Annotated in this window: 45 protein-coding genes (2 of these 45 cut by a window edge); 10 read left to right on the top strand and 35 right to left on the bottom strand. The window is 44.1% G+C overall.

Features of this window, described 5'->3' with window-relative positions; translation table 11 throughout:
• The 8 genes from MRK00_12360 to MRK00_12325 all read right to left on the bottom strand — a co-directional run.
• Positions 1-975: the 5' portion of a DUF2254 domain-containing protein gene (locus tag MRK00_12360; GenBank protein ID MDR4518163.1), read on the bottom strand. The gene continues 369 nt to the left of window position 1, outside the view; the window shows 975 of its 1,344 coding nt (coding positions 1-975); the start codon lies at positions 973-975; the stop codon falls past the left edge of the window.
• A gap of 216 nt (positions 976-1,191) precedes the next feature.
• Positions 1,192-1,416, bottom strand: a complete 225-nt coding sequence (locus MRK00_12355; protein MDR4518162.1) for a hypothetical protein — start codon at positions 1,414-1,416, stop codon at positions 1,192-1,194.
• A gap of 107 nt (positions 1,417-1,523) precedes the next feature.
• Positions 1,524-3,389 (bottom strand): M48 family metalloprotease, encoded by a 1,866-nt coding sequence (locus MRK00_12350; protein MDR4518161.1) that lies wholly within the window; start codon positions 3,387-3,389, stop codon positions 1,524-1,526.
• 200 nt (positions 3,390-3,589) lie between these two features.
• Positions 3,590-4,354 carry a CHAP domain-containing protein gene (locus MRK00_12345; GenBank protein MDR4518160.1) on the bottom strand — a complete coding sequence of 255 codons (765 nt, stop codon included), beginning with the start codon at positions 4,352-4,354 and terminating at the stop codon, positions 3,590-3,592.
• A gap of 122 nt (positions 4,355-4,476) precedes the next feature.
• Positions 4,477-5,073, bottom strand: a complete 597-nt coding sequence (locus tag MRK00_12340; protein ID MDR4518159.1) for a hypothetical protein — start codon at positions 5,071-5,073, stop codon at positions 4,477-4,479.
• A 768-nt stretch (positions 5,074-5,841) separates the two neighbouring features.
• Entirely contained in the window at positions 5,842-6,168 is a 327-nt protein-coding gene (locus tag MRK00_12335; protein MDR4518158.1) for a P-II family nitrogen regulator, read from the bottom strand.
• A gap of 9 nt (positions 6,169-6,177) precedes the next feature.
• Complete coding sequence (locus MRK00_12330; protein MDR4518157.1) at positions 6,178-9,246, bottom strand: CusA/CzcA family heavy metal efflux RND transporter; 3,069 nt, start codon at positions 9,244-9,246, stop codon at positions 6,178-6,180.
• An 8-nt stretch (positions 9,247-9,254) separates the two neighbouring features.
• Complete coding sequence (locus MRK00_12325; protein ID MDR4518156.1) at positions 9,255-10,397, bottom strand: efflux RND transporter periplasmic adaptor subunit; 1,143 nt, start codon at positions 10,395-10,397, stop codon at positions 9,255-9,257.
• A 262-nt stretch (positions 10,398-10,659) separates the two neighbouring features.
• On the opposite strand from MRK00_12325, the gene MRK00_12320 reads away from it, so the two are divergent.
• Together MRK00_12320 and MRK00_12315 are read left to right on the top strand one after the other, a co-directional pair.
• The gene (locus MRK00_12320) at positions 10,660-10,911 is read left to right on the top strand and encodes a type II toxin-antitoxin system prevent-host-death family antitoxin (protein MDR4518155.1); all 252 of its coding nucleotides are present in this window, start codon (positions 10,660-10,662) and stop codon (positions 10,909-10,911) included.
• Positions 10,908-11,162, top strand: coding sequence for a Txe/YoeB family addiction module toxin (locus MRK00_12315; GenBank protein ID MDR4518154.1), 255 nt, complete (start codon positions 10,908-10,910; stop codon positions 11,160-11,162). The genes MRK00_12320 and MRK00_12315 overlap by 4 nt, the downstream gene beginning before the upstream one ends.
• A gap of 707 nt (positions 11,163-11,869) precedes the next feature.
• Here the strand turns inward: MRK00_12315 and MRK00_12310 are convergent.
• Positions 11,870-13,099 (bottom strand): IS701 family transposase, encoded by a 1,230-nt coding sequence (locus MRK00_12310; protein MDR4518153.1) that lies wholly within the window; start codon positions 13,097-13,099, stop codon positions 11,870-11,872.
• A gap of 185 nt (positions 13,100-13,284) precedes the next feature.
• Here MRK00_12310 and MRK00_12305 point away from each other — a divergent pair, with 185 nt between their 5' ends.
• A complete protein-coding gene (locus MRK00_12305; GenBank protein MDR4518152.1) occupies positions 13,285-14,496 on the top strand; it encodes an IS256 family transposase in 1,212 nt (403 codons plus the stop codon).
• Between the two features lie 615 nt (positions 14,497-15,111).
• On the opposite strand, the gene MRK00_12300 is transcribed toward MRK00_12305, so the two are convergent.
• The 20 genes from MRK00_12300 to tssA form a co-directional block, all read right to left on the bottom strand.
• The gene (locus MRK00_12300; GenBank protein MDR4518151.1) at positions 15,112-15,339 is read right to left on the bottom strand and encodes a hypothetical protein; all 228 of its coding nucleotides are present in this window, start codon (positions 15,337-15,339) and stop codon (positions 15,112-15,114) included.
• Positions 15,340-15,694: 355 nt separating this feature from the next.
• Positions 15,695-16,603 (bottom strand): hypothetical protein, encoded by a 909-nt coding sequence (locus MRK00_12295; protein ID MDR4518150.1) that lies wholly within the window; start codon positions 16,601-16,603, stop codon positions 15,695-15,697.
• A 27-nt stretch (positions 16,604-16,630) separates the two neighbouring features.
• Positions 16,631-17,665 carry a DUF4150 domain-containing protein gene (locus tag MRK00_12290; GenBank protein MDR4518149.1) on the bottom strand — a complete coding sequence of 345 codons (1,035 nt, stop codon included), beginning with the start codon at positions 17,663-17,665 and terminating at the stop codon, positions 16,631-16,633.
• 90 nt (positions 17,666-17,755) lie between these two features.
• Positions 17,756-18,784, bottom strand: coding sequence for a hypothetical protein (locus tag MRK00_12285; GenBank protein ID MDR4518148.1), 1,029 nt, complete (start codon positions 18,782-18,784; stop codon positions 17,756-17,758).
• Between the two features lie 63 nt (positions 18,785-18,847).
• Positions 18,848-19,066 (bottom strand): type II toxin-antitoxin system HicB family antitoxin, encoded by a 219-nt coding sequence (locus tag MRK00_12280; protein ID MDR4518147.1) that lies wholly within the window; start codon positions 19,064-19,066, stop codon positions 18,848-18,850.
• Complete coding sequence (locus MRK00_12275; protein ID MDR4518146.1) at positions 19,066-19,317, bottom strand: type II toxin-antitoxin system HicA family toxin; 252 nt, start codon at positions 19,315-19,317, stop codon at positions 19,066-19,068. Before MRK00_12275 ends, MRK00_12280 begins: the two co-directional genes overlap by 1 nt.
• A gap of 199 nt (positions 19,318-19,516) precedes the next feature.
• Positions 19,517-20,623: a DUF2169 domain-containing protein gene (locus MRK00_12270; GenBank protein MDR4518145.1), complete on the bottom strand. Its 1,107-nt coding sequence runs from the start codon at positions 20,621-20,623 to the stop codon at positions 19,517-19,519.
• A gap of 1 nt (position 20,624) precedes the next feature.
• Complete coding sequence (locus MRK00_12265; GenBank protein ID MDR4518144.1) at positions 20,625-20,906, bottom strand: DUF2442 domain-containing protein; 282 nt, start codon at positions 20,904-20,906, stop codon at positions 20,625-20,627.
• Between the two features lie 3 nt (positions 20,907-20,909).
• Positions 20,910-21,167 (bottom strand): DUF4160 domain-containing protein, encoded by a 258-nt coding sequence (locus tag MRK00_12260; GenBank protein MDR4518143.1) that lies wholly within the window; start codon positions 21,165-21,167, stop codon positions 20,910-20,912.
• Between the two features lie 24 nt (positions 21,168-21,191).
• Positions 21,192-21,755, bottom strand: a complete 564-nt coding sequence (locus tag MRK00_12255; GenBank protein ID MDR4518142.1) for a DUF6484 domain-containing protein — start codon at positions 21,753-21,755, stop codon at positions 21,192-21,194.
• Positions 21,756-21,783: 28 nt separating this feature from the next.
• On the bottom strand, positions 21,784-24,078 hold the full coding sequence (vgrG, locus tag MRK00_12250; GenBank protein ID MDR4518141.1) for a type VI secretion system tip protein VgrG: 2,295 nt from the start codon (positions 24,076-24,078) through the stop codon (positions 21,784-21,786).
• A 26-nt stretch (positions 24,079-24,104) separates the two neighbouring features.
• Positions 24,105-26,798, bottom strand: a complete 2,694-nt coding sequence (gene tssH, locus MRK00_12245) for a type VI secretion system ATPase TssH (GenBank protein MDR4518140.1) — start codon at positions 26,796-26,798, stop codon at positions 24,105-24,107.
• Entirely contained in the window at positions 26,795-27,826 is a 1,032-nt protein-coding gene (gene tssG / locus MRK00_12240; GenBank protein MDR4518139.1) for a type VI secretion system baseplate subunit TssG, read from the bottom strand. The genes tssH and tssG overlap by 4 nt, the downstream gene beginning before the upstream one ends.
• A complete protein-coding gene (gene tssF, locus MRK00_12235; GenBank protein ID MDR4518138.1) occupies positions 27,790-29,667 on the bottom strand; it encodes a type VI secretion system baseplate subunit TssF in 1,878 nt (625 codons plus the stop codon). The genes tssG and tssF overlap by 37 nt, the downstream gene beginning before the upstream one ends.
• Before the next feature lie 13 nt (positions 29,668-29,680).
• Positions 29,681-30,331 (bottom strand): type VI secretion system baseplate subunit TssE, encoded by a 651-nt coding sequence (gene tssE, locus MRK00_12230; protein MDR4518137.1) that lies wholly within the window; start codon positions 30,329-30,331, stop codon positions 29,681-29,683.
• A 2-nt stretch (positions 30,332-30,333) separates the two neighbouring features.
• On the bottom strand, positions 30,334-31,143 hold the full coding sequence (locus MRK00_12225; GenBank protein ID MDR4518136.1) for a tetratricopeptide repeat protein: 810 nt from the start codon (positions 31,141-31,143) through the stop codon (positions 30,334-30,336).
• 101 nt (positions 31,144-31,244) lie between these two features.
• On the bottom strand, positions 31,245-31,730 hold the full coding sequence (locus MRK00_12220) for a type VI secretion system tube protein Hcp (protein MDR4518135.1): 486 nt from the start codon (positions 31,728-31,730) through the stop codon (positions 31,245-31,247).
• A gap of 92 nt (positions 31,731-31,822) precedes the next feature.
• Positions 31,823-33,328 carry a type VI secretion system contractile sheath large subunit gene (gene tssC / locus MRK00_12215; protein MDR4518134.1) on the bottom strand — a complete coding sequence of 502 codons (1,506 nt, stop codon included), beginning with the start codon at positions 33,326-33,328 and terminating at the stop codon, positions 31,823-31,825.
• 21 nt (positions 33,329-33,349) lie between these two features.
• Positions 33,350-33,886 carry a type VI secretion system contractile sheath small subunit gene (gene tssB, locus MRK00_12210; protein MDR4518133.1) on the bottom strand — a complete coding sequence of 179 codons (537 nt, stop codon included), beginning with the start codon at positions 33,884-33,886 and terminating at the stop codon, positions 33,350-33,352.
• Between the two features lie 159 nt (positions 33,887-34,045).
• Positions 34,046-35,062, bottom strand: a complete 1,017-nt coding sequence (tssA, locus tag MRK00_12205; GenBank protein MDR4518132.1) for a type VI secretion system protein TssA — start codon at positions 35,060-35,062, stop codon at positions 34,046-34,048.
• A 308-nt stretch (positions 35,063-35,370) separates the two neighbouring features.
• Between tssA and tssJ the strand changes: the two genes are divergently transcribed.
• From tssJ to tagF, 5 genes are read left to right on the top strand one after another with little or no spacing between them, the layout of a single operon-like run.
• The gene (gene tssJ, locus MRK00_12200; protein MDR4518131.1) at positions 35,371-35,925 is read left to right on the top strand and encodes a type VI secretion system lipoprotein TssJ; all 555 of its coding nucleotides are present in this window, start codon (positions 35,371-35,373) and stop codon (positions 35,923-35,925) included.
• 47 nt (positions 35,926-35,972) lie between these two features.
• Complete coding sequence (gene tssK, locus MRK00_12195; protein MDR4518130.1) at positions 35,973-37,310, top strand: type VI secretion system baseplate subunit TssK; 1,338 nt, start codon at positions 35,973-35,975, stop codon at positions 37,308-37,310.
• Positions 37,311-37,363: 53 nt separating this feature from the next.
• A complete protein-coding gene (gene icmH, locus MRK00_12190) occupies positions 37,364-38,656 on the top strand; it encodes a type IVB secretion system protein IcmH/DotU (protein ID MDR4518129.1) in 1,293 nt (430 codons plus the stop codon).
• Between the two features lie 52 nt (positions 38,657-38,708).
• Positions 38,709-42,332 carry a type VI secretion system membrane subunit TssM gene (tssM, locus tag MRK00_12185; protein ID MDR4518128.1) on the top strand — a complete coding sequence of 1,208 codons (3,624 nt, stop codon included), beginning with the start codon at positions 38,709-38,711 and terminating at the stop codon, positions 42,330-42,332.
• A complete protein-coding gene (gene tagF, locus MRK00_12180) occupies positions 42,332-43,087 on the top strand; it encodes a type VI secretion system-associated protein TagF (GenBank protein ID MDR4518127.1) in 756 nt (251 codons plus the stop codon). Before tssM ends, tagF begins: the two co-directional genes overlap by 1 nt.
• 346 nt (positions 43,088-43,433) lie before the next feature.
• Here the strand turns inward: tagF and MRK00_12175 are convergent, their stop codons facing one another.
• Positions 43,434-44,894, bottom strand: a complete 1,461-nt coding sequence (locus tag MRK00_12175; protein MDR4518126.1) for a PhoX family protein — start codon at positions 44,892-44,894, stop codon at positions 43,434-43,436.
• A gap of 501 nt (positions 44,895-45,395) precedes the next feature.
• Between MRK00_12175 and MRK00_12170 the strand changes: the two genes are divergently transcribed.
• Together MRK00_12170 and MRK00_12165 are read left to right on the top strand one after the other, a co-directional pair.
• Positions 45,396-45,665, top strand: a complete 270-nt coding sequence (locus tag MRK00_12170) for a hypothetical protein (GenBank protein ID MDR4518125.1) — start codon at positions 45,396-45,398, stop codon at positions 45,663-45,665.
• A gap of 344 nt (positions 45,666-46,009) precedes the next feature.
• Positions 46,010-47,722, top strand: coding sequence for a serine/threonine-protein kinase (locus tag MRK00_12165; protein ID MDR4518124.1), 1,713 nt, complete (start codon positions 46,010-46,012; stop codon positions 47,720-47,722).
• A 13-nt stretch (positions 47,723-47,735) separates the two neighbouring features.
• Here MRK00_12165 and MRK00_12160 read toward each other — a convergent pair whose 3' ends face one another.
• The 5 genes from MRK00_12160 to MRK00_12140 form a co-directional block, all read right to left on the bottom strand.
• On the bottom strand, positions 47,736-48,257 hold the full coding sequence (locus MRK00_12160; GenBank protein MDR4518123.1) for an OmpA family protein: 522 nt from the start codon (positions 48,255-48,257) through the stop codon (positions 47,736-47,738).
• Between the two features lie 26 nt (positions 48,258-48,283).
• The gene (locus MRK00_12155) at positions 48,284-49,048 is read right to left on the bottom strand and encodes a protein phosphatase 2C domain-containing protein (protein MDR4518122.1); all 765 of its coding nucleotides are present in this window, start codon (positions 49,046-49,048) and stop codon (positions 48,284-48,286) included.
• Between the two features lie 129 nt (positions 49,049-49,177).
• Entirely contained in the window at positions 49,178-50,647 is a 1,470-nt protein-coding gene (gene tagH, locus MRK00_12150) for a type VI secretion system-associated FHA domain protein TagH (GenBank protein ID MDR4518121.1), read from the bottom strand.
• Positions 50,648-50,741: 94 nt separating this feature from the next.
• Positions 50,742-57,161, bottom strand: coding sequence for a YDG domain-containing protein (locus MRK00_12145; GenBank protein MDR4518120.1), 6,420 nt, complete (start codon positions 57,159-57,161; stop codon positions 50,742-50,744).
• A gap of 69 nt (positions 57,162-57,230) precedes the next feature.
• Positions 57,231-57,671, bottom strand: partial view of a hypothetical protein gene (locus tag MRK00_12140; protein MDR4518119.1) — the end only. The gene runs 1,215 nt beyond the window's last position; only the last 441 of its 1,656 coding nucleotides appear in the window; the start codon falls outside the window, past its right edge; the stop codon is at positions 57,231-57,233.

Raw genomic sequence — 57,671 nt, 5'->3', positions numbered from 1 at the left:
CAGTGATGCGCTGAGCCAGTCGATACAAGCAATCGCTGTCAGAGAATCGTTAATGCCGGGCGACAATGCACGCAAAGCGATTTGCAACAACTGCATGATCGCAAATTCTATATCACTGAACGGCGTTCTTTTTCGTCCCAGGGAAATACATAATCTCAACCTGCTTTCACAGACTGCATCGATTTCTCCATCAAAATATATCCGCAAAACCGGAGAATTTTCGATTACAAAATCACCCGGCCGTAACAGTAATTCGATATGCTGATTCTCACTTTCTGCAATATTATTGAGTTTGCCCACATCGACAAATTCCACATAACCACTCGCCGAAGCCAGTATGGTTTCCGATGGCATTGCATGTACAGCGATATCCCACCTCTGTTTCAAGGAATCGGCCATACTTTGCTCATCCAGATCAAATAAGGATTTTTCTATCGCCTCATTCAACTCCTCTCCGATCAAGGAAATGATCTGATCCGCTTGGATGGTGGTTGAAATATAATGGATGAAATAAATCAGGCCGATAATTGACAGCACTGTCAGCAGCAAATTAACGGCAACAGAGATAATCGGTATTTGCTGGGCAGACGTCTCATGTGTATCAATAAATGAAAGCAGTGCAAGACCGTATAGAAAACTTCCAATGAGTAATCCCAACACGATTTTGGTATTGATATCACGCAAAAAGTTATACAGAATTTTTGATCCAAACTGATTTGCCGCCAACGTCAGTGCAACAACCGAAATCGAAAAAACCACACCCGTCACCGAGATAATTGCACTCGTTGTAACCACGAGCGATTGTCGAATGCCGGAAGCGCCAATCTGCAGCGTATTTATCCATGGCCAGTTATGTACATCAACGTGCTGGTCCAGGTTCAGAAGTCCAACCGCCGTCATGACGAGCCCTGTCGCTATGAGCGTTGGTATAAACCAGATCGTTGTCAGCAGTTTTTCCCAAAATAATTTAAGCATCGTTATTATTTGTTTGCCTGGTCCTGTTTTATAGATAAGGTCTTGTGACAAGACCGAATGCAGTCTAGTGAATCACGAATCCTGCCCAAACATAATCACTCAACCAAAAACCCCTCGCCTGCCCGGCGAGGGGTTTATTTAGTTCAACAAGATACTACTTTGCTTAGCTGCATGCGCGCGTTAATTCATCCGAAAATACATAATGATGTTGCAGAATTAAAATATTTTGGTTAAATCTAAAGCGGTACCAGCGAGAATATCACAATTATCGCAGTCGTTTGACGGGTCGTTATCGATATCGGTGCAGGATATAAGTACGACCGTACCTGTTGAATTATCACCCTTGAATGTGATATCGATGACCAGATCGGCGGTACCATCAAAAGGACCATTCTGCTTAACCGATTTTGGCACACGGTTTATCGAAGCATATACTTCCACGTGCAGGTGGTGAATCGTCTCGATCTGAACTTCGCGTTGACGCTGTGAATAATATTCAAGATTGACTCAGGAAGGCTAATGGGTGCCCCATCCTGCACACGAATATATTACCCCATAATTTTTCTAGCGACCATGAGTGCCTTTTTCGCATATTTCTTATGCTCTCCTTTTTTATTAATAACAAAATATGCCTCAGGAAATTGCAGCATATTTAAAACAGCTTGATCGAGCTTACTATGTGATTTCCACCATTTGCTGGTATAAATAAATACATAAACAGGCTGATCGACAAATATTTTTACTTTTTTACGACATACCCAAACTGTTTTAATGCCATCAATACTCGCAAATTGTTTCTTTAGTTCCTCCAACCACTCATTACTCAGTTCATCTTGAATATATTCATCGTATTTATATAAGTCGGCTCGTTCATTTTGTGCTTGCTTTTGTAGATCCATATGCGCTTCAGCTTTTAGCCTATATTTTTCTGCATCAGCATCTTTTCCTTTGTTTTTGTAAAATGCATAGGCTAATTCACAAGCTGGTATGACAGCATCAGGATGATCCAACGTTTTATCTAGATAACTTATACCTTCTTGGTCATCACGTTCTAACAACAAACGACCTATTGCATAAACGCCTCCTATATCATTAGGACATTTAGCATGAAAAGCCTGATAATGCGGTAATGGGTCTACCTCTGGTTCTAGTTCTTCTGTCAATATAGCCAGATTCCAGCTTTCGTCTTCGTTTAGTCCTTCTTTTTCTTCTAGTTTCTGTAACTCTTCTTGGCTTTTTTGTAAATAATCAAAACGCTCCCGCCACCATTCCAAATTATTATCAGCCCAATCTTTATCAAAATCTCTAAGGATGGCATAAAGCTTGTCTGCAAACAGGGCTTCCGCTGCATTCTCATTCGGAAAAACAGGCACATCAATTTTTTGAGTATAAGGCTTGATCCTATCTTTTAATGCCGGATGTGTATCGGTATGACCGGTTTCCTCTTTCAAAACCATTTGCATCAATTTTTCTGCCTCTTTCATCTCAAACGGTTTTTGTTTAATCCTGTTATATAGACCTGTGTATATTTTAGAATTTACCTCATTAGTTTCACCAACCTGTTTTTCCACATCCATCCAATAATATTTTTGCATTAGGTCAGGGGCAATATATGTCTGACACAACGCGCCAACCAAGGCTTGCCGCGAAGTTATTTCAGTAGCAATCGCATCGGCTTCGTATTCATTTGCCCTAGCTAACGCAAAAGAGTACGAATTAAAATAAGGTGCATACCAATCAAAAAATTTACCAAAAATTAAATACCCTGCTCCCTCAGCTTGGTCAAAGGCATCCATTACACGCATCCATGTCATTCGCACACGATATATCCAACCAGCAAAGCGACTATGGTTTCCCGACAAATGGCCGAATTCATGCGCTATTACAGAAAGACATTGATCTCTATCCATTGAAATCATTAATGACAATCCTAAAATTAATGTATTTTTATGCCAACCCAATATGCCTAACCTGGGTGTTTGATAAATAGCAGCATTAAACTCGGGCGTTAATAGTATTTGGTGAACTTTTGGCGCTTTTAGTTTTTTTTGAATTGCATCGACTTCTTTATATAGAATCGGATAATCTTTTCGATTTAGAACATATCCTGTGGGGGCATCTATTTTTACCCAGAGTGCTTTAATCAGCACAAATATGACAATGGGTAATATAATAATTAACTTTGTTTTTATCAGTAGTAACATAACACCACTACTGTTAAGCATGCCGTAAATGCTTAGACCAATTAATATTAAAGTAAGTAATAGTACGCCGAAGATATAGATATAGCCCAAACCAGCGAGCAAACCGAGTTTACGACGATAAGCAACAGGGTTTCGCCGCAAGTTCTCTTCAGCTTCTTCAATTAACTTATGAAAGAGCTTTCTTTGTTCTGTAGTTGTTTTTCCTTTCATTTTACTTCCTAAGCAAAAAAGCAAAAGACAAAAGGGTTATTAACAAAAGGGGAAAACTATTTATTAATGGTATTCTCGACTTTGTGTATTATTTCCACCAAATGGATGATGGGTAGGATCGTCTCAAATTTAACTAGAACCACAAAACTGTTTCCGATAGCCTGAGCAGTTCAATCAACACAAAAAAATAACGACTTAAATTAAGGTCGAACAACTGATACTCTACTTCCAGATCTTCCGTGACGTTTTACTACCAGGATCATTGCGGGCATACCAGCTTTTTTGTCAATGATCTGTTCTACGGTATACATGGAATCCAGCAACTTCGGATTAGCGCCAGTGGCGCCAGTCGCTTCGACAACGCGCATATTTCCCCCGACCCTACATTGTGGCACATATGACTCTACAACTGCTATATGTCCCGGATTACGTTTGACTGTATTTCTGTCCATCCAGACCAGCATATCCCCTTGACGGATTGCACCGGAATCATTGATGGCATTTGCTGAATTAAAATATGATGCAGCACTTGTATTACGCACAGTATTGTTAGAGTATGTTTTCTTTCCACAGGCAATGAGATAGTTGGTAACGAATCCAGAACAATCGATACCGAGGTGTTCGTCAAAATAAGTCTGAAGAGTTGGCTGATTAACGTTCTGAATTTTACCTGAACGAATTGCCCATTCCAGTGCTAGTTGATAGTCCTGCGGGCTTCCTTTACCCATGGCAGCGTTACGTATTCGATCTTTGTTTGCATTGAACCATTTATCATTTTTAGATCCACGTGTCACTAAGTTATAATCTCGCCTTTCTTCAGTTCCATCAGCCCAATCCATCATAAAATATTTTGTCAACCGGACCTGATAAGTAACCTCTCGGCAAATCCGTGCTTCTGAATCATCGACAACTGCATTAATCTTGAGATTTCGATACTTATTCATAAATTCCACAGGTGTCGGCATGATTCTTCTCCTTTGGGTACAAGTCTATTCGGTTTACACAGGCAATGTACCAATGCAACTTAATAAATCTGATTTATGTTGCTGTAACATGAATTTCATTATGAACATCAGCGAGTTATTACTTAATCAATAATCGTCGAAGGCAGAGGTTGTAAACATTTTTTTTTTTGTGCTGAATCTGCTACATTGAGTATTTGTTCTCGAGATACTGAAGCATCTAGAATTCTATCCGTGATACATATTTCATCCGGCGTGATTTTCGCCACAGCCAGGTAAGCGTGTGTTATCCGTTCTGGTTCGTCCTCACTTTCATGCACATGGACGCGAGCGACTAATGCAATCGGAATTTCTTTTTGATTTTTTATCAAGACTCGCCACTCAGCTTTGTCATCAAGGTGTGACATATGGCGCGTAATAAACACCTGATAATCCAGTGGAAACTCTTTTTTCCCAGGAGTTAAGACATCGATAGATTTCCGCCCTGAATCAACATGCCTCATAATAAGTGCATATCCTGACACACCATCACATAGTTGGTGAATCGTCGAATTAGGATCATCTTGGTCTATAAATTCTGTGCATGACTCAGGATTGAGATAGGTATAAACCGATTTAACGACATCATTTGTAGACTCAGCTTGACCGCACCCCCCGGTCACTAAACTCACAAAAATCAAAGATATACTCAATAAGACTGCGCTGCCAGTGCATCGTCTCATACTTACTCTCCTCACCAAAATCGTATCAGATACCGTGTGCTACAAGACTTTATTATGATCTGTCGTTAACAAATAGTAAGTATCAGCATATTAAGCCCCAATCAAACATATTAGGGCACCTCTAAAAATTCAGAGTTTTAAACAAGACGAGGCGAGAACAAAAAATCTTGACGCAGCATATGGTTGATATGTAAGGAAATATTTTTTGTGAACAACGACGTATTGTGACGAAACGGGGTAAGCAGGCAATCCGCTTTGCGGATGCTCGCAAATATGAATTTTTAGAGGTGCCCATTAAAGCGCCATCCTTTTGGAGTTTAGAAAGCTGCACTTTATGCATTAAACCAGAATTTTCTTAACTTGATATCCGTTGCCTTTTATCTTCATAAAGTTTCTATTATTAGTCTGTGATTATTCTCACAAATTAATTGACTAAAAACTTCTCACCTCATGACCTAATCAAAAAATCACCTGGCGACACCAAAAATTGCAGCAAATAGCGCAAAAATACCTCTCTCAAAAACTTAATTCGCTTTTTTCTTATCAAGCTCACTTATCAGATGCTAGGCTTATCAAACCCAAGAATCAATATAAAGCACATCATCATAAGCTTACAAAATTATTCGTTTGGAAAAATATATGAGTATCCTTTTCTATTATTAAAAATCCCCCTTGTAATATCGATGATCCCGTGATAAGTGCGGCGCATCGAGGGTAGCCCCCGATTGGATTGTGAACTGTCATACTACGGAAAAACTCAATTGGTTGTCATGCCAGTTCCTCTCCTTGTTCGCCGGTACAGATATGAGCACCTTTACATACATCAATGACATAAATTTTTCCTGCACCATGCTGATGCGTATTGGCTGCAGTTATGACCGCGTTAAATATACATTCTACCAGCTCATCCGGAACAAAAATTTCAATGCGTTTTCTCGGCATAAAGGGCGTATAGTTTTGTTGATCGACTATTTTCTCTTTACCAAAACCTTCGCAGTCGGATACGCTCATTCCCGGAAAATCAGGGATTTCGAGTAGTGCTTGCGTAAGTTTGGATAACATGAAAGGTTGTATATAGGCGCGAATTTCTTTCACTTAAAATCCTTATGTTTGGTATTTTTCTTCAAAATTGCGGTAAAGCGCTGGAAGCATAGTCAACGTTAACAGCGTGGCTGATATCAGTCCGCCGATTATGACTACGGCAAAGGGTTTGACCGTTTCTGACCCTATGCTGGTAGAAAGTGCGGCAGGTAGCAGCCCCAGCATTGCCATTAAAGCCGTCATGACCACGGGGCGCAATCGACTGATAGATCCTTGGAGAATTGCCTCGTGGATGGGAACACCTTCACGTCTGAGCATATTAATCCGCGATATCAGTATGACTCCATTTTGCACAGCGATGCCAAACAATGCAATAAATCCTACCGCTGCCGATACGCTCAAGTGAATGCCCGTCAATAACAGTGCAATTAATCCGCCAATCAATGCGAAAGGAACGTTCATTACGATCAGGGCAGCATTTTTAATGGATTGAAACGCCCAGAACAACAATATAAAAATTAAAATCAGACTGACAGGAACAATAAATGAAAGCCGTTTCATCGCACGTTGCTGATTCTCGAATTGGCCGCTCCAGATAATATGGTAGCCTGGCTGCAATACTACCTGTTGATTGACTTTTAGTTGTGCCTCGGCAACGAAACTGCCCAGGTCGCGTCCGATCAAATTGCATTTGATGGCAATACGGCGGACATTATCTTCTCGGCTAATGCGGGATGCACCTTGATTAACCTTGATCTCGGCCAGTTCAGCTAAAGGAATGCGGCTGCCATTCGGTGATAACACAGTTAGATTCTCAATTGCACTGACTGAATCGCGCATCGGTTCAATAAGGCGTACGGTGATATCGAAACGGCGTTCCCCTTCCAGCATTTGTGTTGCTGCCTTACCTCCCACAGCCATGGTGATAACCTCTTCCACATCGGCCACATTGATGCCATAGCGGGCAATTCTAGCCCGATCTATGGCAATAACCATCTGAGCCAGTCCTGATTGCTGCTCGGCAGCTATATCCGTCGCGCCTTCAATTGTGCCCAGGATCGCCGTAACCTGGTTGGCTTTTTCCTGAAGCACTTTAAGATCATCACCAAAAATCTTGATGGCGATTTCTCCTTTAACGCCGGAAATGGCTTCTTCCACGTTATCCTGAATTGCCTGAGAAAAATTAAATTGGAGCCCGGGAAAAACATCCAGGCGTTTTTGCATCGCCATGATCAGCTCGTCTTTGCTGTTATAACGCCAGGCTTCCTTCGGTTTGAGATTAATAAGAATCTCCAGATTATTGAATCCTTTGGGATCTGTACCATCCTCAGGCCGCCCCAGATGCGTCAGTATCGATTCAACTTCACTGAATTTGCGCAAATCTTTGCGTATATCCTTTTCCAATGATTTTGCCTTATTCAGTGAAACCGGCGTCGGCAAGGTAATAGTCAACCAGATATTGCCCTCGTCCAGCCTGGGCATGAACTCGGTGCCGATCCAGGGTATAGACGACAATGTTAATGCCAGTGTCAGTCCGGCACCTATAAATAATCTGCGAGGATGACGTAACACAGCCTCCAGCAATTTCCGATAATGACGCTCCATGGCTTTTACCAGCGGATTATGTGATTCGATAAGCTTGGTACCCTGCAAATAGCTCAGTAGCACGGGCACCAGCGTCAAGCTGATAATGAGTGATCCAAGCAAAGCGAAGCTCAGCGTCATTGCCATTGGAGAAAAGATTTTCGCTTCGACCTGTTGAAAAGTAAAGATAGGTAAAAAGGCTATGATTAGAATGGCCTTGGAAAACAATATCGGCCGAGCCATTTCTGTTGCCGTCATGAGCATGGATTGGCGCATATGTGTTTCACTTTCCCGCTGACGCATTTCCAGGGTCATTTTGACCATAATGGCCTCGACCATTACCACAGCACTGTCTACAATGATGCCAAAATCAATAGCACCCAGGGATATCAGATTGGCTGAAACATGCGTGGCATGAATTAAAATAAAGGCAAACAGCAAGGACAGCGGTATCACAATAATAACTACCAGGGACGCCCATACACGACGCAAAAAAACGATCAGAACGATAAAAATTAATATCGCACCTTCCAGCATATTGTGTTCGACCGTATGTACCGTATGTTGTACCAGTTCAGTGCGGTCATAAATGGGTACGATCTTGACGCCGGAGGGAAGACCATGGTTGTTCAGGTGTTCAATTTTTTCTTTTACGCCATTTAAAACTTCAATCGCATTTTTACCCTTGATCAGTAAAACAACGCCTTGAACGATATCATCAAGCTCATTATATCCAACAATGCCAATGCGTGGCTGTGTGCCGATGACCACATCAGCGACATTTTTCACGAAGACAGGAACACTGTCTTGACTGGATACGACAATATTACCAATATCTTCGATAGATTCCAGCAAACCGGTGCCGCGCACCACGAGTGCCTCGTAACCATACTCAATATAGCCTCCGCCTGTATTGGCATTGTTTGCAGCAATAGCTTGATAAATTTCGGACAATGTCAGTTGATAGTCTCTTAGCTTGTTAGGATCCACCTGGACCTGGTACTCTTTCACTCCTCCGCCAAATGAAACGACATCTGCTACACCCTGAATAGAACGTAATGACCGCTCAATCAGCCAGTCCTGCAGAGCACGCTGCTCAGGCAGGGGAACATCAGGCGCTTCAATACGATATCGATAAATTTCACCAACACCCGTTGTCAAGGGAGCCAGTACTGGATTCACTTGCTGTGGCAATCTGACATTATTGAGTCGTTCCAGAACTTGCTGCCGAGAAAAATAATCTTCTGCATCATCATCAAAAGTCATTGTAACAACCGATAGTCCAAAAATGGACACGGAACGCATATTGATCAAATGAGGCAGACCGTTCATTTCTTTTTCGATCGGCTGCGTAATCAGCTTTTCCACCTCTTCAGGGGCCTGGCCGGGATACTGAGTTACCACTTGTACAAAAACATTCTGCACATCGGGAAAAGCCTGAACCGGAAGGCGTTCAAAGGACATAATGCCACCCGCAGCCAGTACAATTGTTACTCCTATAACCAGTAATCGTTGTCGCAGGCAAAAAGCAATAATATGATTTATCATAGGGCGCTTTATTTATGTTGCGCTTGTTTATTTTGTTCGGTATGTAAAAGCAGTGCGCCGTCTATTACTAGTCGCTCGCCTGGTTTCAAGCCATCAAGAATGACAGCGCGATCCTTAAGGCGCAAGCCCACTTTGGCCAGACGTTTCTGATAATGGTAATTGCCAGTGTTGACATATAACCAATCGGCATCATTTTCAGTAAATAACGCAGTTAGGGGAACAACAATGGCCATATCTTCCTGATCGCTAAGCATTTCTACAAAAACATACATTGCAGGGAGTAACTGATTATTGACATTGGGTGCAATGCAGCGCACTTTAATGGTGCGGGAAGTCTCATCAACCACTTGACCAATGTAATCGACAGTCGCAGCAAAAGTTTTCTCGGGATAAGCGGGTACTCGCAGTAATACATTGGCGTTAGCATGTATCAGGCCAATATCCTTTTCATAAATATCCATCTGAACCCACAATTGGCTAAGATCGGAAATCACAAATAACGGATCGCGAAGATCTGGCCTGATTTCCATTCCTGGATTAATTTTACGTTCGGTAATCGTTCCTGAAATAGGCGCGCGTAGAATGAAGCGATCATCCAGTTGCACTGTATGAATGTCAAGATTTGCCAATTTCAAGCGCGCCCTTTCCATTTCGCTGCGGATTTGAACGAGATCGGCTTTCGCCTGTTCCAAATCTTTCATTGGGATAACATCGTTGGCGTACAATTCCTGCTTTCTTTGAAAAGTCTGACTGGCAAGACGCAAGGCGGACAGCGCACTTGCGTAAGCCGATTGCGCCCGGCCAAGCTCGGGGCTATCCAACTCTACTAATGCATCCCCCTTCTGCACCTGTGCTCCCAACTCGGCAATTTGTCCTGTTACACGTCCCGCTATCGGTGATGAAACACGTGAGGTGCGCGTTTCATCATAAGTAATTTTGCCAGTAACCGGAGCCATCAACGGTCGCTGAGTCAGCACAACAGTCGCTTCTTGGATGTAACTATGTTTTTGTGATTCAGGACTGAGTACTACTTCATACTTCGACTGGTTCTTAACATGCTGCAAATCAGCTTCATACGACTGTGATTGGCAGGCCGTTAGAATTGTGACAATGAAAACAGCTTTAGGCAAAATGAGATTAGTAGTTTTCATATCATCATTCAGGCTGGTGCGATAGCGTCAATGCAAAGTATAAGTGTAGTATATGTATAACAGGTAGTCGATCCTAATAAAGTAGAAGTGGATACAAGACGGCACGGATATGCTTCCGGGGCAGCGCTGCTGCCAGGGTGAAACGGGATTCTGTTCTCACTTGATCCAGATGGGTGACTGGTGCGATTTGCATCACTTGTTACCCGCACCTCATTATTGTACAATAATATGTACATGTACTGTATAAAGGAACCTGAAAGAAATGAAAGCAATAAGTTATACCGCTGCCCGTTCAAATTTAGCCAAAACGATGGAAAATATATGCAACGACCATGAACCGGTTATTATCACAAGAAAAAATGAGCGTTCAGTCGTTATGCTCTCGCTTGAGGATTATGAGGCACTTGAAGAGACTGCCTACCTCCTTAGAAGCCCAAAGAACATGAAAAGGCTCATTGAATCCATCTCGGAGCTTGAAGATGGCAAAGGTCTCCCTAAGGAATTAAATGAGTGAACCTCATATTTTCTTCTCATGCCTGGGACGACTATCTGTATTGGCAAAAAACAGACAAGAAAACTTCACACCGTATTAATCTGTTAATCAAAGCCATACGACGCACTCCATTTGAAGGCATAGGAAAACCTGAACCATTAAAACATGCCTTATCTGGATATTGGTCCAGACGAATAAACGATGAGCATCGTATCGTTTACAAAATTAACTCAGAGTCTATATACATCGCACAACTTCGATATCACTACTAATCCAAAATATATGGATGTATTTTTATGAAAAAATTGAAACTGGTCTTGGTTTCGATTTAGCCATTGAGATATATCGGCCGTGAAACAAATTGTTCTGTTCCCAGATACATGGCCGGTCATTAAAAGTGATATCAGGCGTTCTTTGTTGAGACGGTTTCCATATAGCGTTTTGTACTCAAAAGAAAACGACAGCATTTACGTTCTTGCAGTAATGCATCTCCGCAGAAAACCCGGATATTGGAAAAACAAGAAGTTAAATCAATTGTTGCGAACCTCCTGTTCCAGAATTCCCAGCGCCCATCCCTTATCATTTATCACAAACCAGTCAAGCCTCTTTTAATTGCTGGTTTTAAGGCAGGCTAATGGGTGACCCCAATGGCTTACCAGGAAAAGTAGAATCGACCCCGGCAGACAAAGTTTTCCAAAAAGCAGGAGCAACTTTAATAAGAGATAGCATTATCGCTTATTATGGGTCGCATCAAATGCCATAAAAGCAAAAGCAACAACAACGACAAGCAATACAACGACAGAAAGAATATCCATAACTAAAGATTCTCTAAAGTCAAAATAATTCTCTTAACATATTTATGCACAATATAAATTGATATTGTAATTACGGCAACCGAAAAAATAGCTGCGTAAGTCTTTAAGTCTGGCGCATTATTAGCATCAGAAAGCAACCAACCTACTAATTCTACTTTGTCAGATTACCCAAAAGCCACTTTTCGCCTAGCAAAAGACTTTTTAGCGCTGAGCCGTCGCCGGTGCCGCTTATGAATAACATCTGCCAGATCCTCGGTGGTAAGTTGTCTTTTTGGCAGCATGTGCGCTAATGCGGTCACCAGGTCATTGAAGGATAACATCGGCCATTGCTTGCGCCCAAGCATCTTTTGCTTGACCAAGAATAGCGTTGCCAGCATGACTAGCGCCATGTGATGATGCCATGCATCCCACCGGCGCACTTGATAATCAGCCATGCCACATTCGCTTTTTGCTTCATGAAAGCTGTGCTCAATGAAGAAACGCTGCGCCTGTACTTGCGCCAGTTGCTGTAACGGTGTTTCAAGTGACGCGTTGGATAAGCTATAATGCGATATTTCGCTAGCGCCAACCTCCCGCTTTGCCAGCAAGTGCCAGCGATGCGCTTGTTTCTCGCTGCCATCCCATACCCATACAAATGCATGAAGATATTCCGCTTCCAGCATACCTTTCTCGCCTTCGCGCAGTTTAATGCGCCGCCATACTGCATCCGGCTGCTCTGATACCCATTGATCAACACGTATCGCCTCAGATTGTGCTTTCAGGCGTTTCGGTTGCCTGCCACGGCTATTCCAGGCAGGAATGCCCGGTTTTGGGTCTTCAAGATAAACCATCTGCCGACAGTGAACATCAGCGACAAATGTGCAGCCAAGTTTATCAACACCACGCAAGAAAGCAGGATCCTTGCCATAGCCGCCATCAATGCCGACATAACCAAAACGCACACCGCGTTGTTTGGCTGTTTCGATCATTGATAATGCAATCTCGCATTTGCTTTGATAATACTGGCATGCCTCAGGTATTGCTGCTTTCTTGCAACGATCCGAATCGCTCATCCAATGTTGTGGCAAATACAGGCGCGCATCAATCAAACTGGCCATGCTGTTTTGGCACAAACTGGCAAATACACCAACCTGACAATTGTCTACCTTACCAAGACGGCCATTCCATTGTCGGGAAACACCTGCTGATGATTCGCCTTTCTTCGCAAAAGCGCTTTCATCGATAATCAAAACAGCAGCAGAACCACCCAACAACGCATCCGTCTCAATCGCAATCTGCTCGCCAAATCCATTCCAGTCAATCGCGTCTGATGTCAGCATGTGTTGCATCGCCTGGTGGTCAACTTCATTGACTTCGCCCATGCGTAACATATTTGCTCGTTCAGATTGAAACAGTCCACGCAGGTAGCCATAGAATGTCGCTGACGCATCGCGCGTCGCCGATACAAAAAATGATGAAAATAACGATAAATGTGCGCTAAGCGCTTCTGGAAGCCCCTGAAGGGCAAATTGGAGTGACCGTTGGGAGTATTAGAAATTCTGTGTCATTCCTTTAGTATTAAATTTTATAGGAGTGACGAATGAACAAGACTACAGTGCAATTTGATTTTGAAGAAGCCTTGGAATCCTTGAAAGCGGGGCGGAATTTGAATGGAAAAGATGGCATATTAACGCCATTGATCAAACAACTCACTGAAGCTGCATTGGCGGCGGAACTTGAACAGCATATCAAATCCGGGGATGAACAGAACCGGAAGAATGGCACGACGCCAAAGACTGTAAAATCAGCATCAGGTAGTTTTCAACTGGAAACACCCAGAGACCGCAACGGTACATTTGAACCTCAGTTGGTTAAAAAGCATCAGACTCATCTTACCGATGAAATCGAACGCAAAATTCTATCGTTATTTGCGTTGGGCTCCAGCTATCAGGATATCTCTGGGCATATTGCCGAGATATACGGCATTGACGTTTCATCGGCGACGATCAGTGCAGTCACTGACAAGCTTATTCCGGAGCTTAGGGAATGGCAGCAACGGCCATTGGATAGTCACTATCCGTTCGTGTGGCTGGATGCCATACATCACAAAGTGAAAGACGATGGCCGGTATGTCAGCAAGGCAGTTTATACCGTACTTGGCTTAAACATTGAAGGAAAGAAGGAAGTACTAGGGTTGTATGTATCGGAAAGCGAAGGCGCCCGGTTTTGGCTTTCCGTACTGACAGATTTAAATAACCGTGGCGTACAGGATATCCTTATTGCCGCCGTTGATGGACTCGTGGGTTTTCCTGAGGCAATCAACAGTATTTTTCCAGAAACCGAGGTTCAGTTATGCATTATTCATCAAATCCGCAATTCGATGAAATATGTGGCGTCAAAAAATCAAAAAGCATTCATGGCTGACCTGAAACCGGTATACAAAGCGCCGACCATTGATGCAGCTGAAGATGCGCTTGATGCATTGGAAGCCAAATGGGGAAAACAGTATCCCATCGTGATTCAATCCTGGCGCAACAAATGGGAAAATTTATCGGTATACTTCAAATATCCTGAACCGATACGCCGTGTGATTTATACAACCAACACCATTGAGGCCGTACATCGCCAATTTCGCAAACTGACAAAAACCAAAGGTGGATTTCCGAATGAAAACAGTCTACTAAAGCTACTGTATGTCGGAATTAAAAATGCCAGCAAGAAATGGACGATGCCGATACAGAACTGGAATTTGACATTATCCCAGTTAGCGATATATTTTGAGGGTCGTTTGGATGCGGCGTTGGATTTATGAATTTAATACAGATTTTTATGTCACCGCTGAAACTGGTTAGCGTATCGACACGAATTGTGTCGATCGGTCACCGGTTTCAGTGGTCAACAAGCGAAGCGCGTTAGGTGATTGGCAAACTGACACAGAATTTTGAACACCCTCTGACCGTTTAGTATTTTCACGACATGATCGTGATTAATAATTATTAAACAAAGTGTTATTATACATCAGTTTGATACACTTTTGGGGTCATTTGAATCTGACAAAGTAGAACTAAGCTAATATTCGAAACAACTAACACACCCATCCAAAACTTCAAATAGGCAATTGTTTCTTTAGCGACATCTAATCTTGACATACGAACAAGTATATTGGATACCTATAAACTATCCATAGAAAATCTTTCACTTTCAATTAATTTTTGATAGCTATGCACAACATAATGACTGACATTGTCATTGATGGCGGATAACAAACGAGTCTGACCCCAATGATTCATTTAGGATTTCTGACCCCAAGATTCATGCGTTTCAGCAATCTTGTTTATTTCAACCTCGGCTTATATTTTCATTTTCAACGTAATATATAATGCGTAAGCCATAGCCACAACAAATATAATTATTCCAACGATTCCAATCATAAATTCTCCATTTGCTTAATATTCGACAAAATCGCCTTAGTACAAAGAATAATACATACTGAAAATAATCCAATCAGAAACAAACTCCCTACTGCAACAACAGGCTGTATATCATCGGAATTTTTAAACAACCATGCAATCAAAGAAGCATCCAGGGCAACAAATGATGCAAATAACACCTTTAAGAATCCTATCAACTCCTTAAGTTCATCCAATTTAGCCATCTGTCTATGTAAACCTAATGCAAATTAAATGTCAATATTGAATTGAATATAGCTTAATTTATGGGTGTCCTTTATTTCGTGTCCGTGTCCTGAACACCATCAATTCTTTATTATCGACCTGACCCCGTCTTGCTACGTCACTCCTATAAAATTTAATAGTAAAGGAATGACACAGAATTTCTAATACTCCTATTTCTAATGGTGATCGCAAGCCAGTCCTTTACTCTACCCGTCTTGTGAATTCTTCATTATCGACCTGACCCTGTCTTGCTATTAATATCATGCACTTGTGGATATTTTAAGGGCCGACTAGTTAATTTTGTTTTGTCTGGCAATCACACTACTACAGCTCACATTAAACCAAACGTTCCCAATTACCTGTTTTTAATCTAAATACATCTTTTGTTCCAAGAGAAATGAGGCCATCGGCTGCAGTAAGTAAATGTAAACAAGTTAAAGGAATATCATTAGTTTCTGCAAAAGCGGTTTCGTTAACAAGTTTCTCATCATCAACCTTTAAAATACGAAAATCAGTAGTAACGTAAACTTCTCCGTTATAAAAAGCCACATCACGTAGATTTTCTTTTCTTTCTGTATCAATAACTTTCCATGTATCATGACGCCCTTGCAACATGATTCCATTATGTCCTACAACATAAACTGTTCCATCTTCAGCGCAACACAATGCTGTTAGATTGACAGATGTAGGGCTATCAGCTTGCCGCCATATTCCGTTGTCATACCACCATATCTCACCACCCCATCCCACTGCATACATCTCAGCCTTAGAATATCCATCAATATCTTCAAAACCTACAATTTCTGGATCGTTTTCCAGAGGAGAAGGCCCAATAGAATTCCATTGCCCTTTACTTTCTCTTTGAAGCACCACGCGCCCCATGCCGCAAGCAAGAATCGTTTCATCAATCACAGAAAGAGTACGCAAATTTCCATTAAAACCGGTTATTTTTCCAACAGTTTCTTGCGTTGAAGAAGGCTCAAGTTCCCAGAAATCACCATTTGGACCAATAGCTATGACTTCTCTAATTCCACCTTCAGGTTTAATGGTCGTCATTGCAATTGCAGGCCAACCAACTGATTCATCGTATTTTCTGAAACAATCTTCAGAATCAGTTTCATCAAAAATAAAAAAACTAGAATTTGGTGCGCCTTTTATAGCTAGCTCATCTAATTCCTTTGAAAAAAAAAGTAAGTCATAAAACGGTGCACAACCGCTCAAAAAAGTAGAAGTTTCATGTTCCATCTTCAATTAACCTCAATATACTTAAAATTATCTGTTAGTCACTACTTTGGTTGCTGCTTTAAATGCTTTATTCAGCAGTTCTTTAGTAGAATCCCCCAATTGCCGGCTATTCGACTGCCAATGTGTTACAGGTTTGTCAAGATTGTTTTTAAAAGCTGGCGATTCGTTAAGCTGCTGTTCAATACATTCTTTTCTACAGCCACATTGCGCGGCAACAGCAATTGCGCATATTTCATTATATTCTTTCAGTTTACATTTACCCCACCCCTTTTTGCCCGCCAAATAATCCAGTGCCGCATGATTCTCGCCATGAGACCCGACATGCTGACTCGCACCTTCCAAGCAAACACACAGAGCACTACCATGACTATACCCTGGCAGATGATTTACCATGTTCTGTGGCGGTATATGATGCGGTGACTGTCCGGGACAACATCCTGATTTATTTTTTAAATCCTTACTATATGGTCTTAAAAAACATCTCATTGCAGTTACGCAATCACTACTATCTGCATCCTCAGTTGCTTTCGCGGCTGCTTGAGCAGTGCGACTAGTTTCTCCACCTTTTGAAAATTGAACTCTCTGTTCACTAACAGACTTAGACAGAAAACCGGGACACTGTTCTGCTCCACCTTTCTTTCCACCTTCTGAACATTTTTTTTCTATTTTGTCTGCATCATCAGCACATTCTGAAAAGTTACCGAGTGTTGTCATTGCATCGGTATACATCCAAGGCGCCGCCTCATTAGCCGCAGTACAGCCATGATTATTCGTCGTCAAATCCAAATGCCGATCAACATTCTCACCTTCCACTTTGACATCCATTGACCATTTGACGAAGTACACCTTGCCTTTAATCTTGCTGGAAACAACACCTTTCTTTGCTGTACTACCCGCTTCATTACCCGACAACGTTTTAAAGCATGACTTGTTTTTGAGCATAATCTCTTTACCAGAGATTTGTACATTTTTACTGCCATCAGCCGTATCTGAGGCTTGTGCTGTGTTTGGATATGGAACCGGAACACCCGGCGGGGTTGCCGGGTTTTCCGGCGGCGTCATGCAAACATCCGGGAAAGCAGCGATCACTTTACCCGAACCTGCCTTACAAGCCAATTCCATGCCATTTGCATATACTTCATTCGCCATTCATCAACTCCCTTGCCAGGCAAAAATCATCGAAGAGCGCTTACCATCATCATCTCCCAAATGCGCCAGAATATGACCACCCTTACTATAAGCCCTTTCACAAGCTGCCTTCAAAACAGCAATCATCACCAGACCCAACGCAGAACCAACTTCCCCCACACAATCTGCCGGGTGCCAGATATCGAATTCATCCCTTATAATTCGTTCCAGCCGACCAAATGCCAAAGACGCTTCCTTAAAATAATAATGTTCTCCAGAAATATCAGTAATCCGAAAATCCAAATCACCGATATCACAACCCGCATCATCCAACGCTTCCCTAATCGCCGCCGTCAACCCATCCGCCCGCAACGGTTCTTCCGAATACACATGCGCCTTCTCCACCCCAAAGCCAAGCCCGGTGCACACCAGTTGATTTTTCTGTCCGTTATAAGGCTCTACAAGCAACGCAGCTCCCGCTTCACCCGGAATAAATCCATTGGAATGATTACTGGTCAATAAGCGTTCATGTTCTTCAAAATGCGCCAATGTTGCACCAACCAGCAAGCTGTCGGTTGCCGCGATCAGTACCTGGCTGCAACCGAATTCCTGAATCAGTCTGCGCGCGTGTTTCATCGCCACACCCACCGCGGCATGGCCGTGCGCGATGATGCGCGATTTTTCATGGAACTGCAGTTGCAGTTCTTCCTGCAGATCAAGAAAAAACTGATTATCGTCGTCAATGACGCGCCCTTTACGCTCGTGTTCGGACAGACAGAGCAGCATTGGCGTTACTTTGGGATTCAGTTGCGGATAGCTTTGCAGGCATTCCCGGATCGCCATCGCCGCCATTTTGAGCAGCTTGGTTTTGCCGCGCCACGGCTGCTCCAATGGCACTTCGCACCCCATCAACCATTCCCCGCCGTTGTCCATGAAACGGGTATCCTGAAAATTATCGATTGCGCAACGAATCGCGGCGCAGGTTGCCGGGGCATTCAGGCCAACACCTGTCACCATGCCAACGCTCGTAATCGTTAAAGGGAAACCGCTCAAAGCTTTACTCCATCAAATCCATTCAAATCAATTTTATGTACAGGATCTCTCAATAGCATCATGTTAAGCACGCTGATAGATCACAGGTTTGTACTCAGGCAGGGGAATTGGTTTGCCATTTGATTTTGCTGACGCCAACCAGCTTTCTTTTGCCGCGAGTACTTCTGTTAATGCTTGACCAGGTGTTTCACCAAAGGCGGAACATGCCTTTAAATCCGGAATATCAGCGATATATCCATGATCTGCTTCGCTATAAAAAATATTGATGTGATAATCTTTCATCATTTGTCCTCCATTTGAAGGTTATGGGTTTCTATCAATTGTAGCAATTGCTTGATTTGGTATGGTTTGGCCTTCCCTTTAACATTCTGAAGATTCAGCAACTCCGGAATGTCTTTATGCGTGTAAATGTGGTGACTTCCATTGACTCTATCTAATTGAAAACCGAATGCTTCGGCGCATGCTACCGCATCGGAAAAACGAATATTCGTTGTTCCCGATAGTAGCCGTTGAAGAAGCTTTTTTCTTTTCATACCGCAACATTGGTCATAGAAACATCCCTTCTATTATTCAGAAAACCACTTTAGGGCACCTCTAAAAATCCATATTTCGTCACAATACTTTGTTGCTCACAAAAAATATCTCCTTACATATCAATCATATGCTACGTCAATATTTTTTGTTATCGCCTCGTCTTGTTTAAAACTCTGAATTTTTAGAGGTGCCCTTTATTTATTCATCTTCAATTTCAACTTTGTTCTTTTCCGCCAAATGCGCCAACGATGGATAATACGTCTTTCCCAATTCCCTTGCACGCCACCAGGCTTTTGATTTCTTCCCTGCCAGTATTTGCGGGATTTCGAAAATATTCTTTTTCAATGGCAGGCATGCGCGCCAGGTCAGGGTAAAAATACGTTTATCCGGTTCGATGACAACGGTGTCGATCACCGCTTGCGTCTCGTGCCGTTCGCCTTTCTTTCGAAAAAATACCACGGGTACGTCGATCACCGGCAAATGGAATGCAGTACGGCCTTCCGGTGTAAGATTAACCATCACCACTTCTTCGCCGCCTTTGGGATAGGGAATCTGTTGATCGTCCGGTGCCGCCTGGTAATACGCTTCCTTGAAATCGGCAGGCAGGAATGGAAAAGTGTTGTCGATCCAGTCCTGATCGTAAGTTCCGGCATGTTTCAGTCGCGACGACCAGCCACGCCCAACCGGGCCGAATGCCATCGACTGATACGCCCCATCGGGTTGTGTGACCGGTTGATTGACGGCCTCGGTATTCGGCATCGGCGTTTTATCGACCAGACTGCTCGACAGGTTGCTGTGGTAACCTTTGCCAACCGGATTGAGCATATACGCAGTATGTTTTTCCTTGTCCTCGTGGAAATTGTCCAGACCACCAAATGCTCTATCATAGCTGATCGGCATGACGGTAAATTGTGACGGATTGCCCGGTGATATCGTCAGACCAGCCTGCCAATGACGATCACCCGTCACCACAAAAGTTTTTATCCAGTTGCCCAGCTTGAGTCCGACCTGAACCCGGTCGGCTGGCTTGCCCTGCGGCGCATAAGCGCTGCCGTTTAGCAGCACATCGCACTTGTGTTTGATCGGCGCATAATCGACTTCATACATTGGTGCGGAAAAACCCGGTTCACCGGTAAAGGTATCGGCTTCAACCAGCGGCACCTGTTGTGCAGACAATTTAACCTGCTCCCCAGGTTTGGGAAAATCAAATGTACCCTTAACCGCAACCACAAGCAGCTCCCGCCCATCGGGCTTCATCCCCATGGTGTAACCGGCTTGCATGTTGGTTGCGTTAATTAGATCCATTCTATTTCATAGAAACACGATCAGTTCGTTCTTTATCCCTCATTCCATCACGCGCTATAATATGCTCTCGCAAAAACTCCGGAGCAAAATCGGCGCCATTGCTCCAGGATAAAGTATGCCCTTCCAGGATAAAAGATTTAAAAAATTCCTTATCCTTCAATGGCTCAAAAATTTCACCATATAACTCAGAAGCCAAATCAATCTCGCCCTCGGCTCCATCATTAAAACACAGCCAGACTCTATATTCATCAATGTATTTTGCTTGTGTAACATGCATAAACATTTTCTACTCCAATGGTTCTATTTTAGACAATGGCCTTCTATCCATCGCCGCTTCCCAATTTGCCATAAGTTCATCCTGATGCAATTCATACCACTCAAGCACTGCACTCAATGCTCTTCGAGGGAATTTCCCGGTTACAATGCCCGTTTCAATATCGACGGTAATTTCATATTTACCATATTCTGCATGAAAATGTGCCGGATGGTGTTCCTGAATATACATCCGAATCACTATCCCAAGAAAACGACTTATTTCAGGCATAAAACTTTTTCGCCAAACCAGAAATCAATTCAGCTGCACCGACCCACCCTTGATCCGATTCACCCCAGACGACCGGCTCGACACATAACTCCCCTTGATCAATACTTTTCCCGCCTTGGTCAAGGTAATACTCGCCTTGCCGCACTGTAAAACAAGCTGCTCCTTGGCGCTGACCGTCATCCGCTCGCCGTCGACATCGACTTCAACCTGCCCGGGATGCTGTTCCAGCGGCCAGCCTGCTTCGGTTTCTTTTAAGACACCCATAATGATTGGCTTGGTCAGGTCATTCGCTTCAAACATCAGCACAACCGGCTTGCCGATATGTTTTCCGTACAGATTAACCGTGGTTCTTGCACGCAATGCTGCTGTGCCAGGCTGGCCGGGGTAGCAAACCAACGGTGTTTGGCCTTCATCCGTCATTGCGATCAGGTCACCGATGACAATACCGGCTGGATCAGCTGGTGGAACAGGCTGTTCAGCCTTGCCTGGCTTTGCATCGAGTAATTGCCGCAGCAAATCTTCGCCGTCCATTTCATCGGTGTTGTGTTCTGATTCGTTTTCTGTTTCCAGCGTATCGTTGTTACTCATTATCTTTCTCCCTGGCAGCAGTTATCGCCTAGTTCTGCAGAATCTTGGACCCTTTCATGACAATGTCGCCACCGGCTTTGATGTTGATCTTGCCCGATCCGTCCACAGTAATGTCTTTACCCTTGATGACAATGGTGCCGTCCTTTTTCATGCTGATGCTGGCGCTGCCTGTTTTGATCACCACCGAATCGCCCGCATCGATGACCAGATTTTTACCGATTTTGGCGGCATCATCACCCTTAACATCCGCGCTACGATTGCCATCCACACCCAGCGAATCATTTCCTTTTACTGTTTTACCGGCATTGCCTTTGACCGACTCGGTCTGGTTGCCGCCGACACTCACCGATTGATTACCGCCGACATCAACCGATTGATTGGCGCCCACATCGGTGGACTGGTTCACGCCGATATTGTTGCTCTGATTGGCGCCCACACTGGTACTCTGGTATGCGCCGACATTGATCGTCTGGTACGCGCCAACGGCAACAGCCTGGAATGCGCCGATACCGATTTCCTGCGCACCGCCGACGCCGATTGTTTCATTAATGCCGACCATATGCGTGCGTTGCATGGCGACCGTTGCGGTTTCACTGCCGCCAACGGATTTTGTCCGGTTCGATCCGATCGTAATCGATTCGTTGGAACCGACCATTTCAGTCCGATCAACGCCAATGGTAATTTTCTCGTTATTGCCGACTGTTTCGGTGCGGTTATTCTTGACCAGCGTGGTTTCATCATTATCAATCGTTTTTGTTCGATCATGTCCGACCCAATGTGTTTCGTCATTCTCGACTTCGATATCCTGATTTTTTTCGGCATGCAGGTAAATCTGTTCATCACCTTTTTTGTCTTCAAATCGAAATTCGTTCGCGTTCGCGCCGCTGCCTTCCTTGCTCGAACGCGATAATATGCCGCTCTGGGTTTTATTGGCCGGCAATGCATACGGATGCACCTGATCCGCATTGTAAACGCGCCCAGTGATAATCGGCCTGTCCGGATCGCCTTCCAGAAAATCAACGATCACTTCCTGACCGATACGCGGAATGGCGACCATACCCCAGTTTTTTCCCGCCCAAGGGTGCGAAACGCGGATCCAGCAGGAACTGCTTTCATTTTTTTCGCCGATTCTGTCCCAGTAGAACTGCACTTTCACACGGCCAAACTCGTCGGTATAGATTTCATCACCCGACTGCCCAACCACAACGGCTGTCTGCGGCCCTTGCACAATCGGTTTAGGCGTCACTCTTGCTGTTCTGAATGGCGTACTGCTTTCAATGGCTGTAAAACTGTTACTGTATTGTGTGCCGCTGCTATCGCCCATCGATTCAAAACTGTCGACATGAATATGATGCGTGACTGAAGTCACCAGATATTCGCGATTCTGGTCTTTACGCGGGAAACCATCCAGCTTGAAAAGCCCGCCACAGATCAAACCCCGCACATTGCTGCCGGCTTGGGCACGTTCATACTGGCTTTGCAATTCCTGAATACGGATTTTTGCATAATTGTTGCCCTCACCGCTTTCGACATACTCACCCGGGTAATCGTAGATTTCATAATCTGCCCGGGTATGCGTGCGCGTTACATTGCAATTGGTTTTAAGATCGGCCTGGGGATTCTTAAAATCATATTCGTTGAGACAGTATGCGCCAGGCTGCAGATTTTTTGTCAGATTCCAGGTGGAAATACATTCATCCTCACGAACAATCGCCTCGTTCGGTGGATAGTAGGTGATCGTTCCATAGCCTGCCATGCTGTCATGCGAGCTCATGTCATCGGCCAGATAAAGCGTATGTTTGCCTTCGTCATGCTTGAAATAATAGTAAATGCCTTCCTGCTCCAAAAGGCGGCTGAGGAAATTGAAGTCTGTTTCGCGGTACTGAACGCAATACTCCCAGGTGCGGTAGCTGCCGCTTAACCGGTCGACAATATCCGAAAACCCAAGATCCTGTAGCACTTCCTTGACGATCTCCGGCACAGTTTTATTCTGAAAGATCTTGCAATCCGATGTGCGGGTCAAAAACCACAGCCAGGAATTCACCGTCGCATAATAGCGCATGAACCGGCCTTCATTGACACCCTGCGAGAGACTGCTGACAAAACCGTTGAAATAACGCTTGCCACTGCTCAGATTAAGCCGGATCGTGACATTCTGTCCCAGCAAATCCTCAAAGTTAATATCCTCGGTGCTGCCCAGTTCCAGATTAATCGTAAACAAGCGCCCCAGTTCTTCGGTAATGGTGACATCACGCAATAGCAAAACATCCGCCCCCAGCGGCGAGATGATTTCAACTTCGCGATTCTGTTGAGTAAAGGCCATGTCTACACTCGCAATATATCCTGAGATTAATCAAACTGGTAACTAAATTCACTATTTTCCACACTGATTCTGACCGCAGAGATTCTATCTCCTGTCATCATTTTCGTCAGAAACTGCTGACTGATGGTAGGAAGCACGGTATTTGTCAGAATGGCATCGACCACCCGGGCGCCGCTTTCCACTTCATTACAACGCTCGGCGATCAATTGCACCACATCGTCATCATATATAAATGGGATGCCATGATTTGTTACCACCCGTTTCTCTATCCGGCCCAATTGCAATCGGATAATTGCTTTGAGCATGTCATCACTGATTGGGAAATAGGGGATGGTCACCAACCTGCCCAGCAATGCCGCCGGGAAGATTTTTAACAACGGCTCATGCAACGCTTTCGCAATGGCTTCGGCTTCAGGGACAAGTTCGGGATCCTTGCACAGGCTCATGATCAAATCTGTTCCCGCATTGGAAGTCAACAATATAATCGTATTTTTAAAGTCAATGAACCGCCCTTCCGCATCTTCCATCCAGCCTTTATCGAACACCTGGAAAAATATTTCATGCACATCCGGGTGCGCTTTTTCAACTTCATCCAGCAGGATAACGCTATAAGGCCTGCGCCGGACCGCTTCGGTCAGAATTCCGCCTTCGCCATAACCCACATAGCCTGGTGGCGATCCCTTTAACGTTGAAACCGTATGTGCTTCCTGATATTCGCTCATGTTAATGGTGATAATATTCTCTTCGCCACCGTACAATGCTTCGGCCAACGCCAGACCGGTCTCGGTTTTACCCACACCGGAGGGCCCGCACAACATAAACACGCCGATCGGCTTGCCCGGATTATCCAGACTCGCGCGCGAGGTTTGTACGCGCCGCGCAATCATATCCAGCGCATGACGTTGTCCGATCACTCTTTTGTTCAGTGTCTCGCCGAGGTTGAGTACCGCCTCGATTTCGTTCTTGACCATGCGCCCAACCGGTATACCGGTCCACCCGGCAATTACAGAAGCGATGGCCTGACCATCGACAGTCGGAAACATCAATGGCCGTTCACCCTGCAGTTCCGTCAACTGTGTTTGCAGCGCTTTCAGTTTTGGCATGGCTTCCGGGTCAGCGTTATTGGGAGGTACTTGCGTATCACTTGCAGTATCACTTGCAGTATGTTGAACGGGCCGCAATTGTGCTCTTAACTCCAGAATCTGATCGACGATTTTCTTTTCATCCTGCCAGCGTTGTTCCAGTTGCACCAACCGTTCCGTTTCTTCGGCCAACTGGTTGTCGACTTTCATTTGCCTTTCGCGAACGTCGACACCGACAGCCTGTTCCCGCCCGATAATATCTTTTTCAATTTTCAATGCTTCAATACGGCGGCGGCTGTCCTCCACTTCTGGCGGAACCGCAGATTGGCTAATCGCAACCCGTGCGCAGGCCGTATCAAGAACGCTGACGCATTTATCCGGCAACTGGCGGTCCGGAATATAGCGATGCGACAGTTTGACGGCATCCTCTAACGCTTCATCGAGCAACAGCACATTATGATGCTTCTCCATCACCGTGGACAGGCAACGCACCATTTCAATGGCTTTCGATTCAGTCGGCTCGTTAATTTTGACAACCTGAAAACGCCGGGTCAGCGCAGGATCTTTTTCGAAATATTTTTTGTATTCCGACCAGGTAGTCGCCGCGATTGTCCGCAACGTGCCTCTTGCCAAAGCAGGTTTCAGCAGATTTGCTGCATCGCCGGTTCCCGCCGAACCGCCTGCGCCAATCAACGTATGCGCTTCGTCGATAAACAGAATAATTGGTTTTTCAGAAGCCTGCACTTCATCAATAACCTGCCGCAAGCGGTTCTCAAACTCGCCTTTCATACTGGCGCCAGCCTGCAACAATCCCAGATCCAATGTTCTGACAGTGACCTCCTTAAGGGGCGGCGGCACATCACCACCGGCTATTCTTAAAGCAAACCCTTCCACGACAGCCGTTTTTCCGACGCCTGCCTCACCCGTCAGAATAGGATTGTTTTGCCGCCTGCGCATCAGAATATCAATTAACTGCCGGATTTCATGATCGCGCCCAACAACCGGATCGACCTTTCCCTGCCGCGCGGCTTCAGTCAGATCGACTGAAAACTGTTGTAATGCTTTTTGCTTGCCCATCTGAGCAGCGGGCATTGCACCTGAATATTCTCCCGGCACCGCACTACTGCCAAGCGTTGTTCCATCTTGTGCAGTTAGTTTGTCTTCCGGGGAACCGGACACAATCGCCGTCAAATGTTCAAGCAAGTCATCGGCATTAATTTTCCTGAATTCCCGGGAAATAGCAAATAAGTTATTTTTCAGTCGGTCATTCTTTAATAGGCCAAGTAACAAATGACCTGTTCGTATCTGACTGCTGCTATAACTCAAACTCGCGTAGAGCCAGGCATTTTCCACCGACTCTTCAACATGAAGCGAGAAGTCCGACAAACTGGTTGCACCTGCAGGCAAACGATCCAGGGATTCAATAAAATCGCGGGACATACGGGATGGATTCAGTTCAAACTTTTTGACAATTCTGTGAATATCAGAATCAGGAAACTGCATAATCTGATTCAGCCAGTGCACCAGTTCCACATAAGGGTTCCCGCGTAATTTGCAAAAAGTAGTCGCACTTTCAATACTTTTATACGCCAGGTTATTCAGTTTCCCGAACAATGCTGTACGACTGATTTCCGTCATACATATTTCTCCATATCGATAAACAGATCACAGGCATCCTTGTGCCTACGCTGAGAAAATAACCAGCTTGTCCAGCCCAACTGACCATATTTACCCAACTGTATTGTGGGCACCGCCTCTTTTTTCAGCACCAGATTAATATCCCAGGCAAACTCGAAACCCATATAATTCTTAACAAGGCTGCGCAACGCCGTTATTTTTTTTCCATCCGGCAAAAATGATTCAAACTGATTCAGATTTAGGGGCCCGGCAACAATCCTGAATTTGTGCATACACTGCCAGCTTTGTGTACCGATTGTCGCTGTTAAGCCTAACTGCCCGGTGTTTTTATCCGAATTTAAGTAGCAGAGGCTGTCAAGAGGAATTTCCAGCCATTCTCCAATAAATTCCTGTATCTTGATCGGTATCTGGAAATACGCATTCAGCATAGTAATCAGTCCATTTGCATGCCTGGTCTGACTACCCAAATGCGCAGCAAAAGACAATTTGGTGAAGTCAGAAATCTCGTCGCGTTGTTGCTGCGAGCGTTCCGCTAACCCCGCAAACGATCCAATAAAAAATTTGAAGCGATCATTTTCTGTGCGATCGAACTGGACTGTCGGCTCTTTATCTGCCCAGGCGCGATAAAACAAGCTGAGCAAACGATGATGAAAAATATCCATAAATTCAGCAAACGTATCGTCTTTGGCTGTATGGATACGATTTCTGGCATATTCGGTTAAATGCAGTGGCAAAGGGCCATTAGGACCAAATACGCCAAAAAAATAGACTTTCAACACCGCATTGGCATTTTCAGCATTATTGGCACTGTAAGCCGCAATCGTTGCCGGCGCAAACTGTAATGACGGTAGTTGTCCCAGTCTAATCGCATCTTTGCCCGGCGTCAGCGAATACCCCAGCCGCCCTTTATCGCGATAAACACATTCAAACAGACGAATCGCCTGATAAAAATCGAATCTGTAGGGCTCCCGCTGGAGTTCCTCCAGTAATTCTAAAGCAAGGCTCTGGTTCCTGTCCTGACCGGCCATTTCATTACCTCACCGCGTTCTCTGGTAGTGACTTTTACCTGAGTAAAACTGTTAATCGATGCATATTTGCAGAAAAATTGTTCAAGAATGGCGCCAAGCAGGAAACAACTCCCACCGGCAAAGGCTGATTCATCAAATATAAGCGTAATCTCCAGGCCGCGTCCAAATGTTATTGGTCCTTTTACTGGAACCCTGCAAGTCATTGGCCGCGTCTCAATTGAAAGCAGCCCTTCAACCTGTTTGGCGATTGCATGTTCTGAATAATCACCATACAGTTTCAGCATATCACGCAACACCTTAGCGCCTTGCTGATGATCATTGTCGATCAGACTCAGATAATTTAGCGACAAATGATTAATCAAGCGCCATGCATGGCTGCCTTCAGCATGGGATGGCTTTGGTTCGGTAGGACCGGCAAGGCAGCGTATACCTTTTTCTTTATCCAGCGGCGCGCTGATTTCCAAACTGAAATCGTTATTACCTTCCCCCGGAACAATCAACTTCGGCAAGTCCCGGTTAGTACATAACACGCGCACACCAAGCTGTTTAATATCCGGATTATAGGGCGCTTCACTGGCATCCACCAGCGACAAATAAACTTCGTTTCCGGTGTATTCCGTCTTTAAAAAAGACGGACTTGCATTTACCGGTTGCAATGCGGGCTGTCGCCTGATGGTGTAATAAGCAAAATCAGCTGAAACATCCGAATTTTGACGATATGCCGAATAAAACGGTTGAAACGGCTGCTCTGAAACCAGGTCACTGCCGATACCAACAACATCTAAAACACTGAAAACCTCAAAATCGTTCGATCTGGTTTTATCAATGACCAGATGATGTTCTGCATCCTGTGGTTTCAGGTGGATACGATCGGCCTGTTTCTCGAATAAATTGATCGCAGGCGCACAATTCAGTTTGAAATTGCTGGACTGAATCGCATGCTCAAGCTTATCTTGAACCGTGTCCAGCAATATTACGATTTCCAGCTCGCTTGCACCAATATTTTGCATGGAAGATTGCAAACCGTTCAATTGTACAAACAGGAAACGCTCAGGCAACGCAAAATATTCCTGCAACAAACGGTAACCCTGAAAACTTTGTGCGGTAGACGGTAGCAGGGATTCATTCCGGTTGAATCCAACGGGTTTTAGTATAGACTTATCCAATGGATAAATCTGTTGATCCGAAGGATCTTGAATAACGACAGATACCCCATGCCCCATAATCAATTCATAAATCTGAACGGGCAAGTTCCCTGTGCCATAGAGATAAAAAGTCAGTTGATCAATCGGGATTTGATTGAAACGAAAACCGGATGCAGCCTGCAACTTTATTCGGAGACCGGATTTGACAGTGTTGTAATTCGATTCACAATAAATGGCTACCTGACCGAGCGGCAGATACGCCGCTTCTTTGACTAGAACGGGCCAGATTTTAATATCATGTGCTGTCTGAAAAGTACACCGACTTCGACCACCGACAATCTTACTGACCAATTTTGTATTTCTGGGGATTAGAAAACCATTCTCGGCAATACCGCCTTTAAGATCTGGATTAAATTCCGCAACCATCATGGACGGCAAAGGCGTTAAGTAATGCGGATAAACAATTTCCAACAAATGCTGGGTAAAGCGCGGATACTCAGCGTCCATTTTCAATTGAATGCGCGCTGTCAAAAACGCGAAACTTTCAATTAAACGTTCAACATAAGGGTCAGCGCATTCGGCACTCCCAAGATCCAATCCAGCCGCTATTTTAGGGTAACGCTTGGAAAACTCCACCCCCATTTCACGGATGAATCGCAGCTCCTTCTCGTAAAATTCAAGCAAACGTGGCGTCATTCTTTCTCAGCACCTAATTCATGTCATATACAGCAACCTGACAGTTTTCCAATTCAAATTCAGTTCTTAAATGCAAATGCACCGGTGACGGTTTTGCACATAACTCTCCTTCAATTTCAAATACAAAAATATTATGTTTTGTCTTAACCGGATCAGCCACAACACTAACCGACAAGGTTTTTTGAATAATACGGGGCTCAAAATTGACAATGGTTTGGTACAACTGCCTTTCGAGCTGAACAAGATTCAAACCGGATACCGTTTTACCTGTCAAATCCGGCGTACCGTAATTCAAGACAGAACATGCCGCCTCCGGATACTGTTCCTGTTCATCATCCAAAAAAAAGCGACTTGCATTTAACAACCATTCCAGATCCCTTTTGACACAATCACGAATATCCTGCTTTGAATCAACCGAATCGGCCAATGTCGTGTATTTTGCTCTCAACACATTCAATTTAAGCTGCAGATTCCGCCGTTCATCCTCAATTTGAACCGATGTACTTTCCGGATTTTCTTTCAACGCACCGGATAATTTTACAAGCGAATTCTCAGTTGCCTCGATTTCACCCTTCAAATTATTCAATGAAAGCAGAACAGGATCGTCATTGGTTAGTCGATCCAGTAGTGAAGGAAAACTTCTGCTTCTGGTAAATGCACCCAAGCTTACGCACCCTCAGCATGATTTTCAGCATGCCCTACATTAATGGTACGAACCTGCATAATCGGATATTCCGACTGATCCGTAGCAATCATTTTTTGCCCATAACCCAGATGCAAATCCGGCGCCACTTCTTTCCAGATCGTTTTGCGCGACAACGCCAACAGCGAATCAATCTGATAAGAAAACGGATAACGGGATGGAATCAATCCATAATTTTCTCCGCCATTTTTCCAGCTAAAATGTGCAGGCAACCAGACAACGTCACGCAAATCACTGGGCTCCTCGATAACAATCGTTTGCAAATTATCCAGTGTTGTCCATAAATAACGTCCGTCAATAAACGCTTCAATGACCGGGCCTATTCGTTCATCGGCATCCGCCAGCCATCCAAATGATTCATCATCGATTGTTCCGGCAACAGCAAAAGCTTGTTCAAATGCCTGTTTACGCAATACATTAGCAGCTTCGAATTTATTCTCGGCAATAAGTTTGAGCGATTGCATTAATAATGCAATCCATTCTTCGGGTTTACCGAGCACTATGGGGTCTTTCTTACCCCCAAAAACCTGTTCGCGATATTGTTCGCAGGCTATCACCTGACGATACATCAGCACCATGGCGATAGCGCTATCATCCAGTTCTTTGATAACTTTCAACTGATTCAGCGCTCTTTCCCATTGACCCATAACGATCAGCAACTGAAACAGAAAAATTCTGTATTCCGAATTGGACGGATGTTTCTTTACCTGCTCCTGAAGCACTCGCAGCGCTTCATTAAGATCACCCTGCTTTAATAAGTCTTCTGGTGTCATTGAAATCTCAAACTATGGACCTTTAAACACAAAGGAAGGATTTAACGTTCGTTTACCAGTAGAAAGCAGTACCAGTAAACGAACATTTTAAGAATAAAAATTTATTCCTCGATGTTTTTCTCAAGATTCCATTTTTTAGGTCCAACTGTCGTACCGGCTGTACCGTCATCGTTCGCTGGCGTATATTCCCAGGCAATCTTGTCATACACAAAGGATACTGTTTCATGCGGACGATCTGAGCCACCTCCACTTATTGAAACTGACTGAATCATTACGTTTTCCAGTTCATATTTCAAATAACACAGTTTCTCACCAGTTTCCTGGCATACTTCCAGAACCAGCTTGGCAATATGCGTGCCTTTTGCACAATATATATTCAGATCCACACTCGCTTTATCAATGCTTTTAGTAACCACAAACGGCTGTAAATCAGCACGCGCCGCAGCGCGGCCGCCTGTTCCACCGGCACCCGACATGGGTTGAGATAAGCCATGACTAAAACTAAACACTTCAATCCAGTCGGCATGTGCATCATCAGTTGATTCACCTTTAATAGGATCTGCATTTAAATATGTATTTGTAGCCATTTCACACTCCTTGATTAAAAAATTAATAAAAAAGAATTTCTATTTCACTCAACTGATTGCTTTGCAAAGCTACTGGGGTATTTTCAAAATTCTCAACTCTTCTCTGAAGGCAGCCTGGATACGAGACGCAAGGAAACAGTCAGCCCTTCAAGTTGATAATGCGGCCGAAGGTAAAACTTGGACGTATAGTAACCAGGATTACCCTCAACATCTTCAACAACGACTTGTGCAGCAGCCAGCGGTTTTCTGGCCTTATCAATCTCACTGGCGGATGCCGGATTGGCTTCGACGTAATTATTTATCCATTTGTTGAGCCATTTTTCCATGTCGTTGCGTTCCTTGAACGAGCCGATCTTATCCCGAACAATACATTTCAGGTAATGCGCAAATCTGCATACTGCAAACAGATAAGGCAGTCTTGCCGATAAATTTGCATTGGCCGTTGCATCCGGATCATCGTATTCGAAAGGTTTTTGCAATGACTGTGCGCCGATAAACGCGGCAAAATCAGAATTCTTCTTATGCAGCAATGGCATGAAACCATTTTTTGCCAGTTCAGCTTCACGGCGGTCGCTAATGGCTATCTCTGTCGGACATTTCATATCTACCCCGCCATCATCGGTCGGGAAAGTATGCGTAGGCAGGTTTTCAACCGCCCCACCTGATTCCACTCCACGTATTCTGGAACACCAACCATAAAGCTTAAACGCGCGATTGATATTGACGCCCATTGCATACGCCGAGTTGCTCCAGGTATACCGGCTGTGATCAGCATTCGCCACGTCTTCTTCAAAATCAAATTCTTCTACCGGTGCTGTTTTTGCACCATAAGGCAACCGCGACAAAAAACGCGGCAACGTCAAACCGATGTAGCGCGAATCCTCGGATTCTCTTAAAGAACGCCATGAAGCGTAGTCAGGTGTTTGAAAAATTTTGGTTAAATCACGTGGATCGGCTAATTCCTGCCAGGAATCCATGTTCATTAATTGCGGAGAAGCTGCGGCAATAAACGGCACATGTGCTGCGGCGGAAATTTTGGAAATTTCCTGCAGAAATTCAACATCAGGCGGGGCGTTATCAAAATCATAATCACCGATTAAACACCCAAATGGCTCGCCGCCAAACTGACCATACTCATGCTCATAAACTTTCTTGAAAAGCGGACTTTGATCCCAGGCTGTTCCCTTAAACTTTTTAAGAACCTTATGCACTTCCTTCTTGGTGACATTAAATACCTTGATTTTCAGCATCTCATCGGTTTCAGTGTTGTTGACCAGATAATGCATGCCGCGCCAGCTTCCTTCCAGTTTTTGAAAGTCTTGATGGTGCATAATCAGATTAATCTGATCGCTGAGCCGTTTATCAATCAAAGCGATAATCGATTGTATTTTTTTTATGGCATCAATCTCAGTATCAGAGATGAGATTGGCCTGCGCAAGCGCTTGTGCGGCCAGTGTTCTGACTGCGTTTTCAACCGCCTGTTGAGCCCTGTCTGATTTGGGTTTGAATTCTTTTTTTAATAATGCTTCAAAGGTATCTGTAGTTTCTGTTTGCGCTTCAGCACTGGCAACTGCTGCTTGTTCTTCTGTCTCGGCCATGATTTACTCTCCTGATACGGGTTAACTGCTGGATTCATCACCAGATGTTTCGGGTGTTTCGCTTGAAGGTTTTGGCGCTTCAACCAATGACTTAAGCAATTCCTCATTATTCAAAAGGTCGCCAACCCATTTCTCTGCGCCGCTTTTACCATCCATATAGGTAATCAAATTTGACAGTTCTTTTCTGGTTTGTAATAACTCTCTCACACCATCCACTTTTGCGGCGACTTTGGCAGGAGAAAAATCATCCATATCCTCAAAGGTAATATCAATGCTGATATTTCCGCCCTCATCATTTAAAATATTTGGCACTGAAAAGGCAACCCGCGGTTTCATAGCCTTAAGGCGATCATTAAAATTATCCACATCGATCTCAAGAAAGTCCCGGTCATTGACATCCGGCAGTTCCTCTACAGGCTTTCCCGTTAAATCGGCCATAACGCCCATCACAAATGGCAGCTGTATTTTCTTTTCGGCTCCATACAGTTCTACATCATATTCAATCTGTACGCGCGGTGCGCGGTTACGTGCGATAAATTTCTGACTGCTTTCCGCCATTTTTACCTCCCTTGCTGAAATTGTTTTAATTTACACCGCTAAATTGCAAAAATCATGAAAATAACGCCTGATCTGCCAAAACAACACTATGTATTATTTTCGATATTTTTGATTTCCAGCGATGTGATTTTTAGCACAAACTGATGTGCAATTTTCACTTTATTTTTTGGCTTTTGAATCCAAAATTCTTTTGAAAATTTTCAAATCCTCGGGCGGAAGCATTTCCATGATTTCGACAAAATTTTTAGTCATCAGTGTTTGTGCAAACCGTATAATCAACGCCGCAGGATTGGTTGGTTCTGTTCGTTCAATGTATCTGCAGACCTTTTCAAGCACCCGAACAATATCTTCTCTGTTGCGAATTTCACTAACCTCAGCATTATTGCTTTTAGAAGAAGACAGGGTTGCAGTGTTGTCAGTATTCGTTGAAACCGCAATTTCCTCGTCACCATTTGATGTTGATACTGTGCATAATCGCTGAATATTGATCAAGACAGCTTCCAAATGATCAAAACCGGGCAGCAAGCTAATATCATCAAGCTTTTGGCTGAGTGTTTTCTTCAAATCCTTTAATAAGGTCAATGTATCAATTATTTGTTTATGCAACTCTTGAATGACCGGCGCATTATCGGGATCATGGAAGATCCCTTCCACCTGTGTCTTGGTATATTCAGGCTGATCCTTCAAAACATTGACCTTTCCTTCTACTACAAGAATATCTCTTATTGTTAATTGTATGTTTTTAAAGGCAAGTCTGACGCAATGCAGATCACGCACAAATATCTCATAACTTCCAATTTGAGATAGAATATTAAGACGTTGCGCTGGATCATTCTTATCTTCCGGATCGAGGCACGGATGAACGCAATCCCAATATTGCGTCAGGTAGTTTTGGATTACAGTCAAACCTGTCAATAGACCACCTATACCATCACAATGTGTACTGGCACGAGCAAACCAGATAGCCACATTCAAATCTTTTGTGCGTAACAATAAAACTTCAGCACGTGATTTAATTTCATTCCATTTGGGTTCTTTGGCGGCGATACCGCCAATATATCGCTCCGGCTCTCCCTGGATATCATTTTCTAGAGATAAGAACTCTGGATCAACCTCAAGACTAGAACCGCAAGGTTGATCATCCGATATCGGTTTTAGCAATTCATCTAAATTCATTCTAAATCTTAAATTTATAACCGGACATGTGGGGTTAGTTAAAACGACTGCTTTTATATTGAGAGTGTGCCCCTGACAGCAAAAATATTTTGCAACAAAAATATAGATACGCTAAATTCAACATAATGTCTACATTTTTTTATTTTAGATTATTAATGTCTGTAGAGTATTTAATTGCATTTTGTTGTATTTTAAATACGGTAAATTTTGACGTGCAGTGGGAAATCTCACAGCGTTTGTCAACTACTTGGTTTATCCTTGCACAGCAGTACTCGATTAGTGATAACTGAAGGAAACTAAACAATCCAATGAAACCGCTCGTTTTGCCTATCTGTACACTATTGCTTTTTTTATTTCTGCTTTCTCTTACAGGCTGTTCAAGCACCCCCAAACCGCCTATTGCCCAAATTTCATTAAATGTGCAAGATGACGTAAATTCTATTCTTACCGATACCAGTATTCCCGAAGCAAGGCCAGTCGTAGTCCGGTTATATGAACTCACTTCGCTGGCTGCTTTTAATTCAACCGATTTTTTATCGATTTTTAACGATTACCAATCAGCGCTGGGCAATGAGCTTCTCTTTAGCGAAGAGCTCAGGCTAATACCGGGAATGCGCCAGAAATTCAACAGACCACTTAATCTGGACACCCGGTATGTCGGTGTCGTTGCCGCCTTTAGAGATCTGGAAAATGCGCAATGGAAAGCATTTACTGCTGTTCCTGTGAATGAAAAAGAGCCGGAAATTTATATATTTTTAAAAGATAATCAAATTTTGATTGGTGCGAAAGAACCGTGCGGTTTCTTTTGCAGTATGTGGACACCAAAGCCTGAGCCTGGAACACTTTACGAAGTCATTGAATAAATCATCAGGTATTCCGCGCTAAATATGGATTCTTAGGGAGAATTGGCATGACCTGGCACAATAAAGTTGTATGGTCTGAAGGAATGTTTCTACAACCTCAGCATTTTCAACAACAAGACCGCTATTTTGAAAAGCTTCTGGAAAACAGAATCAGACCATTAACCGGATATTTCTGGGGCTTTAGTCACATCGAATTGAGTTCAGCCGCTTTGTCTGAGGGTAAAATTCAGTTGAATTCAGCAAGCGGAATTTTTCCAGACGGAACGCCTTTCGACTTTCCACAGCAAGATGTCTCCCCTTTAGCACTGGAAATAAATCCCGAAGACCGGGAAGAAGTCATTGTTTTGGCGCTTCCCATTCAAAGGAACGGATCAAAGGAATATGATACTAATATTCAGAAGAATGAAAGTCTTGCGCGCTATACTATTGAAGAAGCCGACATTAGGGATTCAACAATACAATCTAACCAGAATGCAACAGTGCAAATAGGGCAACTGCAATTAAAACTGATGCGCAAAAGCAATTTGACCGATGCCTATACAACTTTGGGCATAGCACATGTCACCGAACGGCGGGCAGATAATCAGTTAGTACTGAAAAAAGAATATATTCCGCCTATTTTGCGGGTTAGCGCCAGTCTCATTCTGTCAGAATATCTTAAGGATCTTAATGGGTTACTCCATCAGCGCGGCGATGCGTTAACTGATCATATCAGTACCCCCGGGCGGGGTGGTGTTGCAGAAATTGCCGATTTTCTCTTTTTGCAAACCATTAATCGGTATGAACCCTTGTTCAAACATTATGCCGAGCATAATTTATTACATCCTGAACGTTTCTACAGCACCTGTTTGAATCTTGCAGGTGATCTTGCTGCCTTTAGCAAAAAAAACCGGCGCCCCGCAATGTTCGAAACCTATCAACATGACGCGCTTTATACATGTTTTAAACAGCTCATGGACGATCTGTCCGATTCCTTGAATATGGTGATTGAAAAGAATGCAGTTTCCATTCCATTAGAGGAACGTCAATATGGTATACGGGTTGCTGATATTAAAGATAAAAGTTTACTTGAATCGGCCAGCTTTGTTCTTGCGGTACACGCTCAACTGCCGACTAAAACTATGCAACTGCATTTTCCAGATCAAACAACCATCGGTACAGGGGAAAATATTAGTGAACTGGTCAATTATGCTTTGCCAGGCATTCCGCTCAACGCATTAAGCGTCAAACCACGGCAGCTCCCCACATATACCGATTTTATTTACTACGAGCTGGACAAGGCCAATGATATCTGGAAACAGCTGGAACGAACAGGCAGATTGGCAATTCGCGTTGCTGGCGACTTCCCTGGCCTTGAATTGGAACTCTGGGCAATCAAGAATTAGAAATGTTTAGAGATTAAAATAAATTTTTCCTTGTTTAAATTGAACTGTCAGTTATGAGTCAAGACGATCCATTCTCACTGTCGAATTCGGATAGAACCATTACGATACCCACGCCGGGCGGAAGGATTCCATTTCCGGAAAACAATCATAATGACCAATTCGAATTCCAGAATCTCGAGTCCCTCGCAGAATCTGATTTATCGCTCAGTGGTTTGAATCCACTTATTACGGCCGCAAATCCCTTATTTAATTTGATACCGCAACTGCGCACGTCACAACAAGTAGCCAATCTTGCTGAACTACAGGATTTTCTGGCAAGACAAATTCAATCCTTTGAAAGTCGAGCCAGAACAGCTGGTATTTCGCATGAAAAACTCATCCCGGCCCGTTATGCTTTATGTACATTTCTTGACGAAACGATTGCCTCAACCCCGTGGGGAAGCGGTGAATGGGGGAAATACAGCCTGCTCGTTATATTTCAAAAAGAAGTTTTCGGTGGAGAAAAATTTTTTCAACTCATTTCCAAGCTCGCCGAAAACCCAGCGAAAAACATTGAACTTCTTGAGTTCTTATACATATGCCTGACTTTAGGTTTTGAAGGACGGTATCGCATCATGGAAAGAGGCCGTGAGCAACTTGAACAACTTAAAGAAAGGCTGGTGCAGATAATTCGAAAAGAGCGTAACGACTATGAAAAGGATTTGTCGCCACATTGGCGGGTCGGTTCACATAAGCGGCAAAAAATATTCAGAATAATTCCGCTATGGGTGTATTTCGCATTTTGCAGCACAACACTGCTGTTTATTTACCTGGGTTTTAATTATTCGCTGAATAGTATTTCCGATCCTGTTTTTAATCGCATACAGTCGATCCAGGTAAAAATGACTATCCCAGAAACTGCTGTCATACCCGTCGCGACTTCACAACCGCATCTGAGGGAATTGCTGGTTAATGATATTTCTTCGAACCTATTAACTGTACATGAAAAAAATGGCCGCAATATCATTACGTTGACAGGCGATAATGTCTTCAAGTCGGGTAGCTCTACGGTTTCCGAAAATTACATACCTGTTCTTTCACGTGTAGCCTCTGCACTAAACAGCTTACCCGGAAATATTCGCATTACAGGACATACCGACAATCGCCCTATACGAACCATGCGCTTTCCATCAAACTGGCATCTGTCACAAGAGCGCGCAAATTCTGTTATGTCCCTGCTGATTAATTTAGGGATAGACAATACTCGGCTGACCGCAGAAGGCAAAGCTGACGCCTATAAGGTAGCATCCAACGACACCGCCGAAGGACGCAGCCGCAACCGTCGAGTCGAAATTGAATTGTATTAACTTGCAGCACACTTAATAATTATCCCAGAAACACAATTATGAAATTAGTCAAATGAAAAAAATTCTTAGCATTGTGTTTAATCGTTGGACCCTGGCTATTCTTGGCCTGATCGCTGTCAGCCTTCTTATCTGGTTCATTGGTCCGCTATTTGCTGTGGCCGATTATCACCCACTAGAATCCGAAGACATTCGTTTTTTGTTAATCGGGCTCATACTATTGCTTTATATTGTCAAGCACTTATGGACCTTCATTAAAGCAAAAAACTTAAATAAAAAACTGATGGACGGTCTTTTGCATCAGTCAACGCCTCAACCACAGGAAAATGAAGCTGGAGCAGAAGAAGTTGCTGTATTGCACAAGCGTTTTGAAGAAGCTGTCAATATTTTAAAAAAAACAAACACGCTAGGAAAAAAAGAAAAATCCGGTGTTTTCTCACTGCTGTCACGACAATATCTTTACGAGCTCCCGTGGTATATTTTCATCGGACCGCCCGGATCAGGAAAAACCACAGCGCTGATTAATTCCGGCCTTCAGTTTCCATTGGCTGAACATTTTGGCAAAGATAAAATTGGTGGAATCGGTGGCACACGTAATTGTGATTGGTGGTTTACTAATGAAGCAGTCTTAATCGACACCGCAGGACGTTATACAACCCATGAAAGCGATCAAGCCGTTGACAGCACAGCCTGGACAGGCTTTTTAGGCTTACTTAAGAAATATCGTCCCAACCGTCCGATCAATGGTGTCATTGTTACCATCAGTATTTTGGATTTATTACAGCAGAATGCACATCAGCGCGAAAAGCAAGCCAATGAAGTCCGCAAACGCATTCAAGAGCTCTATACTGAACTGAATATACAATTCCCTATTTATATTCTAGTAACCAAAACAGATTTGCTTGCCGGTTTTATGGAATTTTTCGGGAAACTTGGCAAAGAAGAGCGCGCACAAGTATGGGGAACTTCGTTCAAACTGACTGAAGATGAAAACCACCACCCACTCTCCAACTATGCAGCTGAATTTACCGCCCTTGAAAAAAGACTTAACGACAGACTGATCTTTGTCTTGCAGGAAGAAAGAGATATTCAGAAACGCGCTCTATTGTATCTGTTCCCACAACAGTTCAGCAATCTTAAGAACACACTGGAAGAATATCTGAATCAGATTTTTTCCCCATCACGCTATGAACAACAACCACTGTTGCGCGGCATTTACTTTACAAGTGGAACGCAAACTGGCAATCCGATTGACCGGATAATGGGCAATCTTGCACAGGCGCTCAATCTTGGTAATAAATTAATTTCACCGCTGCGGCCCAGCGGGAAAAGCTTTTTTCTTACCCGCTTGCTCAAAGAAGTCATTTTCACCGAATCGGAGCTTGCCGGTACGAATCAACGCTGGGAACGTAAACAATCTTCTCTTCAATGGGTTATTTTTACTGCCGGAATTTTACTGACTCTCGGCGTAAGTGCCGCCTGGATGCTTAGCTATGTAAACAACAAAGCCTATATCGCGGAAGTGGATGACAAAATCAACATCGTCTCATCCGAAGTCGAAAACTTACCACAAATGCAGAATATCAACATCGTCAATTTGTTGCCTACATTGCGGTCGGTTCAGGAACTCACACAGGTTTCAAGCAACTATGATGGCTCGACACCAATTGATATGCGTTTTGGCCTCTATCAAGGGGAGAAGCTTTCTTCCGCCTCAAATAATGCCTATCATCGACTGTTGCAAAATACATTTTTACTGCAACTGATTCTACGCCTCGAATATCTGCTGAACTATACAAACCGGAATAACCCCGAGCTTTTATATGAAGCGCTTAAAGCCTATATCATGTTGCACAATGTCGAGCACTTCAATGCAAACGCATTAAAAGCATTTATTATTACGGATTGGAGCACAAATTTCCCGCATGAACTGACTAAAGAACAACATTATTTGCTTACACTTCATCTGGACAATTTGTTCAGCAGAGGTGCGCCAACACCCCCCATAAACATAAATGAACAACTTGTCGAAACTGTACGCAACATTCTGAATCAAACGCCGCTAGCGCTACGTGTCTATAACCGATTAAAGTGGCAAAATATTGGCGCTGACCTTCCGGAATTCACCATTCTGAAAGCAGCTGGTCAACATGCAACATGGGTCTTTACCCGCAGCAGTGGCAAACCACTGAATCAAGGTATTCCGGGCCTGTATACCTTTGATGGCTATTACAACACTTTCTCAAAGGCTTCTGAACAAGTCGTCAAGCAATTAGAAGATGAAGCAAAATGGGTATTACAATCCAAAACACAAAAAGAAAGTAAATTGTCTTTTGATTTTTTTGACGATCAATTACTGGATGAGGTTAAACGCTTATACCTTCACGATTATGTTCGTACATGGGAAGCATTTATTGATGACATCAGGCTTAAACAATCCGGTTCATTTCAAGAAAGTATAGAAATTGCACGATTACTCTCAGCTGATGACTCGCCCTTGGTTTTACTGCTCAAGTCGATTGTTAAAGAAGTCACGCTCATTAGAAATGACGAGGCTGAAACGAATCCTATTGGGAAAATGACTGGTAGCGCAGTTAAACTATTTTCAAAGACAGCCAAACAGGCTAAAAAACAGTTACAACAAATCTCGGGAAATGAAAAACCGCTATCACGTGCAATGGCATCACAAATTGAAAACATTGTAGATGACCGGTTTAAAGAACTAAGAGACATCGTTTACTCACCCAATCCTGGACAACCGGCGAAGATAGACGCTATGTCGCCCCAGATTGATAAGCTCCATCAATTTCTAATACGAACTGATACCGCTTTAAAAGGCGGCATCACACTCCCGTCACGTGAAGTTATCGACGAAATAAAAATCGAAGCCAGCAAATCACCCGAACCGATACGCTCCATGTTGACAACACTGTCAACAGACGGCATCAGTCAGGCCTTGGGAGACCAACGTAGCAAACTGAATCAGATGCTTTTTTCTGATGTGACCGATTTTTGCCGTATGGCTATCCAGAATCGCTATCCGTTTAGAAAGGATAGTGGTGATGATGTTACACCCGATGATTTTTCAAGAATTTTTGCATCCGGTGGATTGATCGACAGTTTCTTTCAAAATCATCTCTCGCAATATGTTGATACTACAAGGCAAACGTGGCGTTTTCGTAATGTTGGTGATGCCAGCATGGGTACGGCTCCTAGAGATCTGCAGCAGTTTCAACGCGCGAAGATCGTTCGTGACGTATTCTTTCAAAGGGGAGGAAATAAACCCAGTATGGAATTAACCTTCAAGCCTATTGACATGGATGCGTCCATCACGCAATTTATCCTCGATATTGATGGGCAACTGGTTCGATACAGTCACGGACCTCAGATACCGGTTACCGTTCAATGGCCTGGAACCCGGGGAAGCTCGCAAGTTAGGTTGCAAATATCACTCGCTGATTCTGGGTCCAGTCTGACAGGACAAGTTTTTGAAGGTTTCTGGGCGCTATTCAGAATGTTTGACAAAGTACAGATTGTTCGATCAAATCAGCCGGACAAATTCATCGTTAATTTTAATATTGAAAACCGAAAAATTCAATTTGAGGTCAGCGCAAACAGTGTATTGAATCCTTTCCGTTTGCAGGAACTCGAGCAGTTTAACTGTCCTGCAAAACTGTAATGGATAGCGCACTCATTCCTGGTTGGTATGGAAAAATGCCAGCAAGGGGCGACTTTTCCTCTCGACGTTTGTCTATAGAATTTATTCAGTTCTGGGATACCTGGCTGCAGATATCCATCAGCGCCAGCCACACTCAGTTAGGCAGGAGCTGGCTAAGTCTATATTTGAATTGTCCAATCTGGCGATTTATCCTGATGCCAGAAATATATAATCAGAATATATGGACAGGTATTTTAATGCCCAGCGTCGATAAAGTTGGCAGGTACTTTCCATTGACTATTACAGTACAATTGGAAGCATCGCCCGGGGTTCTAACAACCATCCTCAACGCGCAAACCTGGTTCACAGAGATTGAACAATTGGCATTAGAATCCCTGAATGCCAGTTTTTCACCGGAAGATCTCGACCAGGGGCTTAAAGAAAAACCGTTTCCGGCGCACAAAATCGGCTCTTCAAATCCTGCTATTCAAGAATTCATACACTGGTGGAATTCGGATACCAATATTACAAGAAATGGTGAGCAAGACGAAAAAAGAAAGCCATTTGGCATCGAAGATATGCCTTTATTCTTTTCATCTCTAATGGATTATGAATTTACACAATCAGAAAGCCATAAAACACTATGGTGGAATGTAGTATTAAATACAAACATTGTGCAATTAGAATGTTTCAACGATCTTCCAGATACCGAACAGTTTATTACTTTGTTAAAAGGTAACGACAGCCTATCAACAGGCTCTGGAACAATGGACTGATCTTTTACGATGATCTTCAATAGCAAAATTATTATTGAGCTGTCTTCCTGGGTCACGCAGCCGAACAGTTCCATGCTATTCAGGTTTATCGCAGCCACCCGGCTGAACTTGTCTTTTTCTAGTGTAAAAAATCAAACTGATAATGGGAAATCCGGGTTAATTAACGCCCAGCATTCATGAACAGCTGCCGACGAGTTTGAAAATACATGCTTCAAAATGTTGAAACTGCACGACTGACACCAAACCAGGCAAAACAAACGGGCTCCATCCCGTTAAAAGGAATGAGAACCCGCCGGTTTAAATCCCATTGCCGGAAAAAACGAATTTCCGGCAGGTAGCACCGCAATTATTTCCAGCCGTCAACACGCAGAATTGTGCCGTGACCAGTTACATTATGCTGCACGCTGAAATAATAGCTTTTGCCCGAAGCATCAAAAAGTCCGCCCGTTGACTCAGCATTCAGGTCGTTCAGATTGATAACGCGGATACAGCCATCGGTCAGTGTGTCGACATCATCGCCATCTTCCAGGCAAAGCCAGACACTGTTGTTGAATGGGTAGCCTTCATCGCTCATGCCAACCGCATCGCGATCGGTTTGCAATACCCAGTTACCTCTACCTGGCTGGTAAGCAATGTTATCGACCATACCCATATCCTTGTTGCCAATAATGAAGTATTGAACTTCAGGAACAGCCAGATTGAATGTTGCTTCTTCAAGCGTGCCATCGGTGATGCAGATGGTCTCACCCCAGTTGCGGTTGTTTTCTTCGTTGCCGGTATTGTTGGCGCAAAAACGAACCAATCCAGCAGCCTTTGCTTTCTCATCCGCGCTGGCATCTTCCGGACGATAATAACCGGTCAAATTGAGACTGGCAGCAGCGGCACGCAGATCGGCATCATAGGAATTATCAACTGCTATCCATGTTCCACGTCCGGTGTTGCTGCCTTGACCGTAATCGGTACCGCCGCTGCGATTTCCGAGGCGAAGACCGTATACACTACCATGTGTCAGCGGCGACTGGTCCAGACTGGTTATCGGCGCACCACCATTCCAGGGTACATCGGGAATGAATTTGAAATAGGCGCCGCCTGCGGTGCCTTTGGATGGACGATTTTCATCACCGTAATACATGACGCCGTTGGGGTAGATCACGACGCCTTCAAATGACAGATGACCGACAGCTGGCCGTTCCGTAACGTTACCTGCATCGGCGCCACTGAATGTGCCGCTGGAGCGATCATACAGAACGCCAGTCGTTTGCAGCGGATTGATCATTTCCAATATTGTGCCGCTGTTACCCGCTTCTTCACCGAATACAATTGTGCCCCAGGCTGTAGTATGTATCGGATCGCAGGATTGCGTTCCTGTCAGAATGGTTTCAACACTGCCGTCCGACAAACTGACACGTTGAACCCCTGGTTGAGCCTGACCCTGTTCGTTACAAACGATCAGGTGTGTTGGATTATCCTGCGGGTATAGTGCCATCATGTCGATATTTGCACCCAGATCGGCGTTAGAAGCCACTACGCGCGCGCGCAATCCTTTAGCCAGCGTAATCATGGAAACTGGATTAGCTTCGGCGGTATCGATTGAAACGCTTTCGTTCGACTCCGAGTCCAGTGGTTTTTTGATACCAAAAAACTGCATGGAACGTTGATTGAGCATTTGATCGCGTAGTTGGCCGAAATCTTGTTTACTGTTAAATTTATGGTCGTCGTGATGATCGTCGTCAGCTAAGACTGATGCGGAAACTGTTACCATCAACGCCGATAAGCCCAATATTGAATATAAAGCTGTTTTTTTCATTATCGTGTAATCTCCAAGAAATAAATTATGCTTTTAGTCGCTTAGGTTATTTAACCTGCGCGATGATTATTCTAGGAAGACAACATGACAACCGTATGACTGTTTAGAACCTGCTCAAGGTCAAAATAGAATTGGCAAGAATAAATGGCGTTTTCATAATTTCATTGTATTTTCAAACCACTAAGAGCGTCCAACAAGCGTTCCAGACCAAAATCACAAATAAAAAATTGTTATATAAAATAGAAATTACTGCTAAATTTTACAGTCGTAGCCCATAGTTTACTAATTGCGAAGTCATCATCTGTTCGGTTTCTTTCACGTATTTGGACTTAAAAAAGTCAAGCCGATCGCGCACTGCGCGATAAATCGTCTTGATGAACGGTAACTGGTATAGTGGCTGACAACGGGTGTGGGCTGGTTCATTTACCGGCATCGCCATCCGTTTAACTTTTGGGATATAAATGTAATATTAACAGTAAGTTATCATGGATTTGTGGTATAATGGCAGCCATGAATCACTGGCGCAGCCGCTTTGGCAAGAAGAATAAATCACTGTCTGCGGTGCAGCTCAGTTTATTTGAAAAATCGGTGTTGGTTGATATCGTAGCCGTCGATACCGAAATCGAACAGATTAAACCGGCTGTAAAAACAGCACCTGCAAAGCCGCTGCCGCATCATCTGCCACGCATAGAACATCGTCATGAACCGGAATTCTGTCAATGCGGACCGTGCGGCACACACTGGTTAAAATCGGTGAGGACGTCGCCGTAGAACCGGCGTCACCGGTCGTCACTGACGGCGGCATGACTGCGCATTGTCGTCTTTGATTATCAAACCAGCCGCAGCGGCCGGCGTGTGCAAGATTTTTTGCGCACACAATAAAATTTCTAACACATTTTGTATTTTTAAGCGTTATTCATTGGCATTTCTTGAATAAAGACGTTTCGAAAGCTAAAATCGTGTAGACACTCTCGGAGTGGATGATCGTTAGAAATTGCTTTACAACGAACGGCATTGCCGGTCAGGGCATAGTCTTTGATGAATTATTAGCTGTCTTAAAAATCAGAATAATTATTTTAATTCGTTTTTGATCCTAAAACTAAGCTTACTTTTATATGACTGCGAATCATTCAAATGAAGACGGCGAAACGGTGCTTCAGCAAGACAAGACTCAGTTCGCAGAACCATTATCCGAGCTATCGCGTATTGATACACACGAAAAGAATGCGCTTCCTATCGGCACCACACTGGAAGATTATGAAATTATAGATATTGTTGGATGGGGTGGATTCGGAATAGTCTATCTTGCCGATGATAATCTGGGCAGAAAAGTAGCCATAAAAGAGTATATGCCCACCTCGCTGGCCAGGCGAATCGACACCTCCACTGTCAACGTTATATCCAAAAAATATGAAGATACTTTCCTTGCCGGATTACGTAGTTTTGTCAATGAAGCACGCCTGCTGGCGCAATTTGATCATCCATCCCTCATTAAAGTCTTTCGTTTCTGGGAAGCCAATGGCACAGCTTATATGGTTATGCCGTTTTATCAGGGAAAAACGCTTAAGGAAACATTGCATAATATGCAAGAACCTCCTGAAGAAGCATGGTTAAAATTTTTGCTTGAACACCTTCTGGATGCAATCGATGTGCTCCACAAAGCACACTGCTTTCATCGCGACATTTCACCCGACAATGTTCTAATTTTACCCAATAGAAAACCAGTATTACTTGACTTTGGCGCCGCGCGGCATGTTATCAACGACATGACGCATTCGTTAACCGTTATTCTTAAGCCCGGCTTTGCGCCTATCGAACAATATGGGGAAATTGCAACCTTGAAACAGGGCGCATGGACAGATATCTATGCATTGGCGGCAGTCATATACTTGGCCATATCAGGCAAAACACCTGTTCCCTCGGTAAGCCGCGTTGTTTCAGATACACTCGTGCCGCTTGGAGAACTGGGCAAGGAAAAGTACAGCAAACAATTCCTCGAAGCCATTGATAAAGGACTGGCCATACGTCCGGAAGACAGGCCGCAAGACATTGCTGAGTTTCGTAAACTTCTGGGCATCAGTCAAACACCTGCCACACAGTATCAGCCGGCAGAATTGCCCCCTCCCCTAACACAACGAAAAAAATTCAGAAAAATCGCTTTGGTCTCGGGGATAATGTGTTTATTAGTGGCCAGTGTGGTTTTATACAACAGCATGACCGTAGAAAACAAGCAACCCGATAGTGCGCCCGAACACATATCCGAAAAACCCTCTGGCGCTGATACCACTCTGGTTGACAGGAAATTTACTCCACTCATTGCACTGAATGAAATTTTCGAAAAAAGAGACATTCGTCACGCCGTCTCTGTTTTAGTCAACAAGACAAAACTACGCATTGGACAGGATTCTCTAAACATCCAGATTAATTCAACTAAAAGCGGTTATGTTTATCTGCTCATGGCGGGTTCCAATCAAGATGACTTGTGGTTACTCTTTCCCAACAAAATCGACTCAATGAACAGAATAGAAGCCGGCATTTCCCTGACTATTCCGCGGCCTGATTTATGGGCATTGCCTGCGTCCGGCCCTCCCGGAATTAATCACTTTGTTATTATCGTTTCCACAAACCAGCGGGATTTCAGTGCTGCAGGACTAACGCACATAGGCTCATACGCCAAGTTTCCGTATCAGGAAGCACAGCATCTGTATTCAAACCATGACGGTTATCTACCGTTATTTGCCGGCAAAGAAGTTTGCCAGGAGACGGTTAAAGATGCTTGCTCGGGATCTTTTGGCGCAGCTTTCTTTTCTATAGAAGAAATTGATTAGGTTTTTGCAGTCTTCATTCTACTGTTCTAACAATTGTTACCCTTCTGTTTTCAGGTGCTATTGTGTTCTCACGATTAATCATTTCACTAAACCCTTTACCTACCGCCACCAGCCTGCCTCGATCTACATTATGGTTCAAAACCAGATAATTGATTACAGCTTCGGCACGTGCCAGCGACAAATCCCGATTTAAAACAAAACCGCCTCTAGGGTCCGTATGGCCCTCAATTTCAAATTTTAAATCAGTTACCTTATCCATTTTCATGAAGCGCCCCACTTCATCCAGGTCTCGAAGCGCCTTGGCTGTCAGAGTAGCCGAGTTTGTTTCAAACAAGATCATGAAAGAATATTTAAGCGGCTTTTCAACAAGCACCTCTGTCGGGATAAAGTTTCTTGTTTTTCCCATTTTATCGGGCGCCAGATTCTTGAACAAATCACTTGCAGTTACTGATTCATGCACACCCACCATGGATTCAGCCATTACCGAGAAATTCATCATACACAACAAGACAGTTACAAATATTCCCTTTTTCATCGTTTCACCCCCTAATCATAAAACTATTAAGTCATGTACCGTGTTGAATCTTCCGTCCCCATACACCTTACAACAACTGCCGAGTAATTATCCTGTCCCGCTTTGCCACGCCTCAAAACTTCAGCTTCCAGCATGTTTAACCAGGCATTTGCGGAATTGGATTTTTGCAACAACCTTTCCATTTCTTTTTCTTCCACATATTCCCAAAGTCCGTCCGAGCACAGCAAAAATACATCACCCTCCCGGATTGAAAACAGTTCCGGAATTAATTCAAATTTAAAATGATCGGTATCACCCATTGCAGCAAACAACTGATTCCGCCCTGGGGAAGATCGAATCATCTCCGGCCTCAGATAACCGGCTTCCACCATCAATTGCGACACGCTATGGTCTTTCGTCTGCATAACAATGCGGCCATTCCGAAAACAATAAAGCCGTGAATCACCAATGTTTCCCCAACAAGCCTTTTTTCCCTTTCTATCCAGCGTCAAAATGACAGCGGTTGTGCGCATTGACTTTAACTTTTGGGCCTTTCTCTGTTCACTCAATACCGCATCATTGCCCGCGTGCATGAGTGATTTGATGCCCTTAATGTTGCATTGCGGAGATTTTTTGAACGCATCCAGCACATGCTCAACCGAAAGCCTCGACGCAGTTGCGCCACCTTCATGCCCGCCAAGTCCATCGGACAAAATACAGCAACTTATATCAGCTACGGTGCAATAACCACATGCATCTTCGTTTGTTTTTCTCCCGCCGGTTTTTGACAAAGTCACAATGTCAAGCTGCATGCCATTCTCGAAGCGTAATCAGAATCCAATCAATTTTATTAGTAAACAATTCCAATCGTCCCGGGTGTTACTTTGATAAAGTCATGTTTCGATAACGGGCGGGATACCATGCCTGAATTATCAATACTGTTATTTTTTATCCTCGAATTTCGCAACTTGTTGCTCATAAGCATTAAGAAATTCTTTGCCAAATAAATTGTGAAAATCCTCTTCGGCTTCTCTAGATATCTCTTCGTATTGTTCTGTATAGGTATCCCAAAATTTGGCCTTGCGGTTGCCCGGAATAAACTTGTCCATCAATGTCACTTTCGTGAATCGCTTTTCCAATCTGGACGGTTTGAATTTTTCCAGCAAGCCCGCCAGTGCAGCACGCATACCCGCCATAAAACCAAATTGATGCGAACGCAGGTCTTCATACGCATCCCTGATAGCTTGTTCGGGCGCCATAAACCCCCTGCTTTGCTGTGCCAACAAATGCATTAACGCTGTTTCCACATCCGGAGAAAATTTAAGCGGATTATTCTCTTTCGGCGCTATCAATGTCATATTCGCTCGCATTTCCTGCTTGGTCATTGAACGCGCCAGCAACAAATCAATAGTGCCCTGTGTTGACATACGCAGTATCGATCCAATCTGATACATAAACTCAGGCGTCAATTCACTTTGAAGATTCCTGCCCTGCATTCCTGCTCCCGCCAGAAAAGCATCCAATAACGATGAATCTCCGGGCGAAAATTGCTGCCCCGACGAAACAGATACCGGTTGCGGCACTTTTTTGACTTTATTTTCAAACTGCCGCCTAGGCGGGTCAAAAGAACCATGCAATTCCTGAACGTCATCACGCTGCACGTGAAACTCAGGCTGCTCGTTCTTTCTAGCTGCACCTTCAAGCACCAGAAGCGGATCGATATTGCTCATATCCGGTTGTTGTCTGGACAAATCATCCAAAGATGTTTTGGTTTTAATATAGTCGTCTATTCCTTGTTCACTACGCTGTGATGCTTTATTACTGAGCAAATTACCAGAAACCCCATCTGAAAGCGGCATATCGGCAAATGGATCATAACTATCGGGTATCAGTCCGTGCACCCCTTCTTGCGATTTGTTTTTATCAAACGGGTCGGCAAAAGGATCTGCCGAATCCATGCTGTTTCCTTTCAAATCAGATTCCCGTGATTTTTCTATGGAATGTTGCTCCCTTTGAAAAGCTGCTTCAGCTGACTCAGCAAAGAGATCCATACCAAGGTTTTGGTTATCGGAACGATTCAAAAGCGATTCAACCGATTGTTCATCAGCCAGCACCTGCATGACATAACCACCGATGCGAATCTCATCGCCCGATTTTATCGCTTCACTTTGCTCCTTCTCCAGCGGTTGCCCATTCAGAAAAACCGGTGACGCACTGCCATGGTTGCAGATATGATAGTGCCCGTGACGATAATCAATACTCGCATGCAGTCTGGAAATATGTTTCTCAGGATCAGGTAGAACCAGGGTACTGTTTTCCGCACGGCCGATGGTTCCGCCGAGTTCATCGAACGTTGCACTTATTGTTTTTGACAATAACGCATTCGAGTTAATTACTTTAATATTTATCACTGCTGGTTTTACCTCTTATGAACCGGATCAATTCTCGACTGTATTAACATTAGAGGGTTATCACAAAACAGTTGTAATTCAAAATCAACAATACTCATTGAACACCCATCAGCTTTCTGAATTCAAACAGATAATCCCCTCCGGCTTCATGCCCTGCTGAAACAGCCGCACCATACTGTGGTGTTTGAGGAAAACTATTGCTCACCTCTGTCTGCACTTGTTCAAAAATATTTGTGCCAATTTTCCAGGTATCGATATTTCGTAATGCCTGCATCAAGAACCATGCAAAAATTGAATGTCCGTTTCTTCCTTCATCCGCTACCGGCTCATCTCCTCCAGAAGACATTACCACCACTGTCCGCTTGGCCAGGATGTCAGCCGGATCGACATCAATATCTGTCAATTTAAGCTTCTGTTCCTTGGTAAAAGCACCAGAGTAACAGCTATCGGAGATCATGACCATTTGTTTCGAACTGATCCCCGCCAGCATTTCCGAAATACTGGAATTGGATATCCAGCTTGCCGGATCAGAAGCTAACGCATCCGAGGGAATCCAGTAGCCATTCCCTGTTTTCTTGTCAAGATAACCGTGACCGGCATAGTAAATGACCACACTATCTTCTTCTTCCATTTTCGTGGAGAGCTGATTTAACGTTCTAACAATTTCCGCTTTCGTTGCATTTTTAACGATGTGGATCTCATACCCCAATTGTTCCGCAAATAATTGCCCTAATACTTCTGCATCTGCAATCGAATTATCGAGGGGCGGAATAGTTTTATCATCGTATTGATTAACGCCAAACAGTACGATTAATTTTTTCTCAATCGCAGGAAGCATTGAAATGACCGGATTTTGCTTATTGCTTTGCTGCAAAATCTCAGTTATTTTTTCCTGCTCTTTCAGTTCTTTGCGTTGACTATCAGATATCCTGCATAATCCCAAATCCGCCTGCTCTATACTTTCACACGGCGGAACATCAGCCAGACTGGGATCCAGTTCAAGCTTATAAATTGAATCGGCAAATAATTTCTCCTTAAAATCTCTTCTATAATCAATCAGTAATTGCATATCTGTACGATTTAGATGCGCAAGATTTATCCGGCCAAAATTTGACGTTGTTGAAGGCGCCAGTGATGAAGCAACATCAAGCGTACCCCCTTTTTCCAAATTCAGCATGGCAACTTTTGTCTCCATTGCCGCTGCTGCAGCCACATTCACCGCCTGTATGGCGGTGCTTGATGTTGGCTGCACGATCTGGGGATTCGTTGGATCGAAATTTTGCAGTTTAAGTGCCGTATTGTTCAATGAATCCTGGATAAACTGATAATTTCTGGCGGACAATCCCCCGCCGAGAATAGGATATTGCCCCTCAGGTGAGGTACTATCCGCTGTTGTTTCCCAAATTAATGTTCCTGTGGTGGCATTGGCAAAATCTTCTCTACCGACAAAACCAGTGACGTTACCCGTGAAATCAGTCAAAGCCCCTCCAACTATTCTGGTAGCTGGATTAGCATGATAGATTAAAGTCGCTGGCGTGATACGGCCTGTAGTATTGATGCTATTCGGAGCATTCAGCGTATAGTTAGTGCTATCCTCTCCATTTAACAAAAAATTTGTCACTGTTACTGTTTTATTTTCACCTGTATCCTGAGTATCAAAGGTTGCCGTGTTAGTGAGTGAAACATCATCGCCAAAAATCAGGTTATTGAGTTTTCCAATAACACTTGCAATGACATTGCCGTTATATGTTTTGCTGTCTGTACTTAAATCTCCTACTGTTACTGACCGTGGTGTGATATCAGCCGAAGCAGTCACGTTGTCTATGTTATCCAGCGTATAATTTCCACTGTCCTGCCCGGCGAGTGAACCAGCGGTGAGCATGACCGGTTTATCGGTGCCGACGTTTTTATCATTAAAGGCGCCTTCTCCAGAAAGCGATACCGCATCACCCTCGATGACGCCGGATAAAGTCCCGTCCAAGATGGTAGCCGTCAATTCACCATCATAAATCTTGTCTTCAGCACTAAAACTTTCAACCTCAAGCGCTTTTGGTGTAATACTGGCAGAAGAAGCTGTGACTACTTCACCTTCAACCGTGTAATTGGAACTATCCGCCCCCGTCAGCAAAACATCCGCAACGATTACCGATTTATTGTCCCCGGCGTTTTTGGTTTCAAACGCTACCGCTCCTTCCGAAAAGGAAACATCATCTCCTTCAACCACTCCGCCTAAAATACTCTGTGAATTTGCCAACTGCGCATCTGTCGTGCCATCGTACACCTTATCCTGCACAGCGATATTTTCCACAGTCAGGCTTTTGGGGGTAATATCTGCCGTTACCGCAACTGCACCACCCGAATTCAAACTGTAATTAGTTCTATCAATCCCTTCCAAAGCAAGGCCAGAGACTATTACTGTTTTATTGATACCGACATTTTTATTGTCAAAAACAGCCTGAGAACTGGATACAGAAACCGAATCCCCGGGAACGACACCAATCAGCGAACCTCCCGAAGCTTTCGCAACTGTGGTTCCATCATAGACTTTATCTTCCGCACTGATTGACCCAACTGAAATGGGTTTTGGGGTGATATCCGCAAGCGCTGTCACATTGTCAACGCTCTCCTGACTCAAACTATAGTTCCCGCTATCAGCGCCACTCAGAGAACCGTTTGCAAGGTTCACTGTTTTATCTACACCGACATTTTTAGTATCGAAAACACCTTCTCCTGCAAGTGAAACGATATCGCCTTCAATGACACCGGACAAAACACCGTCCGCTATCGTTGCGCCTACGGCGCCATCATAAACCTTGTCATTGGCAACAAAACTGACTGCATCCACTGTCTCTGGGTTGACTGTCAATTCACCTACACTGCCCGTATTGTCAACAAATTGATAACCCAGATCACTTGCCAAGCCACTTACATAACGCAAATCATGCGTACCCGCAGTAACATGTCCAGAAGATGAAAAAGGACCACTCGCATTCAACGATATACCATCGGGATCTTGCTGAACGGCACCAAAGTTATCAGCGGAATCACCGTCAATATATCCCGATATCAAATTTGCCATTTGCTGAGCGGTCAAAATTGAACCGGAAAAATCTTCACCGTAGGTTATTGCGGTTGCTGGCGCACTGACTTGTAAAGCAGGCGCAATACTATAGAAGAACCAGTTACCCGATTCATCAACATAGTTTGGAATGCTGCCCGGAATATAAACCTGATTGTAATGCTTGTTGTAACCTGCAAAACCTTCGGTGCTCGTAGTCGGATCTGCTGCATAAATCAGCCAGCGACCACCATCGGTTGAGATAGCTGCATCGCCATTGTTATTGATGAAATTACCATTAACTGCAGCCAGTTCTGCCTTACCTGCACCTACATCAAGATTAACAGTATCAGCAATAGTCAGCGTTGGCGTACCTGGATCCACCTCCTGGGTTGCTCCTGGATCACCGGCTACAGCAATCAGATCACCGTTATCGGTACTGATATCCGCATTGAATGCAATATTACGTCCTGCCTGTAAAGTCAAATCTCCACCATCACAAAATTCAACATTACAAGAAGCAATAACATCTGACTCAACAGTTATATCGTTATTCGCCTGCAAAGTAACATTGCTGCCAAAATTCAGTTGCGATTGCAAGGTAGCCGGTGTAATGTAACTGGTATTTGAAGAATCGGATTCAAATCCAGCATTTTCAATTGATATACCACCAAACGGCTGCACAGCATCCAGACCGGTGAACAAATATGCTGCGCCCTGATTCGTGCCAGTTGTATCATCTTGATAAGCACCGACCGCAAAACGATCCCCATCAATCGCGACAGAACCGCCAAAGAAATCACCGGATACAGGTTGATCCTCGGAATCGAATGGCGGTATTTTCCTGGTCAAAACAAGCCCGGAACTAAAGTCACCCGCAGCGCCGGTAAAAAGATATACCTTTCCGCGATTAGTACCTTCTGTATCATCACCGGGTGCACCGACCAGCAGATGATTATTCTGCAACGCGACTGAAAAGCCGAATCCATCACCGCTGGACAAATCTGATAAGTCCAGTGCCATGCTGTTATTAGCAACAGAAAGCGTTTGTTTCAGTTCAAGCCCGGAAAGACTCCCATTTGGTGAATATACCGAATCCACACCTGTAAAGAGATAGACTTTCCCTTCATGCTTACGATTCAGTTCATTATCAGGAATTCCACCCGGTGCACCTACAACAAGCCGATCTCCATCCAATGCAATGGAGCGTCCAAATAATTCTCCTTCGCTTAAGCCATCTATTTTTATTCCTTCTGTTGTTATAGTGTTAATGTCGAGTTTTGTAAGTGGTGTTATCTCTGAAGAATTTATGCCACTAAAAAAATAAACAGCGCCAAAATCTCTATTTATATTATTATTTTCACCATCACCAATAACAACTCCATCATCTCGATCTGCACCGACGACAAGGCGATCACCATTCAATGCAACAGAAAAACCAAAGAAGTCTTGACGATCAAGTGCTTCGAATCCATTTTGCACCAAATCCTGGGAATCAAGCAGAGTACGGTAAGTCAATCCTGAAAAATCATTACCAACGCCGCTAAAGAGATAAACATTACCCTTTCCATCGGATACTCTTGGCGCACCAACGGCCAGATGATCGCCATTTAATGCCAATGCAGTTCCGAATTCATAGCCTCCTCCCAAAGCCGGTGAACCAATATCCAGAGGGATCATGCCGACACCAATACCAGTAATTCCATCCAGTTTACTTGCCAAGGTTAGACTTGAGAAATCAGTACCAGCGCCTGTAAAAAGATAAACTGCACCTGCATTAGTATTGCCCGTATCGTCTCCTACTGCACCAACAGCCAATCTATCGCCGTCAAGCGCAACACTGAATCCAAATTGATCCTCATCATTTAACGCCGGTTGCCCGTTAACGCTCCCACCGACAACCTTTTTTGCCAGCGTCAAACTATCCGGTGGATTATCTGTAATAATCAGATTCTTGGGATCAAACAGCACTTCTCCACCTTTCCCGACAACTATCTCTCCTGTCTGGCGGATTTCACCTTCTGAAGATAATTCAACGCGGCCACCATTCAAAGCCTGCAAAGAACCATAATGCTCGCTATTTTGCGACGACCATACGGCTATTTCTCCGCCATTATCATTGCCGTTCGCCTTGACTTCACTGCCGACACCGACAATCACTTCCCGAGCATGCGGCAAGTCGCCGCTTCCCTGCCACCCACCACCTAAATGAACTGTCCCACCTTGAACACCACCGGATGCATTTACATCGGCGTTAAGCAAAACAACCGAGTCCCCGGTCACTTCGATTTTGCCGCCTTGCTGATCTCCGGTTGCTTCCAGTGTTGAAGAAAAAGCCACTGAATTTTTTCCTGCTATGCGTATCGATCCACCCTGCTCACCATCAGCGTGCAACGCACCACCGGCCATACCTTCTAGTTTTCCGGTTGTTATCTGAATATTACCACCCGCACCGTGCTTTTCCGACACATCAACCTGACCATTCAGGTAGGTTGAATTTTCCGCTTGCATCACAACCTCACCGCCAGGTGCTGAAATAAGTCCCTGCTGCACTATCGCGTCAGCCGTAAGCGCTATTTCATGGCCACTGATGTCACCATGGTTATAGACTGTATCGCTCTCGATCAAAACTTCACCATGTTTGGCTTGCGTTGTGCTATTTTCCGCAAGCGTCACGGTTTCGCTGGCTTTTAAAACAATCTGGCCGGACCCGTTTGTTCCAATGCTATTCGCCCGTACGAACCCCTCCTGATTTACGATGCTGCCATGCAAATCGATATTACCGTTTGATGCGACCAATGCCCCCAGGTTGACTGTTTCATTCTCTGGTGCTCTAACGCGAACAACCACATGCGGCGCACCTGAATCTACAAATTCAACACTCTCACCGGCGGCAAGAACAACCTGACCGCCTGACGCCTGAACCAGATTTTCATTGGTTACGCTATCGCCCATTAACCAGACACGGCCGCCGAATGTCGTACGAATTTCACCTTGATTTCTCACTTCACCAAAATGATTGACAGCATTGAAATGATTGCGACTGGCAAGAAAGTCGATATTGGAAATATCCAACGTAGAAGCCACCAGACTAGCAGCATCGATTCTCGAATCCGGACCGAATAACACGCCATAGGGATTAATCAGCCAGACACCCCCATTGCTACCCAGATGCCCGAAAATTTCCGATGGATCACCACCAGTTACGCGATTGAGCACCTGACTGTTCACGTCCTGCTGATTAAAATAGATGCTGTCGCTAGGCCCGACAGAAAAACTCTGCCAGTTCAGAATCGTATTAGGACTATTGGTTACCGTCATATGATGACCGGCTGTATCTATTGTCGCAGCACCATGGACAACCGTTGGATCAACCGGCAGTTGTGCCTGTATCTGAACAGGAACTGCAAATACAAATAAAATTGATAATCGTGATAACAAGAGTCTAGGCGTCATGATGGTTACTTCCTTTATCGTCCATACCGGATAAATCGGTTACGTTAAAATTCATTAGTCCGAACCAACTCAATAAATAAAATTTACTGCCAAATGTCCGCGGGTAGTACCGGCCATTTTCTGGTTTCCGTCAATCAGTGCATGCCCAAAATCCAGACGCCCGGTAAAGCGTTTACCAATGGAAAAACGTATACCGCCACCAACACCAGCGAGTGTGCATGACGTATTATTGACCGTACACGGCATATTATGATTATTACCTGCCCAGCCTACGTCAAAGAACCCGATCGGCCTCAAACTGTAGTTTTCCGATTTGGCAAATTTGGCAATATCCGGGCCAAGTCCTTCGAGATTAAAAGTAATCCCATAATCGCCTACGACTTCGCGTTCACGATAGCCACGCACACTAATAATACCGCCCATAGCGCTACCGCCGCCGCCCATACCAAACTGTTCTCCCGGAACAAGGGCATGTGGACTGTACTGCGCCGCCACGCGCGTCGACACGCC

The sequence above is a fragment of the Nitrosomonas sp. genome (genome assembly GCA_031316255.1).
GTDB lineage: Bacteria > Pseudomonadota > Gammaproteobacteria > Burkholderiales > Nitrosomonadaceae > Nitrosomonas.
This window is presented reverse-complemented; position numbering and strand designations above follow the sequence as displayed.

Coding starts and splice junctions, on each gene's coding strand:
- tssJ (MDR4518131.1), top strand. CDS start 35,371: ATGAAACCGCTCGTTTTGCCTATCTGTACACTATTGCTTTTTTTATTT.
- MRK00_12265 (MDR4518144.1), bottom strand. CDS start 20,906: ATGTTTATGCATGTTACACAAGCAAAATACATTGATGAATATAGAGTC.
- MRK00_12345 (MDR4518160.1), bottom strand. CDS start 4,354: ATGCCGACACCTGTGGAATTTATGAATAAGTATCGAAATCTCAAGATT.
- MRK00_12270 (MDR4518145.1), bottom strand. CDS start 20,623: ATGGATCTAATTAACGCAACCAACATGCAAGCCGGTTACACCATGGGG.
- MRK00_12290 (MDR4518149.1), bottom strand. CDS start 17,665: ATGACGCCGCCGGAAAACCCGGCAACCCCGCCGGGTGTTCCGGTTCCA.
- MRK00_12320 (MDR4518155.1), top strand. CDS start 10,660: ATGAAAGCAATAAGTTATACCGCTGCCCGTTCAAATTTAGCCAAAACG.
- MRK00_12330 (MDR4518157.1), bottom strand. CDS start 9,246: ATGATAAATCATATTATTGCTTTTTGCCTGCGACAACGATTACTGGTT.
- tagF (MDR4518127.1), top strand. CDS start 42,332: ATGGATAGCGCACTCATTCCTGGTTGGTATGGAAAAATGCCAGCAAGG.
- MRK00_12275 (MDR4518146.1), bottom strand. CDS start 19,317: ATGAAAAGAAAAAAGCTTCTTCAACGGCTACTATCGGGAACAACGAAT.
- MRK00_12145 (MDR4518120.1), bottom strand. CDS start 57,161: ATGACGCCTAGACTCTTGTTATCACGATTATCAATTTTATTTGTATTT.
- MRK00_12305 (MDR4518152.1), top strand. CDS start 13,285: ATGAACAAGACTACAGTGCAATTTGATTTTGAAGAAGCCTTGGAATCC.
- tssK (MDR4518130.1), top strand. CDS start 35,973: ATGACCTGGCACAATAAAGTTGTATGGTCTGAAGGAATGTTTCTACAA.
- MRK00_12325 (MDR4518156.1), bottom strand. CDS start 10,397: ATGAAAACTACTAATCTCATTTTGCCTAAAGCTGTTTTCATTGTCACA.
- tssF (MDR4518138.1), bottom strand. CDS start 29,667: ATGACGCCACGTTTGCTTGAATTTTACGAGAAGGAGCTGCGATTCATC.
- MRK00_12300 (MDR4518151.1), bottom strand. CDS start 15,339: ATGGCTAAATTGGATGAACTTAAGGAGTTGATAGGATTCTTAAAGGTG.
- MRK00_12340 (MDR4518159.1), bottom strand. CDS start 5,073: ATGAGACGATGCACTGGCAGCGCAGTCTTATTGAGTATATCTTTGATT.
- MRK00_12155 (MDR4518122.1), bottom strand. CDS start 49,048: ATGCAGCTTGACATTGTGACTTTGTCAAAAACCGGCGGGAGAAAAACA.
- MRK00_12260 (MDR4518143.1), bottom strand. CDS start 21,167: ATGCCTGAAATAAGTCGTTTTCTTGGGATAGTGATTCGGATGTATATT.
- MRK00_12170 (MDR4518125.1), top strand. CDS start 45,396: ATGGCAGCCATGAATCACTGGCGCAGCCGCTTTGGCAAGAAGAATAAA.
- MRK00_12175 (MDR4518126.1), bottom strand. CDS start 44,894: ATGAAAAAAACAGCTTTATATTCAATATTGGGCTTATCGGCGTTGATG.
- vgrG (MDR4518141.1), bottom strand. CDS start 24,078: ATGGCCTTTACTCAACAGAATCGCGAAGTTGAAATCATCTCGCCGCTG.
- icmH (MDR4518129.1), top strand. CDS start 37,364: ATGAGTCAAGACGATCCATTCTCACTGTCGAATTCGGATAGAACCATT.
- MRK00_12280 (MDR4518147.1), bottom strand. CDS start 19,066: ATGAAAGATTATCACATCAATATTTTTTATAGCGAAGCAGATCATGGA.
- MRK00_12165 (MDR4518124.1), top strand. CDS start 46,010: ATGACTGCGAATCATTCAAATGAAGACGGCGAAACGGTGCTTCAGCAA.
- MRK00_12220 (MDR4518135.1), bottom strand. CDS start 31,730: ATGGCTACAAATACATATTTAAATGCAGATCCTATTAAAGGTGAATCA.
- MRK00_12295 (MDR4518150.1), bottom strand. CDS start 16,603: ATGGAACATGAAACTTCTACTTTTTTGAGCGGTTGTGCACCGTTTTAT.
- MRK00_12255 (MDR4518142.1), bottom strand. CDS start 21,755: ATGAGTAACAACGATACGCTGGAAACAGAAAACGAATCAGAACACAAC.
- tssB (MDR4518133.1), bottom strand. CDS start 33,886: ATGGCGGAAAGCAGTCAGAAATTTATCGCACGTAACCGCGCACCGCGC.
- tssG (MDR4518139.1), bottom strand. CDS start 27,826: ATGGCCGGTCAGGACAGGAACCAGAGCCTTGCTTTAGAATTACTGGAG.
- MRK00_12225 (MDR4518136.1), bottom strand. CDS start 31,143: ATGACACCAGAAGACTTATTAAAGCAGGGTGATCTTAATGAAGCGCTG.
- MRK00_12350 (MDR4518161.1), bottom strand. CDS start 3,389: ATGAAAGGAAAAACAACTACAGAACAAAGAAAGCTCTTTCATAAGTTA.
- tssA (MDR4518132.1), bottom strand. CDS start 35,062: ATGAATTTAGATGAATTGCTAAAACCGATATCGGATGATCAACCTTGC.
- tssM (MDR4518128.1), top strand. CDS start 38,709: ATGAAAAAAATTCTTAGCATTGTGTTTAATCGTTGGACCCTGGCTATT.
- tssC (MDR4518134.1), bottom strand. CDS start 33,328: ATGGCCGAGACAGAAGAACAAGCAGCAGTTGCCAGTGCTGAAGCGCAA.
- MRK00_12160 (MDR4518123.1), bottom strand. CDS start 48,257: ATGAAAAAGGGAATATTTGTAACTGTCTTGTTGTGTATGATGAATTTC.
- tssH (MDR4518140.1), bottom strand. CDS start 26,798: ATGACGGAAATCAGTCGTACAGCATTGTTCGGGAAACTGAATAACCTG.